The organism is Mucilaginibacter dorajii (assembly GCF_024808255.1).
GTDB lineage: Bacteria > Bacteroidota > Bacteroidia > Sphingobacteriales > Sphingobacteriaceae > Mucilaginibacter > Mucilaginibacter dorajii.
In genome coordinates this window covers 403,699-461,369 of the sequence record NZ_JANTYS010000002.1, presented here as the reverse complement: position 1 = coordinate 461,369, position 57,671 = coordinate 403,699, and the positions used below count along the sequence as shown (strand labels likewise).

Genomic DNA, 57,671 nt, shown 5'->3' with positions numbered 1-57,671 from the left:
GCACGCCCGAGTCTGATGCTATTAGTAAAGACATGAAAAAGCGTGGCTTCAAATTCTTCGGCACCACTATTTGTTACGCCCACATGCAGGCCACGGGTATGGTCAATGATCATATCCCGGAATGTAGTTTTAAGTAACACGAATTTCGCGAATTGAAGCGAATTTCACGAATTTCAAATGCAACGAATTTATTCGGGTTTGTGGTTTCTATCGGTAGTAATTCTGACGGATTTAATTCTATTTTTGCAATTAACGGTAGCAAGGAATTTGTGCAATTCGAATAAATTCGTGCAATTCGTGTGTATCAATTAGTGTGTATAATTATGAAAAAACTATTTCTTTTGGATGGCATGGCCCTTATTTACCGGGCGCATTTTGCTTTGAGTAAAAGTCCGCGGTTTACGTCAGGCGGCATGAATACATCGGCGGTGATGGGTTTTACTAACACCTTGCTGGATGTTTTGAAAAAAGAAAAGCCAACCCACATGGCTGTTGTTTTTGATACAGAAGCACCAACCGAACGCCATACCGATTACGAAGCCTACAAAGCCCACCGTGAAGCCATGCCCGAGGATTTGTCTGCCGCATTGCCTTATGTAGTTAAACTGATATTGGGATTCAATATCCCGGTGATCACCTCAGACGGTTATGAGGCCGATGATATTATAGGCACGCTGGCCAAAAAAGCCGAGCAAAAAGGTTACCAGGTTTACTGTATGACCCCCGATAAGGATTTTGCACAGCTGGTATCCGACAACATTCGTATTTACAAACCTGCACGCATGGGTAATGAGATGGAGATCCTGGGCGTTAAGGAAGTGCTGGAAAAATGGGAGATTGAACGCGTTGAGCAGGTGATAGATATTTTAGGCCTTTGGGGCGATGCTGTTGATAATATCCCCGGTATCCCCGGCATTGGCGAAAAAACGGCCAAATCGCTCATTAAACAATATGGCTCGATGGAAAACATCATCGCCCATAGCCATGAGCTGAAAGGTAAACAGCGCGAAAACGTAGAAAACTTTGCCGAACAGGGTTTACTCTCCAAAAAATTAGCTACTATCTTATTGAACGTTCCGGTCGAGCTGGATGAAGAAGGCCTGGAGGTTTGTGCGCCAAGTAAAGAACTGTTAGAACCGCTCTTTGCCGAACTGGAGTTTCGTACCCTGGGCAGGCGCGTTTTTGGTGACGACTTTACCATTACCGAATTTAAAGCTGCCGGCACCCAAACCGATCTGTTTGGTACGCCTGTTGAGGAGCGCCGCACTACGATGACCGTTGACGTAGAAGATATCCGCGAAGACCTGGTTATCGCCTCTAAAAATATCGATAATGTACCGCACGAATACCATTTAGCCGATACCGTAGAAAAACGTGCAGAGCTAATTGCTATATTACAAAAGCAAGAGTCTTTTTGCTTCGATACCGAAACCACAGGTACTGATGCCAACAATTGCGAATTGGTCGGCTTGTCTTTTTCGATAAAAGCGGGTGAGGCCTGGTACGTTCCTGTTCCGGTTGATCAGGAAGTTGTAAAAAACATTGTGGCCGAATTTAAACCAGTACTGGAAAACGAAAGCATTGGCAAAATAGGGCAAAACATCAAGTTTGATATCCTGGTGCTCAAATGGTACAATGTACAGGTTAAAGGCAGCCTGTTTGATACCATGATGGCCCATTATGTGATTGACCCGGATACCCGCCACGGGATGGATATCCTGTCTGAAAATTATTTAGGTTATAAACCTGTTTCTATCACTTCGCTTATTGGGCCCAAAGGTAAAAACCAGGGCAGTATGCGCGATGTGGAGATAGAAAAGATCAAAGAATATGCCGCCGAAGATGCCGACATCACCCTACAGCTAAAGGCCGTTTTTGAGCCTAAGCTGAAAGAGGTAGAAAGCGAAAAACTCATCAACGAAATTGAGAACCCGCTGATCTATGTACTGGCGGATATGGAGTTTGCAGGCGTAAAAATAGACCACTATACCCTGGGCGAGTTTAGTAAAGAATTGGAAACTGATGTGGCCAAACTTGAAAAAACGGTGTACGAGAAGGCAGGAGTAAAATTCAATATCGCATCGCCAAAACAACTGGGCGAGGTTTTGTTTGAAAAACTGATGCTTGATCCTAAAGCCAAAAAAACCAAAACCGGGCAATACCAAACCGGCGAGGATGTATTGCTTGCCCTTGCATCCAAAAGCGATATCGTACGCGATATTTTGGATTTCAGGCAGATGCAAAAATTAAAGTCGACTTATGTTGATGCTTTGCCAACTATGGTTAACCCCAAAACCGGGCGCATCCATACCTCATACAACCAGGCTGTAGCCGCTACCGGCAGGTTAAGCAGCGTTAACCCTAACCTGCAAAATATTCCCGTCCGTACAGAACGGGGCAGGGAAGTAAGGAAAGCATTTATTCCAAGGGATGCCGGCCATACCATCGTATCGGCCGATTATTCACAGATTGAATTACGCATTATCGCCGAAATCAGCAAAGACCCTAATATGATGCAGGCCTTTGTTGATAACCTGGATATCCATACCGCCACAGCCGCCAATGTTTATGGTATTGCTTTGGATGAAGTAACCGGCGAGCAGCGCCGTAATGCCAAAGCGGTAAACTTTGGTATTATTTATGGCCAGTCGGCATTTGGGTTATCACAAAATCTGGGCATCCCACGTAAAGAGGCTGCCGATATTATAGAACAATACTTTGTCCAGTTCCCGGGCATAAAACAATACATGGGCGATACCATGAACTTTGCCCGCGAAAATGGTTATGTAACCACGCTGATGGGCAGGCGCAGGTATTTGAGGGATATTAACTCGGCCAATGCAACCGTACGCGGTTTTGCTGAGCGAAATGCCATTAATGCCCCAATCCAGGGTTCGGCTGCAGATATGATCAAGATAGCCATGATCAATATTCACCGCGAAATGAAAGCTCAGAAATTAGATTCCCGTATGACCATGCAGGTACATGATGAGTTGGTATTTGATGTACCCCATGATGAGGTAGACATCATTAAACCTATCATTATGCACAACATGAAAAATGCCATCAAAACTACCGTGCCTATTATGGTAGAGATTGGCACCGGCTTGAACTGGCTGGAGGCGCATTAATACTTTGGTGAGTGGTTGACTGGGTTTATTTTCCAGAAATCACCAAAATCCATCGCCATTGTAAAACCCGTTGTTCTTTCAGGGTTAAATGACAGTACGACGAAAGACTTACGAAGTTTTCAAAACTTCGTAAGTCTGGAATCTACAGCCTGTACGTTGCATTACCCATGATATTTTTATATCATAGGTGCTGATATACGTTTTTATACCTCCAAACCCACCTTAGTGTATCCAATACTCAACCTCCCCGCAGCTTATTTCCCGCGTTTTTACTATCATTTTCACAACTATAGCAGCTAAACTTTAATAACATTTTTACAATCTTCATTCTAAATTTAAAAAACTATATTAATTGTTATGGGTTTCTCTTTTGGTAATCTTTCCTTAAATTGAGCCAATAAAACCTGAATGAAAATATTCCATCTGAGTGCCGAATGTTACCCTGTTGCCAAAGTTGGCGGCCTTGCAGATGTTGTTGGTGCACTGCCTAAATATCAAAACCTGGCAGGTTTGCAGGCAGCAGTTGTGATGCCTTATTACGATAGAAAGTTTACCCGCGAAAACGAATTTGAAGTTGTGTTTACTGCGGTTACGTTGTTAAATACCCGTCGCCTTTATTTCGAGATCCTGAAAGAGAAGACTAACAAGCTTGGTTTCGAGTTGTTTTTGGTGCATATACCAGGGCTGCTTGATCGCGAAAATGTGTACAGCTATCCCGATGAACGGGAGCAGTTTATCGCCTTCCAGCTGGCCTTTTTAGATTGGATCAGCTATTCGCAGCAAACGCCGGATATTATCCATTGCCATGACCATCACTCTGGCCTGGTGCCATTCCTGCTTTATCATTCCAAATTGTACAGGCGGCTGGCCAATGTGCCTACTGTGTTTACTATTCATAACGGCCAGTATCATGGCGCTTTTGGCTGGGAGCATTTTCAGTACCTGCCCGAGGTTGACCCTTCTTCAATAGGCTTGCTTGATTGGGCCGGTGGTATAAACCCGCTGGCTGCGGCTGTAAAATGTAGTTGGTTGTATACCACGGTATCGCCTACGTATTTAAACGAGCTTACCATTAATTCAAATGGATTAGAGTACCTGTTTTATATTGAGCGCGCAAAGGGGCATGGTATTATTAACGGGATAGACACCGAGGTTTGGGACCCAAAAAACGACCCCATGGTGCCTAATCACTTTAATGCCAAAACAGTGGTTAAAGGTAAACAGGCAAATAAAGAGGCACTTTGTACCCGCTTTGGCCTCAACCCCGGAAAGCCATTGTTTGTATTTATCGGTCGCCTGGTCATTGAAAAAGGTGCCGACTTGCTGCCAGAGGCTATAGATCGCACCCTTGCCCAATATGGCGACGATGTAAACTTCTTTATCCTCGGTTCGGGGGATAAGGAAATGGAAACCGCTTTGCTCGAACTCAAAGCCAAATACCCCGGGAGGTGCAATGTATTTATCGGGTACGATGAGGTGCTTGCGCACGAAGTTTATGCCGGGGCCGATTTTCTGCTGATGCCTTCGCGCGTTGAACCTTGCGGATTAAATCAACTTTACTCTTTACGTTACGGCACCATGCCAATAGTACGCAGTACCGGGGGGTTGATAGATTCGGTCATCGACTTTGGCGATGAAGGCGGCTATGGTATCCGTTTTAACCAGGTTACTGTTAATGATATTTGCCATTCTATTAATAGGGCAATCGCGCTTTATCAAAACCAGCCACAATTACAAATACTACGCAAGCGCATGATGGCCCTCGATTTCTCGTGGGACAGATCGGCCAAAGAATATATAAACCTTTATGAAAGTTTAAACCCTCAGATATGACATCTAAAGTAATTTCAATTGTGCTTGGCGGTGGCCAGGGCAGTCGTTTATCACCACTTACTGCAACACGTTCAAAACCGGCTGTGCCAATTGCCGGTAAGTACCGTTTGGTTGATATTCCAATATCGAATTGCCTGCACTCGGGTATTACGCGTATCTATGTGTTAACTCAGTTTAACTCGGCCTCGTTAAATAAACACATCAAAAACACCTATCACTTCAGCAGCTTTAGCGATGCTTTTGTTGATATTTTGGCCGCCGAGCAAACGCCGACAAGTGGGTCGTGGTTTCAGGGTACAGCCGATGCGGTAAGGCAAAGCTTACACCACCTGGCAGTACATGAGTTTGAGTATGTGTTGATCCTATCTGGCGACCAGCTGTACCAGATGGATTTTGATGACATGATCACCAAACACATTGAAGCCAATGCCGAGATCTCTATCGCTACCATCCCTGTTGATGCTGCCGATGTACCGGGTTTCGGGATATTAAAAGCCGATGATGATAGCATGGTGACCGCTTTTATCGAAAAGCCTAAATCGAACTTTGAAAGCTGGGCATCTGATGTAAGCGACGAAATGAAGGCCGAGGGCAGGGTTTACCTGGCGTCAATGGGTATTTACATTTTTAACCGCAAACTGTTGTATGAACTGCTGGAAGGTAACGACCGTACCGACTTTGGTAAAGAGATCATCCCGCAATCAATTGTTGACCACAGGGTATTGAGTTACCAATATGAGGGATATTGGACAGATATTGGTACCATTCCATCATTCTTTGATGCCAACCTGGGTTTAACCGACGAGATCCCGAAATTTAACCTGTTTGGCGAAAATCACATCTACACCCGGGCACGCATGCTGCCGCCTTCAAAAGTATCGGGCACAACGCTTAATAAATCTATCATTGCCGATGGTTGTATTATTAGCGCCAAAGAAATTACACGGTCTATCATCGGCATCCGTACCCGTATTGGTGTAGATACCGAAATTGAAAATTGCTATGTAATGGGTAGCGATAATTACCAAACCCTGGAGCAAATTGCCGAACTAAAATTAAGTGATTCGCCTATAATGGGCATTGGCAACAGATGTAAGATCAAAAATGCGATTATCGATAAAAACACTTACATAGGCGATGATGTAAGTATCAATTGCGGGGAGTTGCTTGCCGATGGTGATTACGGCACGCATACCGTACAGGATGGTATAGTGGTGGTTAAAAAGCGCGCTATTATCCCGAATGGTACGGTGATTTGACGAAAAAAGCATTCAAGATTTGATTGTAATGAAACAGCCTCCTGAGTTTTCGGGAGGCTGTTTTTGTTGGATTAAAGCTATGTCATCCTGAACAAATCCGCCATGTCATTGCGAGGCACGAAGCAATCGCACGCTATACAGGGCGGATCTGCATAGTTCGCGATTGCTTCGTTCCTCGCAATGACATAGCTTTATATTGTCATTTCAACAACCTTCAGGGTCCGTTGGTTCTATCGCGCAGAATGACTTTTCGCTTTCTTACAAATCCAACGTTTCACCAATAGCAGGCAACTTCAAATTTAAACCTGCTTTAATGAATTTTTCCCTTACCTGGTCTTTGTCAATTTTAATTACGTCAAAAGAATCATAGTGGATGCCAATGATGTTTTTGCAATTGATGAAAGCGCTGGCTTTAATAGCATCATCAGCACCCATAGTGTAGTTATCGCCGATAGGAAGGTAAGCCCAGTCCAGGTTTTCGTCTTCCAGTAATTTCATATCGTAGGTAAGCGCGGTATCGCCGGCAAAGTATAGCTGTTTGCCTTCAACGTATAGCACAAAACCTGCCGGGTTGCCACCTGGTGCTCCATCGGGCATGGTGCTGGAGTGTATGGCATTCACCATTTTAACCCGGCCAAAATCAAAGTTGAAACCACCACCAATGTTCATGCCGTGTACATTACCCACACCTTTGCCATTAAGCCAGTTGGCAATTTCGGCAATACAGATCACTTTGGCGTCGCTGTTTTTTTGTACTTCAATTAAATCAGCAACATGATCACCGTGACCATGAGATACCAGGATATAATCCGGTTTCAGGCTTTTTACGTCGATATCCTTTGCCAATGGATTGTAGGTTATAAACGGATCAAACAAAAGTCTGGTGCCGTTGCTCAACTCTATCTCAACCGTAGATTGACCGTAATATGTAGTTTTCATTTTTATTAGTTTTGAGTTGTGAGTATTGAGTTAGAATAGGGTCGTTAGCTTTGAGTACCAAGCAAAAAAACTTAAAACTCTAAACTCACGACTCTTAATTACGGGGGGCTTTTATTTACCAAACAAGGCGCCTAAACCACCCATGCCACCAAACATATCTTTGGTCATGGCAGCCATTTCGGCCTGGCTTACATTATCGGCCTGCTCCATGGCTTTGTTTATGGCAACAACCAATAGCTCTTCCAACTCTTCCTTATCAGCATCAGCCAAAAAATCGGGATTGATGTTTATTGACTTGATCACCTTGTTAGCATTGGCGGTCACTGTAATTTTACCACCTTCGGCAGTACCCGATACCGAGATAGCGTCCAGGCGTTTTTTCGATTCGCCAGCCTTTTGCTGGGCTTCCATTATTTTATCAAACATAATATTCTTTAGATGTGCAGATATGCAAATGTGCAGATTACAGATGTGCAAATATGCAGATGGATAATTATTAAAATGTTATTGATACTTAAATTTTACAAATTCAAAACCAAAAGGTTTGATACGAAGTTGCTTTACTCACAACTCACAACTCACAACTCACAACTCACAACTCACAACTCACAACTCACAACTCACAACTCACAACTCACAACTCACAACTCACAACTCACAACTGACTAATCATCACTGGTATCACCATTACCGTTGTACGCGCTTTTACGAACAACCGGCATGCCGGCGGCCTTAAACAGGTCGTCGAGTTTTAGCAGACTTCCGTTGGCCAGGTTTGATAGCAGTACAATGGTGATGTCGTTTTTCATATCGCGCAGGTAAATGTGCCTGAAACCATGCCACCAGCCGGTGTGGTAAATAACCTGTTCACCGGGGGCGGTAAAGGTTCGCCAGCCATAACCGTAGCTAAAGTGACCATGCAGCATTGGGTTGCGTGGTACGTAAGCCGAATCGAGCGTTGCCTGTTTTAACAAGATGCCTGCACGCAAAGCCCTGTCAAATAAAAACAGATCTTTAACGGTGCTGTAAACGCCTTTGTCGCCCACGGGGCCATCTAAAAAGTTTTGCGCTACCGAATATTTCCACTGTCCGCGATCGTGCCCAACAACATGAACCGGTATTTTATCATATACCGCTTTGGAGTATACCGCGGTATGCAGCATGCTTGCAGGTACAAATACATTTTCTTTCATGAATTGGGCGTACGATTGACCGCTTACTTTTTCAATGATAGAACCCAGCACCATAAAATTGGAGTTGTTATATAAAAAACGCTTGTTGGGTACATTAAAAGGGTGCGGCTTGTAGTCGGCAATCATTTTCATGGCCTCCATATTGGTAAGGCCTTTCTTTTGATTTAAATGCTGACTGCGGTATATATCGTCAACAAAATATACATAGTTCATCATGCCCGACCGGTGGGTAAGCAACAGGCGGATGGTAACGCCATCATACGGAAAATCAGGGAAGAATTTTTTTACGTCATCATCTAACTTTAGCTTGCCGCGTTCCATCAGCATTAAAATACCAGTGGAGGTCATGGTTTTGGTAACCGATGCCAGCTCAAACTGCGAACCTATTCTGAGGCTGTCGCGGTGCAGGTAATCGGCCCAGCCAATGGCGTTCTCGTAAATGATCTTTCCTTTTTTGGCAACCAGCACGTTGCCGTTAAAAGCGCGGGTACGGTGCAACTCCTGCATTACCTCATCTATCTTTTTATCAGCGTTTTTGGGATTGTAAGCCAGCAGGGCAACAGTATCCAAAGGTTTACTGGTGGCGGGGGTAGCGCCTTGCGCTTTATCTTTATTTTTTGATGAACATGCCGTAAGGACCAACAGGGAGGCAGTAAACGAAAGGACACTCTTGTACAATAACTTCATAGATCAGATTCTCACACTTAAAACGAATGCGAAAATTAGAAATTATACAGCAAGTTAACATTAAAGTTTTTATTTTTTTTCGTTTACTTCATACTCTTTGTATGTTTAAGTATGAAATTGTTTAAAAACGTCGGCCTCATTATACTTGTTTTATTATTGTCGATAAGGGTTTATGCCCAGGATACCGATGTCCCCGGTTTGATAAAACAAGGGATAGAACTTAATAATAAACAGGATAACGCGGGCGCGATAGAAAAATATAAACAGGCTTTGGCAATTGATGCCGAAAACGCGCAGGCCAATTACCAGATGGGCTTTACGTTAAACGCCTTGCACAAAGGCTTAGAAGGCCTGCCTTACCTGGATAAGGTAACCAAAACAAAAACTAATTTTACGGCGGCGGCCTACGTGTTGATGGGCTTTATTTACGATGATAACCACCAATACCCGCAGGCCATTGATGCTTACAAGCAGGCTATTGCTTTGCAGTCGGCACGCCCGGATGCCTGGTTTAGTTTAGGCCTTGTTTATTTCAGGACGAAACAGTTTGCTGAAGCCGAGCAGGCAGCAATAGAAAGCATCAAGCTCGACCCCAAAAATGCCAATAGCCAGCGCCTGTATGGCCTGGTAACTTTCCATCAAAACAAAAGGGCGGCGGCATTGATGGGTTTATGCAGCTATTTGTTGCTGGAGCCCGAAGGCCCGCGCAGCGATGAAGCTTACACTAATATGCAAAGTATTTTAAAAGGAGGAACACTGAAAACCGAGGATGCCAGGGCAGAGGTATCGACTATAGCCTTAAATAGGAGCCTTAACGCCGCAATTGCCAAAGCCAAACCAGGTTCAACACCGGCCGAAGTATTGCAAAATCAGTTACAGGCCATATTTGAGGCTGTTGGATCTTTAACCGAAAAACAAACGGGAAATGATTTTTTCAGACATTACTATGCTGATTTCTTTTACCGCTTAAGTAAAACTGATAACATGGCTGCTTTTTCGCATTTGATGGGTTTAAGCGCTAATAAAGAAGTGGGTAAGCAATGGTTGCAACAAAATGAGGATAAAAGAAAGGCACTGGATAGCTGGTTGGAAGGAGTTAAAAGAAAGTTTTGAGTATTAGCTAATTGAGTTTGCTTCCTCTATGGAATCATTCATGAGGCTAGCTTCGCTTTCAGAAAAAATGCCCACAAAATCATAGATGCTCGATTTTGAAGATGCTGTTTTTACTTCGTTTTTTTTTAAAATATTTTCTAAAGCGATCAATACCGACTCACTTTTTACTTTAAGCATCGCTTCAATTAAATGTAGTTTTCTCGCTTCTGAATACATGATCTGATAAACTGGTAACACTACAAAATTAACAAAAAAAATACGACAATAGAAAATGTGCTAAATAGATAGCATGAGAGAAAATTTTAATGGAGTTTCTTTTTGTTAAATCATCTACTTAAATTTAAGCATGAAAACCTATCACAAATTCCTGCTGCTTATTTTATTGTCTGTTTTTTCGTCTGTTGCTTTTGCACAGGTTAAGGAGCAAGCCAAAACGCTGGTTACCGAAGGTATTGCCTTACACGATGCTGGCAAGTACGATGAAGCCATCGCCAAGTACAAAGAGGCAATGAAAATTGACCCCGATTACTCAAACGCCTACCACGAAATTAGTTTTACCTTGTTTTCCAGCGGTAAGGGGATGGAGGCTATTCCTTATTTAGAGAAACTGCTGAAGTTAGATCCATCATCGGGCGCTGCTTATGATATGCTCGGTAGTATTTATGATGATAATAAGCAAGTTGATAAAGCCATAGAATACTATAAAAAAGGCCTTACCATAGCGCCAGGTTACCAGCGCCTGCACTACAACCTGGCCATAACTTACCTGCGCGAAAAAAAATACCCCGAGGCGGAAGCTTATGCCATTGAGGCAATCAAACTTGATCCTAAACATGCCAGCAGCCAGCGCACCTACGCTTTGGCTGTACTTGGACAAAATAAAAGGCTTTGTTCTTTAATGGCTTTTTGCAGTTTCCTGTTGCTTGAGCCCCAAACCAAGCGCTCGGCAGAAGCTTACGATTATATTGATAAAATATTTGCAGCAGGTGCCGATCAGAAAGAAATTGTGATAACCACTGATAAAAACACCAAAGATATAACACCAATGTCTTTTGCCGAATCATCAATAGTAATGGCAGCCTCTGCAAGTAAGGCATTGGAAAAAGTTGGGGCAGGCAGTACCCAGGAGCGGCTTACCAACGAATTGAAGATGGTGTTTACTACAACGTCTAAGGAATCGGCCAAAGTTGCTACCAAAGACTTTTTCTGGAAATACTATGCCGACTACTTTGGCAAACTTGCCGAAACCGATAATATGGAAGCTTTTGCCCGACTTATTAGCTTGAGCGCTTATAAAGACGAAAATTTACAATGGTTTAAGGATAATAATGCCAAACTATCTGCACTTGATGCCTGGGCGACGGCCACCAAAAGGGAGTTCTGAGGTATTGGTGTTAAATAGATTTGCCTTTACTATTTGGCGTATTGCAATTCCTTAGTGGTATTCATAACACTGGCGTTACGCAAATGGGCGTTGATGGGCGATATCAGTTTATAGGGGCGGTTAAATGCTTCCTGGCGTACTTTAAAATGATCGGCCAGCTTTCTGATCACATCTTTTGATAGTCCTTTTTTATAATTTTAAATATCAGATACGTAACCCTTGCCAATTCCCAGTATCACGGTCATATCCTGCGGCTTTAAATGATGATCGTGCATGAAAGATCGTAATAAAGTTATCGGATCGGTTTCTTTAAAAGTATTATGCTCTTCGTCGTATTTTTCTATGAGTAGCGTTAACAAGTCTATTTCGTCCTGCAATGCATCGGTATTTTCTACAGTCAATAGCGTTCCCAATTGATCACAATATTGATCGTATTGAAGTTTGGTTTTGATGATGGTATATTTCATTACGGCTGTTTCCATGTTATGTGTTTCAATCCGATCATCGCTAAATGCGGTTACCACTATTTAAATCGGATCAGTATATAGTACTAATGCGGAACCAAATTCTATGGCATCGTAGTAATATTCCTTATTACTTCCAACTGAGGCCTTTTCATGGCTTATCTTGCCAATCTTTGAAAATTCTACATTGACAAACCCAAGATTGATGATCATATCTTCAGCTTTAATTTCGTCGTAGGATGAACCTTCGTCTGCTTTTAGATAAAATAAGATTGCGCGCTTTTCACCAACAGTATATTTATCGCTCAAATCATTGCCAATACAAACTGTTCCTAAATATGCATGTACTTCATATTCCATTTTCAAATATAAATAATGTATTCAAGGTTACGGTGTTGTTTGAAAACTCAAATAGATGTTAGGTATAAGCAAACCCTTCCATCACAAAAAGATTACCATTTGCCTTTCCCCCGCATCAGATAAAAGCATAACTTTGCCCTGCAAAATTTTAATACAAGCATGAGTTTCAGAACCGAACACGATACCATGGGCGAGGTACAGGTACCTGCCGATAAATACTGGGGAGCACAAACAGAACGTTCACGCAACAACTTTAAAATTGGTCCCGAGGCATCAATGCCCAAAGAGATCATCGACGCGTTTGCATATCTAAAAAAAGCTGCCGCTTATACCAATACCGACTTAGGTGTACTATCTGCCGAAAAACGCGACCTGATAGCACAGGTTTGTGATGAGATCTTAACAGGTGCGCTGGCATCAGAATTTCCTCTGGTGATCTGGCAAACAGGCTCGGGCACGCAATCAAACATGAACGTGAACGAGGTTGTTGCCAACCGCGCGCACGTATTACAGGGCAACAAATTGGGCGAAGGCAAAACCTTCATCCACCCCAATGATGATGTCAACAAATCACAATCATCAAACGATACCTATCCAACGGCTATGCACATCGCGGCTTACAAGGTCCTGATTGATGTAACCATCCCGGGGATTGAAAAGCTGCGCGATACTTTGCAGGCTAAAGTTGAGGCCTTTAAAAATGTGGTAAAGATCGGTCGTACCCATTTGATGGATGCTACGCCGCTTACCCTGGGCCAGGAGTTTTCTGGTTATGTATCACAATTAAACCATGGCTTAAAAGCGCTACGTAATACATTAGATCACCTTTCCGAGCTTGCCCTTGGTGGTACAGCAGTAGGTACCGGTATTAACACGCCACAAGGTTATGACATTAAAGTTGCCGAATACATTGCTGAATTTACCGGTCTGCCATTCATCACTGCCGAAAATAAATTCGAGGCATTAGCCGCTCATGATGCTATTGTGGAAAGCCATGGTGCTTTAAAACAAATAGCGGTGTCGTTAATGAAAATTGCTAACGATATCAGGATGCTGGCTTCTGGTCCGCGTTCTGGCATTGGCGAAATCCATATCCCCGATAACGAACCAGGTTCATCTATTATGCCGGGCAAGGTTAATCCAACCCAAAATGAGGCTGTTACCATGGTAGCTGCACAGGTAATGGGTAACGATGTAACCATTTCTATCGGTGGCTCAAACGGTCATTACGAGTTGAACGTATTTAAACCGGTTATGGCGGCCAACTTTCTGCAATCGGCCCGTTTAATTGGTGATGCATGTGTTTCATTCAATGATCATTGCGCGGTTGGTATCGAACCAAACTACGCTGGTATTAAAAAACACCTCGAAAACTCACTGATGCTGGTTACAGCACTTAACCCGCACATTGGTTATGAAAATGCCGCCAAAATTGCCAAAACCGCGTTAAAAGAAAACTTATCGTTACGCGAAGCCGCAATCGGACTTGGTTTACTAACCAACGAACAGTTTGACGAGTGGGTACGCCCCGAAAATATGATAGGAAGCTTAAAATAAGAAGCCTCACCCTGCCCTCTCCAAAGGAGAGGGTTCTTGATTATCTGCTTTGAATAGCATTCAACATATGCAAAAGACCTTTCGCCTTTGGCCTTTCAGCTTTCACCTTTCTGCTTTTAGCTTTCAGCCTTCGGCCTTCAGCTTAAAAGCCTTTTACCTTTTTGCTTTCTGCTTTCTGCTTTTGGCCTTCGGCTCCTGTACTATGAATCCCGATTATCAAAAACCGGGCATCAAATATTTACAGGGCGAGTGGAAGCAGGACTCGGTGCCGGCGCAAAAGCGTTTGGTTACCTATTCGTTATATGATCTGAAATTTAGCTGCGATTCATTTTTTATGAAGGTGAGCACAGTAAGCAAAGTGAATTACGGTGCCGATACCTGCATGGGCAGCGGCCACTGGGCCGAGTACATTAAAGGTACCTACACCCAAAAGCAGGACACCCTGCATCTTAAAGGCGAATTTTGTACGGCCAACGGTGGCTATAAAGACGAGAAAACCTGTTTCCGTTATGGCGACTATGAAGAGTTTTTTAAAGTAAAGCAGATCAAAGATTCGCTTATTCAGTTCACCAGTACATCAAACGTAATACCTATAAACGCGCGTTTAGTTAAAAGAACCAATTGCATCCCAAAACCATTGTAAAAACATGAAACTTTCCATTTTAAAAAAAATCACCCTGTTTGTAGCAGTATGCTACCTGCCAATGCAAAGTATGGCTTGGGGAACCAACGGTCACCGCATATGCGGCCAGATAGCAGATAGCTATTTAACCCCCAAAGCCCGCAAAGCCATACAGGCCATATTGGGCAACGAGTCCATCGCCATTACCAGCAACTGGGCCGATTTTATAAAATCAGATCCGGCCTACAGCTACCTGTACAACTGGCATTTTATCGACCTGGATAAAGTTTATACTTACCCCGAGCTGCAAACCTATTTAAAGGCCGATACCGCTACCGATGCCTATACCAAAATGAACTTTTTGATAGCCGAGCTTAAAAAGCCGGGTACCACTAAAACTAATAAATTGCTTTACCTGCGTATGCTGATCCACATTGTAGAGGATGTACACCAGCCCCTGCACACCGGCCACACCAGCGATAAAGGCGGTAACGATGTTAAAGTACAATGGTTTGGCAAGGATAGTAACCTGCACTCGGTTTGGGATAGCCAGCTGATAGATAACCAGCAACTAAGCTATACCGAATACGCCACTATGGTTAACCACACTACAGCAGCCCAACGCGCAGCTTTACAAAAAGACCCGATCAGTAAATGGTTACTTGAAAGCAACCAGATTGCCGACAAACTATACACCGACGTAAAACCAGGTGAAAACCTGACCTACAAATACAACTTTAAATACATCGGCATCCTTAACGAGCAATTGCTAAAAGCCGGCGTACGTTTAGCCGGGGTATTGAATCAGATATTTGGTTGATTTTAGTTTAAAGGTTGGAAAGTTGCAATGTTGAAAGGTTATTATCGATTTCAATAGTTGCTGCTTTTCAACCTTGCTGCAACGTAATGCCCTATGTATAAAATTCATAAACATTAAAAGCATTCCAACTTTTCAACCTTTCAACAATAATGAAAATCCTAATGGTATGCCTGGGCAATATCTGCCGGTCGCCGCTGGCGGAGGGTATTATGCAGCACCTGAGCGATGAGCAGGGACTTGGTTGGGAGGTCGATTCGGCAGGTACGGGCAACTGGCATGTTGGCGAAGCTCCAGACCGGCGTTCCATCCGCGCCGCGCGTAACCATGGTGTTGACATCAGCAGGCAGGTTTGCAGGTTGTTCAGAAAGAGTGATTTCGACGAGTTCGATCACATTTTTGTGATGGACAAAAGCAACCTGAGCAACGTACTCAATATGGCCCGCAATAATGAGGACGCCAAAAAAGTAAGCATGCTCCTCGGCGATAAAATAGTACCCGATCCCTATTATGATGACGCCCAGTTTGAACCGGTTTTTATGTTGATAGAGAACGGTTGTAAGGAGATTATTAAGAAGTTGGTTGATTAAGTTAGAATGGGTTGATTAGGTTAGATTGAGTTTAGGGGAGAACGACAAAATAAAGTTTTATAATGGCGATGCCTTTGGCCCAGGCTCTATGCTCATACGCCTGCAGGCATTACGCTCATTGGCCGGTATCCGCGCCGATCCCTATCGCTTTGGTCTGAACCGGGATTTTTAGGATTAAGGGATTACAGGATTTTAGCAGCGATCATTTAAATACCTATAGATGATGTTTTCGTCTTCCCAAATGTGTCAGCAGAGCGGCTTCGGGCGAAAACGGGCAAAACAATGCGGGGCTGTGCGGTGGCAGAGCATAGGAAGTTTTTTGCGGCAGGGGTAATGAGTGTGAGGGCAAAATAATTCCAGCCCAGGTTTTGCCCGTTTTGCAGGGCAGAGGCCTTGAGCGCAAAGAAGCATTTCTGCTGACTTGATTTATTCACCAGTAAATTGTTTTTATTGGCGTTCATTATCTCGCTTTGCTCGGTCTTGGTTACTTTTTATCAAGAAAAAGTAACAGCCCCCCGCGGCGATTGAGCGGGCCAATGTTTGTGGGTTATAATTAAATATTGTTGTATTTTCCGGCCTTTGCGAAGGCGCTGGTATGATTGTCACAATGGCAATCAGAATTAAGCAAGAGGCTAATTAAACTGCTTTCCTTACCTTAAATAAAGGTAAATCCTCTCCATACCAAAAAGCCTCACCACAACGCTTAAATCCGGCTTTTAATAATACCTTTTGCGATGCCGCATTTTGCGGATGTGTAACCGCGCAAATTTCAATTAACCCTAATTTGTTAAAACCGTAGTTAATGAGCGCGTTGGATAGTTCAGTAGCGATGCCCTGGCCCCAGTATTTGAGGTGCAGGCGGTAACCCAGTTCTATGCTGTTCGGGTCAGATTCGCTTGGTTTTAGCATGCATACACCTATGAAATCATTATCAGCCTTGTTAAAAATTCCCCAGCGACCAAGTCCTGTTTTGTTTTTATAATCCTTTAGGGTATCCTTAAAAACCTGTTTAGCCTCGGCCGGGGTACGTTTCTTTACATACTGTGTAAGGCGCTCATCCTCATCCATAAGCAGGGAAAGCGCTTCGTCATTGGCAGTAAATTCACGGATCAGCAGGCGGGGCGTTTGGGCGATAATGTTCATGGTTTTCAAAAATATATGAATAAGCGAAATGTATAGTAAAAACTGTGTCATTTATAGCATCCTCTAAATCTCCCCCAGTAGGGGAGACCTTTAAAACCCTCCGTTGTGGGGAGGGTTGGGAGGGCTTAAGCTTTTTTGTACATTTGCCGCATGGCATCCATCAAACCATCCGTACCTAAAGGAACCCGCGATTTTTCACCTGTTGAAATGGTGAAACGTAATTATATTTTTGATACCATTAAAAGCGTTTTTCGCAAATACGGCTATCAGCAGATAGAAACCCCAACCATGGAAAAGCTGGAAACCTTAACCGGTAAATATGGAGAGGAAGGCGATAAGCTGATATTTAAGATATTAAATACAGGTGATTTTGTTACAGACGGCAAAATTGATTCATCAAATTTCAACCCTGATTATAAAAAGCTGACACCCTTAATATCCGGTAAAGCTCTCCGATACGATCTAACCGTTCCATTCGCCCGTTACGTTGTACAACACCAAAACGAAATTACTTTTCCATTCAAGCGTTTCCAGGTGCAGCCGGTTTGGCGTGCCGATAGGCCGCAACGCGGCAGATACCGCGAGTTTTACCAGTGTGACGCCGATGTAGTTGGTTCCGATTCATTATTGAACGAGGCCGAGTTTGTGCTCATCTATGATGAAGCTTTAAGCAAATTAGGACTGAAGGATTTTACCATCAAGATCAATAACCGCAAGATCCTTTCGGGCATTGCCGAACTGATCAATAGAGGAGATAACATCATTGATTTGACTGTGGCTATCGACAAACTGGATAAAATAGGTTTGGATGGCGTAACTAAAGAGTTATTGGAACGTGGCTTCACCGAAGCCGATATTGAAAAGATAAAACCGGTGATCCTGTTACAAGGCACCAATGCCGAAAAACTGCAAAGTCTGCGCGAAGCATTGGCCGAATCGGCAGCCGGCTTAAAAGGCTGCGACGAAATAGAAACTGTTTTTACATACTTGCAAAGCTGCCCGCTGCAAACCGCAACGCTGGAGCTTGATATCACCCTGGCCCGCGGCTTAAACTATTACACCGGCGCCATATTTGAAGTAAAAACCAACGAAGCAGCTATGGGCAGCATCGGCGGCGGCGGCAGATATGACGACCTTACCGGCATGTTTGGTTTAAAAGGCCTGACAGGGGTAGGCATTTCCTTTGGTGCCGATAGAATTTATGACGTGTTGGAAGAATTAAACCTTTTCCCAACTACCGCAAACCAAACTACCAAAGTGCTCATCTGTAATTTTGATAAAGAAGGGGAAACCTATGGACTGCCCTTGTTGCAACAGCTTCGCAGGCAGAACGTAAATGCCGAGCTTTATCCCGCAGGTGCCAAAATCAAAAAACAATTAGATTACGCCAACAATAAAAACATTCCCTACACCGTAGTGATCGGCGGCGATGAAATTGCAAGCGGCCTGCTCACTTTTAAAGATATGAGCAGCGGCGTACAAGAAAAGCTTACCGTTGATGAGATTGTGGAGAGGATGGTGAGGTAAAAGCCCAATCAATATACTTATATGTCATTGCGAGGTACGAAGCAATCGCGAACTATACAGGGCGACCCTGAACGCGTGCGATTGCTTCGTGCCTCGCAATGACATGGTTGTTTGATTCTTTCTGTTATTTTACTTTTAAGAAAATGAAACTTATCATAAAGAAATATGTTGTAAATAATAAAACAACATATCACTACTATGAAAAAGTTAAGTTTAATAGCGATGATGGCCATAGCTGCCTTATCGTTTCAATCGTGCGGCGGTTCAAAAGACAGTAAAGAAGTTGCCGATAGCGTAAATGCCGTTAAGGATACATCTACCATGGCTGCTAAAGATACTGCCGGTGTTACCGGTGCAAAAGGTATCGCGGTTGATGAAGGCGATGCCAAATTTGCTACAGGAGCTGCAAATGCAGGTTTAGCCGAAGTTGCAGCCGGTACTTTAGCCAGCGAAAAAGCAACCAATCCTAAAGTAAAAGCTTTTGGGGCGATGATGGTTACTGATCATACCAAAGCCAATGAGGAGTTAATGGCCATTGCCAAAACTAAAAATATCACCTTACCAAACGAGCCAGATGCCGATCATCAGAAAATGAAAGCCGACCTGGCTGCAAAATCAGGTGCCGATTTTGATAAAGCTTATGTTGATGCTATGGTTAGCGGTCACAAAAAAGTAGAATCGCTTTTTGAAGATGCATCTAAAAATTGTAAAGATGCCGATTTGAAAGCTTTTGCTGCCAAAACATTGCCTACCATAAAAAGCCACCTGGCCGAAATTGAGGCTATCCAAAAAGGCATGAAATAATTAATGCTGATCTTATAAATAACAGTAAAGGAGGTAATTGTACCTCCTTTCTGTTTTTATGCTTATTTTAGGGCTTAGCTAATGACTGGCCCCTATGAAAAAACTTCTCCTCCTATTATTTTTCGCTACGGCATCTTCTTTGAATGTTAAAGCTCAAAAGGCCGACGACTTTGATACCAAAATAAAAGACCTCACCAAATTCACCGGCTACTTCAATTTTTATTGGGATGAAAAATCGGGCAAGATCTTGCTGGAGATCGATAAGTTCGACCAGGAATTTCTATACGTAAACTCCCTGCCGGCAGGTGTTGGCTCCAACGACTTGGGGCTTGATCGTGGGCAGATCGGCAACAGCCGCATCGTTAAATTCATCAAAAGCGGACCTAAAGTACTATTGGTGCAACCCAACTATAGCTACCGCGCCATTAGCGATAATGCAGATGAACGTAAATCTGTGGAGGAGGCTTTTGCACAATCGGCCATTTGGGGTACTACGGTTTTGGCCCAGGACGGTGACAAAGTATTGGTAGATTTTACGCCTTTTTTGCTGCGCGACAGCCATAAAATAGCCGACAGGCTAAATGATAACAACCAGGGCAGTTTTGGCTTTGATGAAAGCCGCTCGGCGGTTTATTTGCGAAATACTAAGGATTTCCCGGATAATTCGGAGTTTGAAGCTACCATTACTTTGGCCGGTAAAGGCAAGGGATATGAGATCAGTTCGGTAACGCCGGATGCTAACGCGGTTACTGTGCGGATGCACCAATCGTTTATTAAACTGCCCGACGGTAATTACAAGCAGCGCAAATTTGACCCCAGATCCGGGTATTATGATGTGGACTATATGGACTATGCCACACCGATAGACCAACCGATCATGAAGCGGATGCTTACCCGGCATCGCCTGCAAAAGAAAGACCCAACTGCAGCCATGAGCGAGCCTGTAAATCCAATTGTTTATTATGTTGACCGTGGTGCGCCCGAACCGGTGCGCAGTGCTTTAATTGAAGGTGCCAGCTGGTGGAACCAGGCTTTTGAGGCGGCAGGTTATAAAAACGCGTTCCAGGTAAAATTACTGCCTGCGGATGTAGATCCGATGGATATCAGGTACAATATCATCCAATGGGTACACCGCTCAACACGGGGCTGGAGTTATGGCGAATCGATTACCGACCCACGCACAGGCGAGATCATTAAAGGACAGGTTTCATTAGGTTCGCTGCGCGACAGGCAGGACTTCTTAATTGCCGAAGGCCTGGTGCAACCTTATGAAGACGGCAAACCCACCAGCGATAAAATGCTGAAACTGGCCCTTGCCCGCTTGCGCCAATTGGCTGCCCATGAGGTTGGCCATACTTTAGGGTTGCAGCACAACTTCACGGCCAGTGTAAACGGAAGGGCTTCTGTCATGGACTACCCGCCACCGGTGATCAGCTTAAATACCGATGGAACTATCGACCTGAGTAAAGCTTACCGCACCGAAATTGGCGAATATGATAAACGGGCTATTCTTTACGGCTACCAGGATTTTGTGAATGGTACTAATGAGGACGACGCTTTAAAAGGTATCATCACCGAAACAATAAAACAGGGCTTTTTATTTATATCTGACGATGATGCGCGCCCGGCAGGCAGCGCCCATCCGCAGGCCCACCTTTGGGATAGCGGTGCCAACGCGGCCGATGAACTGAACAGGCTGATGGTGTTGCGTAAACATGTACTGGATAATTTTTCTGAAAAAGCCATCCGCCAGGATGCGCCAATGGCAACTTTAGAAGAAGTATTGGTGCCGATGTACCTCATCCATCGCTTTCAGGCCGAAGCCACCTCCAAAATGTTAGGCGGGCTATATTATACTTTCGCTTTAAAAAACGACGGACAAACCATTACCCGTTTTGTGCCGCCAGCCGAACAGTGGAAAGCGTTCAACGCATTGATGGGTACCATAACGCCCGATGCGCTTGCCCTGCCCGAAAAGCTGATAGCAATGATCCCGCCAAGGCCGATAGGATATCCGCGTACCCGTGAAACATTTAAATCACACACCGGCCTGACTTTTGACCCTATGGCAGCTGCTGAATCTGCCGCTGGTGCGACACTTTCATTTATGCTGCAACCGGAACGTGCCGCACGCTTAGTAGAATACCAATCACGGGATAATACACAACCCGGTTTGCTGCCTGTATTGAACAAGCTGGTAGCCCAAACCTGGAAAGTCCCGCAGCCAACAGGCTATAAAGGCGAATTACAGCGATTAGTAAATAACCTAACGCTAAAACAGATCCTTACCCTTGCTGCAACAACCAATGCCCCGGCCAGTGTGCGTGGTATTGCCCTGTTACAAATAGATGATCTTAAAAAATGGATGCAAACAGCGGTTGTTACAGCCACGGATAGCCGCAAAGCCAATTTGCTTTTCGGCTTAGCCGAGATCAAACAATTTGAGTACAATCCTGATAAGTTTGAACCGGCACATACTTTGAATATGCCCGATGGTTCGCCGATTGGGATGGAGTAATTCTTGTTTATTTAGATTTACGAAGTTTTTAAAACTTCGTAAATCTGGGTAGATCGTTTAATCGATTGATAATCAAGTTTATTATGTCATTGTGAGTATCCATCAGGGGTAACCTGAAAAAAATAGTGATAACATCGTTAACGCGCTTGTGTAGAGACGCAACATTTTGCGTCTCCCGCATGCAAATGCACCACGCAAATTTAAAATCTCACAAATCCGCTCTGTATAGCGGGAGACGCAAAATGTTGCGTCTCTACAAAAAATATATTTGATAATCAATAACTTACATGGACGTCATTATAAGTTATAAAATATTTCTAACTGTTCGTTTTCAAGCTCAATCAGTTTTTTCGTGATTTTCATCTCCTCAAACCCATGCCATACCATTTTCAACTTACTAAACCTTGATGCAAAATTTCCCACCACTGCCGATAGCGTCACTTTTTTTGCTTTAGGGTCAAAACGGATCGTCCTTCTATAATAAAAGCCATTCTCGTAATCATAGCTGTTACCATCATCCTCATAATACACAAACTCATTAGCCGCTTTCCCGTTCCAGACGTGCAACTGCAAAATGCCATCGCCTTTTTCAGTGGTGTTTTGTAAAACGCTCTGCATCGGGATTATAGCACCTGCCTTTACAAATACGGGCAAGTCTGTTAATGGCGATGGCGCATTCACAATTTTGCCGCCTTTTAATTTTTCATCGGTACTCAGGCGGTACCAATCACCTTTGTGTAAATAAACATCAGTGGTCAATTTATCGCTTTCAACGGGAGCAACCAGTAAGGCATCGCCAAACATAAACTGGTTTTGAAAACGCTCGTAATAAACCTTTTCATCAAAAGGGAATTCAATGGCCAGGGTGCGGCTGATGGGTAAGCCGGTTAAGGCGGATTGATAAAAGCCTGAATAGATATAAGGCAATAAGCGATAGCGCTGCTCAATATCTTTTTTGATGATCCGCTCATTGGCTTTGCCCCATTCCCAGGGCTCGCGCATTTTACTGCCTTTGATGGCGTGGTTGCGGAACATGGGGGTATAAACGCCCAGGGAGTTCCAACGTACCATCAACCCGGGTGTTGGGTTGCCGCTAAAACCGCCGATATCGACCCCGGTAAAGGAGATGCCGGTAATGCCCAAACTGTTTACCAGGCGTTGCCCTAATAACATATGTTCATCGGTGCCGGTATTGTCACCCGTCCACACGGCCGAATAGCGCTGCGTGCCGGCATATGCGGCGCGGGTTAGTACAAATGGTCGTTTGTTATTGAGGATTGTTCTGGTGCCATTATAAGTGGCCCGTGCCATTTGCATGCCGTAGGCGTTACGTACTTCGGGCATATATTTATCACCAAACTTTACCAGCCAGGGCATGTTTTGACCCCAGGCGGCGGGTTCGTTCATATCGTTCCAAAAACCATCAACCCCAACATCTGTTAGTGCCGTAAAAGCCGCTCCCCACCATTCGCGCACATCATCCCTGAAAAAGTCGGGAAAATGGCAACGGCCCGGCCAAACGTAGCCGGTATAGTTTTCACCATCGGGGTATTTGGCAAAGTAATCATTGGCTATGCCTTCATCATATTGCCGGTATCCTTCCTCTATCTTAATACCGGGATCAACAATAGTAACCAGATGAAAGTTCATTGCTTTGAGTTCGTCCATCATTCCCTTCGGATCGGCAAATGTTTTTTTGTTCCAGGTAAAGATCTTGAAGCCTTCCATATAGTCTATATCGCAATAAACCACATCGGCGGGGATCTTCTTTTTGCGGAAGGTTTTGGCAATTTTTAAAACCTCTTTGGCACTCATATAACTCCAGCGGCATTGCTGGTAACCCAGGCTCCATAAAGGGGGCATTTCCATGCGACCGGTAAGCCAGGTGTAATCTTCAATAATTTTGGCTACGCCCTGCGCGCCAAAAAAGTAATAATTCATATCACCGCCATCGGCACCAAACCAGCTCATTTCATCGTCAGTAGTGGCACCAAAATCGAAATAGCTTTTGTGGATATTATCTAAAAACAAGCCATAGGTAAGCCCGCTGTGCAAGCCAACAAAAAAAGGAAAGGTTTTATAAAGTGGATCTGATTTTAGGCCATAATCAACCGCGTCGGTATTCCAGTTGGTGTATGATGTTCCGCGGCGGTTCAGGTCGCCGGTTTTTTCACCCAGGCCAATAAACTTTTCATCAGGATACAGCTTGCGGTAGGTAATCACCCTGTCGCCCTGCCAGTTGGTTCCAAAACGGTTATCGTCCTGGCTTAGCGGCTTATCATCGGCAGTAAAAAAATTGAACCTTAAAGGCGATTTGTTGATGACGAGTTTTAATGCTGATGTGTTTACCTTGATAAATTCAGCAGACTCATCTATGTCAAAATCTGCCAATGGTTCCCTGATCACTGCGTAGGAGGGATCCTCGTCTTCCTGTTTCTTGCTGATGGTTACCCTGATGATGCTTGGACTATATACGTATATCCTTGCTTGTGCTTCGGCTGTACTGATAATCAATACAGCATCCTGCTGTTTAAAGCCCTGAATGTTACCTGCTATTACTGTTTCCATAGTAAAAAGTGCCCTATTAATTACCAGGGCACAAAAAAGGAACGCATGTAGGTTTCATTGGTTTTTTTTAATGTGAAACAGGTGAAGTGCCAATTATAACCGATGAGCAAAACAAAACTATCGACGAAGCGCATGATTTAAGCCATTAAACTGTAATTGGTTGATTATTAGTGTTGATGTGAGGCTTTGCCGGTTGCAATTTGCCGTTCGTCTATATTTATAAAGGGGCGGTCTATTGCGTTTTTTTGATAGGGAAAGATGTTGTTGTTTTGGATATTGAAATTAACAAACACATTTAAAAACAGCATTTTAAAATAAAAAAGATCATGAAAAATTCAATCAAATTATCAGCATTATTATTATTATTATTAAGCGCAGGCATTTTTACAACAACTGCTGCAAGCGCCAAACCACATACCGGCGATACTAAAGACGTGATCACCGTATCCTCATTAAAACATGAGCGTGGTGTTGCGGTAATTATTTCAAAAGCCGAAGCAAGCAAATCATACGTAACCATTTTTGACCAGGCAAACAATATTTTAATGGAAGACTTTTTGCCAAGCAAAGCCGAAGTTGCAAAAGGATACGTGTTAACCAGCCTTGATAACGGCGACTACAAATTCGAGATCAGATCAAACGATGAAGTGGTTACCAAAACTGTTCACGTTTACGATGAATACAACAAAAAGAAATTCTTCTTTGTTGACTAATCCGGATGCCATATACGAAACAAAAAATCCCGCTGTAAGGCGGGATTTTTTGTTTTATGAACTATGTCATTGCGAGCACAGCGTGGCAATCGCATACTATACAGGGCGGATTTGCAGAGTTCGCGATTACTTCATGCCTACCCATGACGTGTTTTAAAACGACTGTCATCCTGAGGAACGAAGGATCTATTCTACACCATGCTCGTTCGCTCTGTATGTTCACGAATAGATTCTTCGTTCCTCAGAATGACAGGGCGGAGAGGACAGTTTTTACGTCATTTTCCCCTTCAAAGTCCGCGGATTTTACAACTCGCAATGGCCTGTTTTGTGATTGGCCCTAATCCCAAAGATTAGACGGATAAGTTCCGTTTTCAACCAATGCCGAAATACTTTTTTGTACAATAGGCTTATCTTCTTTATAAGTTACGCCAAACCATTTTGAGCCGGTTGGGATAACCTTGAATGAAGCAACGCCCGTTTTGATCAACCCATCGGCAACCAAAGGAATAAAAAATTCCGATTTAGGGTTGTTTTCATTAGCGTCAACAAATTTCCTGAACATGTCTTCGCTTTGTTTGAAAACAGCGGGAGTAAACCCCCAGAAGTTCATTGATACACGGGTGTCGCTTGGCAATGGATGTTCGCCTGTTGCATCCTTATAGGCTACGCTGCCGTCTTCTTTAAAATAAACTTCGGTCCGCTCGTTGATCTCTACCATGTTACCTTCGTCGTTCACTTTACAAACACCGCGCGATACCGAGCCGTAATCAGACAACGTACGGTCAATCTGGTAGCCTACCAATGAATAAGTATCATCTGTAATTTCGCTGGTTAAAAATCTGGCCATTTTTTCAAATGAATCATAACCATAAAAATCATCGGCATTGATCACGCAAAATGGTTCATTGATTTGGTTACGGGCTGCAAGTACCGCGTGGGCAGTACCCCATGGTTTAGCGCGTTCAATGGTTTTATCAATACCGAAGGGTTTAAGATCAAAGCTCTGAAAAACGTAGTCGGTTTCAATACGTCCCTTTAGTTTTGGTTCAAATATGGCTTTAAAGTTATCAGCAAATTCTTCGCGGATAATGAAGCTTACTTTACCAAAACCTGCTTTTATAGCATCGTATATAGAGTAATCAATAATAGTTTCGCCATTGGGGCCAAAGCCGTCAACTTGTTTCATGCTGCCATAACGACTGGCCATACCGGCGGCCAAAATTAAAAGTGTTGGTTTCATAAGTATGTGTGGGGTATTTATCTAATATTGTTTTTGATAATGGTGAATAAGTGTTTAGGGGGAAAATTGTTTTAATATTTTTATTTGATATATCTGAAATCCTGACCTGCTTTAATGTTTAGCAAGGTTTCATAAATTAAACGGATCACGTTATCAACATCGTTTTTGTGGATCATTTCGACAGTAGTATGCATATAACGCAACGGCAATGAGATCAATGCCGATGGTACACCATCATTTGAATATGCAAAGGCGTCGGTATCGGTACCTGTTGAACGTGACGAAGCCTGGCGTTGGAAAGGAATTTCGGCTTTCTGGGCAGTCTCTATCAATAGTTTGTTCAGGTTGTTTTGCACCGCAGGCGCGTATGATACAACAGGACCGCGACCACAAGCCAAATCGCCCTGGACGATTTTATTGATCATTGGCGTTTGGGTATCATGGGTAACATCGGTAACAATGGCCACGTTTGGTTTTATTTTGTGGGCTATCATTTCGGCACCACGTAAGCCAATCTCTTCCTGCACGGCGTTTACAATGTATAAGCCAAAGGGTAGTTTAATGTTGTTTTCTTTTAATAAACGGGCAACTTCGGCAATCATGAAACCACCTGCACGGTTATCCAGCGCACGACCAACATAATAACGGTCGTTAAGGATCATGAATTCATCTTCATAGGTAATAACACAACCTACATGGATGCCTAATTTTTCTACTTCTTCTTTTGAAGTACAGCCGCAATCTAAAAAGATGTTTTTAAGGGTTGGGGCTTCTTCCTTTTCGCCGCCTAAACGGGTGTGGATTGCAGGCCAGCCAAAAACTGCTTTTACAATGCCATTATCGGTATGGATGTTTACTCTTTTTGAAGGCGCTATCTGGTGATCAGAACCACCATTGCGGATCACATATATCAAACCATCGCTGGTAATGTAATTTACAAACCACGAAATTTCATCGGCATGAGCCTCAATAACTACCTTATAATCGGCCTTTGGGTTGATGATGCCTACAGCAGTGCCATAGTTATCTACATAATGGGTATCAATGTAAGGCTTTAAATAATCTAACCATAGTTCCTGGCCTTTCCATTCAAAACCGGTAGGCGAAGCGTTATTGATATATTTTTCTAAAAAAGATAGCGAGGTTTCGTTTACAATTGAAATATGCGGTGAGGCATCAGATTTTTTTTTAGCCATGTTATTTTTAGTAACCTATGAGTATGTAATAAAGCAAATATAGTAAACCCGTGGAAATGACATTGAAATAACTTGCCATATTTGAAACAAATGTGTGTTTTTATTATTAATTTAATATTCAAGTAAGGTAATTTGATGTTTTTTTTAATTATGCAAGCAATTAAACCTTTTCATTAATTTTTTGTCATTAAATGTATGTTTTACAGTAATCTGTAAATGTGGGTTATTTACTATAATTTTGGTTTTGTTATTTAATTCTTATCAAATCGTGAAGCGGTTCTTTCTTTTTTTTATCCCTGTAATTGCCTGCTTAACATCATGCGATGTTGTACAATACGTAACTGTACCGGTTAACTACGGCCCTAAAACGGGTTTTAGTTTGGATACTTCAACCATTGTAGTGGTTAACAAGTTTAACGCCGACACCTTATCCAAGGTTAAAGATCCAAGACGGGTAAATGTTTTGAAAAAGATGGGTGTTACCGCTTTGACCACGGCGGCTAATCAGTTAAAATTTTTGCCAAGGGTGGGTATCATTAACCTGGTCGACTCGGTAACTTATCTGCCAAATGACGATTCTGTTAAGTTTTTAGCAAAAAAGTATAAGGCAAATTATGTATTGGTGTTAAATGATGTAAGCGCTGGTGTTTACACCGAAACCAGTTATAACCAGGGCATGGCCTATACATACTATGCCACCAAGGTTAAAACCCGTTTTGCCTTGTATGAAAGCAATGGTATTTATTCGAAAAAACTAAATGGTATGGCCGAGGTGCCGCAGGATGAGGCGTATAACGGCGGTTTTTCTTCCCTGTTTTACCGGCCTACGTACCGCAGCAGCATACCCGCGTTAAGCAGGGCCACAGCAGATGCTACCCTGGATGCTTTTAAAGATTATTTGCCTTACTCGATAACCAATGACCGCCCGCTTTATGGAGGGGGTGATATGTTAGAATCAAGCGTGGCCCACATAAAGGCAGGTAAATTTGATTTGGCCTTCAATATCCTGAACCCATTAATTGATGGACCTGATAAAAAATTAGCCAGTAAAGCTGCCTATAACCTGGCTGTAGTGTATGAGGCCCAGGGCGATATTGAAGAAGCCCTTAAAACCGCCAAGATATCAAACGATAAAAACCGCAACGATTTTGCCAACGCGCTGATTGTTGATTTGATGAAAGAATAAGGGTAGATGTGCAGATGCGCGGATTTTAGATGTGCAGATGAAAGAATTATTTGAGGATTTGGAAATTTGAAGATTTGAAAATGATTTTTTCTGAACCACGATTCGTTGGATTAAAGGATTGCCAGGATTTGAAAAAAGGGACAAATACGATAATTTAGATTGCAATTAAGCAGATCGTTTTTTAATTCTGTTAATTTATCAATTCTGAAAATTCTGATTCAGACAATAAAAATCCTGTAAATCTCTTAATCCCATAAATCGTGGTTCAGACAAAAAATCTGCACATTTAAAGCCTTTTCTCCAATATTTCGTAATCAAAACCTCCCCTTGAAAATGCCTGTCCTGTATTGGTAAAGCCCGATTTTTGGTAAAAACCAAGTGCTGATACCCGGGCATTGCACCAGATGCGTTTGCCTCCGTTTATAACGGTAAACCGGGTAATATAATCAAGTAATTGCCGGCCAATTCCCAAGCCTTGTACCGATTCATCTATCGCGAATTTGCGAAACTGAAAATCATCACCACGTTGAAAAAGGGAAACCACACCCACAATATAATTGTCTTTGAAGGCGGCAAAATGGAGACCGTCATAATCTTCATCCATTCCCATTTCACGCACCGTTTGTGCCGGGTAAAGCACCTGTTGCCGCAGCTTCCAGGTAAGTTCGGGACGGATTTGTTCGATACTAATCATAGGTTAAAAACTGAAGGGCCAAAGGTAAAAGGTTTTTTGAGGGCCGAAAAGTTTTTATCGTGATGTAGCTACTTTACAAACTCGCCCCAATTTACCACCGACCATCCTAAACTCTCTATAGGGTCTACCATCGGCAATAAAACAGGGGTAATAGGCTTCACAACCGGCATAAATACAGGTGTAATCCTTTCTAAAGGAATAGGGGTTATTGGTCCGCCGGTGGCGCCTTTTATCCATGCAACGGCATTACCAACTTTATCGCGAAAAAAGCCGTTGTGAAATCTTCCTAAGTATTTACCATCGTTGCTAAAGGAGATAACTTTTTGATTGTCAATAAAGGCTATCGCATCTCTGCCGGTGCTATCATAAATAATATCCCCGTTTATCCATGCTACTAAAACCCCGGCGTTATTGTAAATCGCATTTACATTGTCATCATTTATAGCCAGCGGTACGTTTACCTCGTTAAAAACAGGGGAATGATGTATTGGCTTAGCATTACCTATACCATAGGTGGCTGTTAAAACAAAAATCAGGAAAAGTTTGCGCATTGTTTTAGGTTTTATTGGTTAGACGTCTGTTTTTAAAATGGTTTAATGCGCAATTGCTAAAATATTGGTATTAACTACAATGGAATATTTCCGTGCTTTTTCCTTGGGTTATTCACTACTTTATTTTCCAGCATTTCAAAGGCATGAATAAGTTTGATGCGGGTTTCGGCGGGTTCAATCACCTCGTCAATAAAGCCTCGTTCCGCGGCCCGGTAAGGGTTGGCAAAGGTATCTGAGTATAATTGCTCTTTTTCTTTCCACTTGGCTTCCTTGTCTTCGGCCGTGCTGATCTCGCGTTTAAAAATGATCTCGGCTGCTCCTTTGGCACCCATCACCGCAATTTCTGCCGATGGCCATGCATAATTCATATCGGCACCAATGTGTTTGGAGTTCATTACATCATAGGCGCCACCATAGGCTTTACGGGTAATTACGGTAACGCGTGGTACGGTAGCCTCACAAAACGCATAGAGTAGTTTTGCACCGTTAGTGATAATGGCATTCCATTCCTGATCCGTGCCAGGCAAAAAACCAGGGACATCTTCAAAAACCAGCAGTGGGATATTAAAGCTATCGCAAAAGCGGACGAACCTTGCTGCTTTGGTAGAACTGTTGATATCCAACACGCCGGCAAGGAACGCGGGCTGGTTAGCCACTATCCCAATGCTGCGACCGGCAAGCCTGGCAAAGCCCACAACAATGTTTTCGGCGAAATCTTTATGTACTTCCAGGAAGGAACCCACATCAATTACATGATCAATAACCTCGCGGATATCGTAAGGTGTTGAAGAGATCTCCGGAAGTATGGTATTGAGTTCGGAACGGAGTTCGTTCTGTACATCATAAGGTAGTGCCGGTGCCCTGTCTTCGCAATTTTGCGGCATGTAGCTTAACAGGGCTTTGATGTTTTGTATCGCGGCTATTTCATTGGCGCAGGCAAAATGCGTAACGCCCGATTTGGTGGCATGGGTGTTTGCCCCGCCCAGTTCTTCGGATGTTACCACTTCATGTGTAACCGTTTTTACCACGTTTGGCCCGGTTACAAACATGTAGGAGGTATGCTCAACCATTAAAATAAAATCGGTAATGGCAGGCGAATACACAGCGCCACCCGCGCAGGGGCCCATAATGGCCGAAATTTGTGGCACTACACCGGATGCCATCGTATTGCGGTAAAAAATATCGGCATAACCGCCCAAGGAAACCACCCCTTCCTGGATGCGTGCACCACCAGAATCATTTAAACCCACCACCGGAGCGCCATTTTTGATGGCCAAATCCATGATCTTGCAGATCTTTTCGGCATGGGTTTCAGACAATGATCCACCGAATACGGTAAAATCCTGCGAAAAGACATACACTAACCTACCATTTATTGTTCCATAACCGGTTACAACACCATCGCCGGGATATTTTTCTTTCTCCATACCAAAATCGGTTGACCGGTGGGCTACCAGCATTCCAATTTCCTGGAACGAGCCATCATCCAATAAAAAATGGAGCCTTTCCCGTGCTGTTAATTTGCCTTTTTTATGCTGACTTTCAATACGTACCGTGCCGCCGCCTTCAAATGCCTTTTGGCGTTTTTGCCTTAATACTCCAAGCTTTTTATCCACAATTCAGGTTGTTTGTAACTTGTTAAAAATAGTAATTAAATTGTAAGATAGCTGCAAAACTGCTGGCGACCGCTTTAAAAGACGGTTTTTTGATTATATTTGTATCAATGAAGTCGAGGAATTTTAAAACGCTGATAGTAGCAATGTTTATGGGGGTCTTTATGATAAAGATGGCCATATCACTTGCGCCCGCGTTTTTAGTGCTCGATAGCAAGGCCGTAAGGGCAGTTATTCTGCAATTGGAGCAGGAAACAAAATCTGAAAAAGATATGCCTGATAAGGATACTTTTAAGGAAAAAAAGGTTTTTGACGAGTATTATTTTCACAGCATAGAGTTTATAACTTTCATTACCGAAAGTAAAGTACTCCATAACCAGGAACATAGCTTACTCATACAGCTTTACCACCCGGTAGTCCCTACACCGCCGCCCAACGTTTAAATGATTAACCGGATATCTCCTTATCCGGGCTGTAACGCTTTACAATTCATTTAAATTTTCATTCAAATACATTTCTTATGTCAATTAAGCAAGGTGGATTTGCCGTGGGCGATCTTAACCTAAAAAAATATTTTTTACCCAAAAACTTAAAAAGAGACCTTCCAGCCAGCCTTGTGGTATTCCTTGTGGCATTGCCTTTATGTCTTGGTATAGCCCTGGCATCCGGCGCGCCCCTTTTTGCAGGTGTGCTAACAGGTATTATTGGCGGCATAGTGGTAGGCTCATTAAGTGGATCGCAGCTGAGTGTGGCTGGTCCCGCGGCTGGTTTAACCGTTATCGTATTAAATGCAATAACCACCCTCGGCACGTACGAAACATTTCTGATGGCGCTGGTATTGGCCGGCGTTTTCCAGGTATTGCTGGGGATCTTAAAGGCGGGCACTATAGCCAATTATTTTCCGTCATCTGTTATTGAAGGGATGCTTGCGGCTATAGGTATCATTTTGATCATGAAACAATTTCCGCATGCTGTTGGCTACGATGCCGATTTTGAGGGAGATGAAGGCTTTAGCCAGGCAGATGATCATAACAGCTTCTCGGGTATTTTGGGTGCTTTAAATAAGATAAACTACGGGGCAATCATCATTAGCGGGGTTTCGTTATTGCTGATGATCTACTGGCCAAAATTTAAAAAAATGGCTATGGTGCCTGCCCCTTTACTGGTAGTGATTGCCGGTGTGGTTTTAAGTACTGTATTTAAAGGGACTGGCTTAGCTTTGCTTGATAAGCAGTTTGTGCATATCCCAATTGTAAATAGCAGCAGCGAATTTTTTGGCCTGTTTAAATCGGCCAATTTTAGTACCATAGGCAATAAACAAGTTTGGATCACTGCCTTTACCATTGCGATTGTAGCCAGTTTGGAAACCTTGCTAAGTTTGGAAGCAGTTGATAAGATAGACCCTATCAAACGCGTATCGCCCACAAACCGCGAACTGGTAGCCCAGGGAATTGGTAACATTACCAGCGGATTTTTAGGCGGTTTACCCATGACGGCTGTTATTGTTCGCTCATCGGCAAACGTAAATGCAGGCGCCCGTACCAAATCGAGCGCGGTGATTCACGGGTTGCTTTTGCTGATATCGTTGTTATTTATACCGGTGTTGATCAATCTTATCCCACTATCGTGTTTGGCGGCCATCCTGCTCATGACCGGTTATAAGCTGGCCCGTATAGGTCTGTTTAAACATATGTGGCACCAGGGCTTAAGCCAGTTTATCCCCTTTGTGGTAACCATAGTTGCAGTTGTACTAACCGACCTCTTGATTGGAGTAGGCATTGGCATGCTGGTGGGTATCTTCTATATCTTACGCACCAATTTACGCAACCCATACTTTTACCAAATAGTGAAAAATGGCGATAAAAAAGTGATCAACATTAAGCTGGCCGAAGAGGTTTCCTTTTTAAATAAGGCTGCTATACAGGTTACATTAACCAGTTTGCCAAGCGGTACTGATGTGGTGATAGATGGCTCAAACTCGCGTTACATTGATCCGGATGTGTTGGAGATCATCCACAATTACAAGCATAATGCCTATACCAAAGGCATCATTGTGCAATTATTAAACATAAAGGATAAGTACGATGTACCCCCTTTAAAAGAATTAATTTATAATCCTAACTAAGAAAAAAATCATGGCACTAATAGAAAATAAAAAAAGCGAAAAACCGGTAATTGATACCACTAACATAAAATTGGTTCAAAACGATAGCTACAAAGCGTTGATTAAAGGTAATGCAGAATGGGTTGAAAAAAAGCTAAGTGAAGACAGCGACTTTTTCAAAAACCTGGCTAAAGGTCAGCAGCCACAGGTATTGTGGATAGGTTGCTCAGACAGCCGTGTACCCGCAAATGAGGTTACCGGCACCAAAGCAGGCGAGGTGTTTGTACACCGTAACATTGCCAATGTGTGTGTGCACTCGGATATGAATATGCTGAGCGTGCTTGACTATGCGGTGAATGTGCTCAAAGTAAAACACGTGATAGTTGCCGGTCACTATGGTTGTGGCGGTGTAGCTGCGGCTATGAGCAATAAACAGTTCGGGCTGATTGATAACTGGCTGCGCCATATTAAAGACGTATATCGCCTGCACAGTCATGAGCTTGATCGTATTACAGACGAAACCCAAAAAATAAACCGTCTTGTTGAATTGAACGTGAGTGAGCAGGTTTATAATCTGTGCAAAACATCCATCATCCAAAATGCCTGGATGGAACGTCACGATCTGGAAGTACATGGCTGGGTGATTGATTTAGGTACTGGCCTGGTGAAGGATATCAAAGTAAGCAGCAGCAGCCCGCATAATTTGGGCTATGTATATGAACTTAATAGTGTTGAGGCCGTGGCTTCGCACTAAAAATCTTGTTTGTTTAATCTGGTTCGATCCCGGTTCATGAAAGTGGCCGGGATTTTTTTGCCACAGCCTCACCCAACCCTCTCCAAAGGAGAGGGCTTTAAAAATCATGATTGAAAATGATTTTTAAACATGCAAATCAAAAGTCCTCTCCTTTGGAGAGGATTTAGGTGAGGCTGTTTTATTAGGCAGGCTATTTCACAACACCATAAATTTATTCTATTTTTAAGCGTTGTTTATCAGCAACTTTTACCATGCTAAGGCAATCAAAAGAGGATCGCACACTTCAACAGAATTTATTGCTGGCGTCATCAACAGCTTTTGTATCTGGCGTAACCAATGTTGCCGGGATGGTTGCCTTTTTAGCTTTTACCTCCAATATCACGGGGCATGTGGCCAATCTGGCCAAACATATTGTGGAACAAAATTTTAGGGAGATCATTGTATTTGTGATTTGGCTGCTACTATTTTTTGTTGGAGCATTCATTTCAAACTTTATTGTACGCTCGTTTGAGCATAAAAGCCGTTATCGCGCACATTCTATCCCCATTATCATCGAGATCATATTACTATTATTCGTAGCCATATACGGGCATAATTTTTACCGGGAAACAGATCTTGAACGGGAAGTAGTGATTGGGGTGATCATATTTTCGATGGGTTTGCAAAATAGCCTGGTATCAACCATATCGGGAGGTTTGATCAAATCTACACATTTAACCGGCCTGTTTACCGATTTAGGCGGCGATGTATCTGAGTGGCTGCATCCCAATGTTGAGCGCACAATAACTATCCGCAATAAGATATTTGTTCGGCTTACCGTACTATCGTTCTATTTTATAGGGGCAATAGCCGGCGGGTTTTTATTTAACCTGTATGATTTTGCAATTTTCTATTTCATTCCACTAATTTTGCTTACGATATTGTACTATGATCTGTCGCCCGTGGCCCTGTATAAAATATCGCGTTTATTTAGGACTGATAAAAGCAGATCGACATAAAAACATCTTTCTAACAGATAAAACATAAAAAACTATGTGCGCAAAAAAGTTATTACACGATACCAGTCACATTACTTACGAAAGCCTTTTAGAAGGCAATGAACAGTTTATTGCCGATGCATTAGCAGAAGACCCGAAATATTTTGAAAAACTGGCCAACGGCCAAACCCCGCCGGTGCTTTGGATAGGCTGCGCCGATAGTCGCGTACCTGCAAACCAGATTACCAACACTGCCCCGGGCGAAATATTTGTACACCGTAACATTGCCAACATGGTTGTGCACTCGGATATGAACATGCTATCGGTACTGGATTATGCTGTAAACGTATTGAAAGTAAAGCACGTAATAGTAACCGGTCATTACGGTTGCGGTGGCGTAATTGCTGCTATGAGTAACCGCGAATTTGGCTTAATTGATAACTGGCTGCGCCACATTAAAGACGTTTACCGTTTACACTCGGCCGAACTGGAAGCCATTGAAGACCACGACGCACGCGCGAGCCGTCTTGTTGAATTAAACGTGGTAGAAAATGTTTATAACCTATGCAAAACCACTATAGTACAAAGCGCCTGGAAACATGGCCAGGAACTATCTGTACACGGCTGGGTATACAGCTTAGCCACCGGCAAAATAAACGACATGAAAGTTAGCACCAGCAACAACACCAAGCTGGGCGACGTGTTTAAATTTGAGTAGTCTATAGAGTCAAGAATCAAGAGTCAAGAATCAAGACGGGAAAAAAGTTAGAGTCAAGAACCAAGAGAACCGCAATAAAAAGGGCCGGAAATTTGAATTTCCGGCCCTTTGCGTATCAAGGAGGACAAAAGTCTTAACTCTTGATTCTTGACTCTTGATTCTTTTTTAAATCTCTTTAGCCAAAAACGGGTACCTGTAATCCTTTGGCGGATCAAAAGTTTCCTTGATGGTGCGGGGTGATACCCAGCGTAACAGGTTTATCATCGAGCCGGCTTTATCATTTGTGCCTGAGCCTCTTGCACCGCCAAATGGCTGCTGACCCACTACAGCCCCTGTCGGCTTATCGTTGATATAGAAGTTACCTGCCGCATTGCGTAAACGCTCGGTAGCTTTGGCAATGGAGTAACGGTCTTGTGATATGATAGAGCCTGTTAGCGCGTAGATAGATGTTTTATCTACAATGTTAAGCACTTCATCAAATTGATCGTCCTCGTACACGTAAATGGTCAATACGGGGCCAAAAAGCTCCTCGCACATGGTTACGTAATAAGGGTCATCTACCTTAAGCACAGTTGGCTCTACAAACCAGCCTTTACTTTTGTCATAGCTGCCACCGGCAACAATCTCAACACCTTCGTCGGTCTTGGCTGCGTCGATGTATTTAGCCAGTTTATCAAAAGATACTTCGGTGATTACGGCGTTCACAAAGTTTTCAAAATCCTCAACCGGACCTATTTTGAACGAGGTGATATCGCGTTGCATATTGGCTTTTACAGCCGGCCATAACGACGCCGGGATGTAGGCCCTTGAAGCTGCAGAACATTTTTGCCCCTGGTATTCGAAAGCGCCGCGTACAAGTGCTGTGCTAACTACGTCAGCATCAGCGCTTGGATGGGCAAGTACAAAGTCTTTACCACCGGTTTCGCCTACAATGCGTGGGTAGGTTTTGTACTTATGTATGTTAGTACCAATGGTTTGCCAAATATTCTGGAAAACTTTGGTTGATCCTGTAAAGTGGATACCCGCGAAATCGGGGTGGTTGAAAATTACCTCGCCAGCCACAGGGCCATCAACATAAATAAGGTTGATAACACCATTTGGTACACCGGCTTCCTTGAAAATTTTCATAATCACGTTAGCGGCATATATCTGAGGATAAGCAGGTTTCCAAACCACAACGTTGCCCATCATAGCTGCAGATGCAGGTAGGTTACCGGCAATAGCGGTAAAGTTGAAAGGCGTTAAAGCAAACACGAAGCCTTCCAAGGGGCGCTGCTCCAGGCGGTTCCAAACACCTTTGCCAGATACGGGTGGCTGCTGCTTGTAAATTTCGGTCATGTATTCTACGTTAAAGCGTAGAAAGTCAATTAGTTCACAGGCGGAATCAATCTCGGCCTGGTAAGCGTTTTTGGATTGGCCAAGCATGGTGGCGGCGTTGATAACGGCGCGGTACGGACCTGCAATCAGTTCGGCGGCTTTCAAGAAAATGGCTGCACGTTGCTCCCAGGGCAGGTTTTCCCAGTCGGCTTTGGCGGCAAGGGCTGCGTTGATGGCGGCGGTAACATGGCTGGCATCACCTTCGCTGAAGGTGGCCAACAGGTGTTGATGATCATGTGGCGGGCGGATTTCCAGCTTGGTGCCGGTTCTAACTTCCTGGCCACCAATGTACATGGGGATGTCTAACTGTTGTGCGCGGGCCTCGTCTAAAGCGGCTTTAAGCGCGGCTCGTTCCACACTCCGGGGTCCATAGTTTAAAACCGGCTCGTTTACGGGAGCCGGGACATTAAAAAATCCTTTAAGCATAATGGGTCGTCAATTAAATTGGCGCAAAGATACGGATTTTGGATAGGATGGGCGATGGATGGATTGTCAAATTGTTGATGAAAAATCGCCCTTAAATGCCGTCCCTTTTGAACACCTTCCCAACAACCAAACTCATCCTTACGGATCCCTTTCAACTACTTATAATACACCATCGCATCACCAAATTCACACCAGGCTCAACCGCACTAAAATATTTAATAAAACAAGCCAATGAAAAATTCTTCAGTGGTGTAATTCTCTAAACTTACATTATTTATTGAAAATTCAGTATGTTTGGAATTATTAAAAATATAATTAAATTAGCGACATAATTGTAAATTCAAAAAATCACAAAAAATACACCTTATCATGAACAAACCAGAACTTGCAAAATTTAAAGGTTACGTTGCCGCCAACCTGGTAGCGTTCGCGCTCATTGGGCTAAGTAAACTCATCATGGCGGACCCCAACGTATTTATATACGCCGAGTTTGTGATCATACCCATGCTGATGGGCGTTGTATATACCTGGTTTATGCGCAAGTACGTTATCAGCACCCGCGCGCTGGCCTGGGCATCATGCGTTAACTGCTTTATTGCCATTGTACTTAGCGCGGCTTTTTTGCGCGAGGGTATTATTTGTTTGTTCATCGTATCGCCGCTCTTGCTGTGCTTTGTTCTACTGGGTGGTTTACTGGGTAGGTATATCTTCAGGCGCAACAATAATACACTTAACGTAAGCCTGGTATCGCTGATGCTGCTGGCCTTCGTGGCCGATTCCCTATCCGGCCACCACTATGAAAACGAGGTAACCGACACCATTACCATCAACGCGCCGCCGGCCGAGGTGTGGAAACACGTGGTGGCCTATAGACGTAATACCTCGCCAAGCAAATACTGGCTGTTTAAAGCCGGCATGCCCAGCCCGGTGGAGTCGACCGCCGAGGGGTATTACCTCGGGGCTAAGCGCAAATGTATTTTCAGCAATGGCTACGTCTTCGACGAAAAGATAGTGACCTACGATGAGAACAAGAACCTCACTTTCGATATCACCCACCAGCCGCTCGATCCGGAAATTATGGGCCATATCGATATTCTGCGCGGGCAGTTTTTATTAAAGGATAACGGCAATAATACCACCACCCTTATTGGCAACAGCTGGTACCGCCTGTACGTGTTCCCGGTTTGGTATTATGACATATGGGCACAAAGCATTACCCGCAACGTACACCTTCGGGTAATGGAGCACATCAAACAGCTCAGCGAAACCAAATAACATGTTTTCATTCACCGTCAAATACTTTGGCTTTTTAAAGTTTGTGCCCGGGCTGGCCATCGTATTTGATGCCTGGTTAAAGATCCATACCCTTATTACCAAACCCATACTGCTCGACTGGATTGACCTCATTGAAACCCGCATGCTCAGCCTGCCCAATACCACCACCCACAACCACAAATACGGCGGTCTGCAGTTCGACCGGTACCAAACCGAGATCGGGCACATCCACAGCAACGGCCTGCTGGATATGCTGCTCACCCGCAAAATAAAAGCTAATCTGATGCAGCAAGGCCGCATCCTTGATCATCACTCCTTCAAAAATACCGGCTGGATCAGTTTTTACATCCGTACCGAAGGTGATGTACAATATGCGCTGGAGTTGTTGCAATTGGGGTATGAGAGGATAGGGGAGCGGGAATAATATCACATGATGAATAAAATGTATTTTATCGCCGGGCTAACCAAAAACAAAACAATAATGAAACGACTGGTATATATCATCTTCAATGTCATCTGTCAGTTTATCATCTGTTGGTTATTAGTTTTGTTAAACGCCTACTATAACGATCTCGTCATTCCCCAAAGGTTGGCACGATCAGCTGAAGGGTCCGGAATAAAAATGCTTATCGCGGTGATTGAAGGTGTATCGCTTGTGTTAGCTGTTTACCTGAATAACCGGATGACGTTGAGTGATGACGGAGATAAAAAGAGCCGGGTAAGTATGGCAAACAAAACCTGTAAGGTGCAATTGATCATTACCGTGTGTTTTATAGTAGCGGTAATTTTAAATTGATGGATCAAATAAAATAACCCAGCGTCCGAATGTCTCCTACTTCGGGCAACTATGGTTTTTGCTCATTGCTAAACCTTTGCTAAAAATTATAGGTTGGTATAAAACCGATTTAGCAAATAAAAGTCATCATGGTAATGCCTGCGGCCCCGAATCGGACGACAATGCTTTTAGGTACGATAACCCTTGCATTTTTTAACCCACATCAATGCTTATTCATTTTCTGTTTTTCAATTTTGTAGCATGAAAACAGAAACATTAGCGAGTTTACGCAGAACGGATGTCGCGGAAAACTCTACCAACAATGTCTACAAACTGAAAATTGCTATTGCTGGTATTTCTATAAGCTTGTTTATGATGAACCTCGACACAAGTATTGTGAGCGTAGGATTACCAACAATGATTAAAAGCTTTAAAACAACTTTTGCCTCGGCACAGTGGTTTGTGCTGTCTTACTTGCTTGTGCTTACCGCCTTAATTACGATTGCCGGGCGGCTTGGCGACATTGTTGGTAAAAAGAAATTATACCTCACCGGTATTGCAATATTTACAACGGCATCCTTGCTTTGCGGTGTATCCAATAGTGCAGCCTTATTTATCTTATTTCGTGGGTTACAAGGTTTGGGGGCAGCCTTAATATTGGCCCTAAGTATGGCCATTGCAACCGAGCTCACACCTAAAAAACAGCTGGGCAAAATAATGGGTGTTTTATCAACAATAACAGCGCTGGGTATTGCAAGCGGGCCAACCGTTGGTGGCATATTGCTTTCAACTTTTGGGTGGCAATCTATGTTTTTGGTAAACATCCCTTTTGGAATAATGGCGTACGGCTTGGGCTACAAATATATAACGAACTCCACTATTAAGAAAAGTATACCCGTTGATTGGGTTGGGATAATTTTATTAGCGGTAACCTTATCGGCTTACTGCTTTGGTATGACGATGATTGAAAAAAGCGGCTTTGGCAATCCCATTGTTTTAATGTTATTAGCAGTTACTGTTATTGGCTTATTTGCGTTTGTTCAGTTAGAGAAAAGAATAGCGCATCCATTAATAAATGTTGCTATTTTTAAAAACAGGCTTATCAGCAAAAACCTGGTTACTACGGTGCTTGTATATACTGTAATTATTACAACCGTAATATTACCGCCGTTTTATCTTTCAAAGGCGGCTCATTATAGCCTTGTACAAGTTGGGCTAATTATGTCCTTCGGTCCTTTATTAACTGTTGCACTTAGTATTTATGCCGGCAAAATTGCAGATAGGTACGGTGCAAAAAATGTGATGTTTTACGCAGTACTTACCATAGCAATTGGGTGCTTTTGCATGAGTACAATTACCCCGGCCGAAAATATTGGGGGTTATCTTTGGCGGATTGGAATTATTGCGCTGGGGCTGAATTTTTTTAAAACCCCTAACAACACCCTTGTAATGGAAGTAGCGCAAGCAGACCAACGCGGGCTATTAAGCGGCGTTTTGTCGCTGTCGCGGATCTTAGGGCAAATAACCGGAACAACAGTTATGGGCGTTATCTTCGCTGTTTTGTCGGGAGTGTCGGGTATTTCAAAAATCAGCGGTTCGCCGCGGGCAATAACCTATGGCTTTGATAAGGTATTTTTGATAGATACATTTATAGCAGCGTTTGCAGCATTGTTAATCTACCCTAAGTTTATTAAGCCAAATGCATAATTTTAATAAGTAATAAATTCGATAGAATATTTATGAAAGAAACATTAGCTAAATACATCCAAAGAAAAGTTAAAATGAGCGATGAAGATTTGCAGTTAATTCTTTCGTATTTTAAACCCCGTACCGTTAAAAAGAAAGAAATTTTATTGCATGAAGGCGGTTTGTCAAATAGGATGTATTTTGTTGTTAAAGGTTGCCTGCGCATCTATTTTATAAAGGACGTTGGCACAGAAGTTACCCGAAGGATCATATTTGAAAATGATTCATCATCATCGATGGTGTCTTTTATTACCGAAAATGGTTCAAAGGAATATATTGAAGCCGTAATGGACTCTGAATTGTTATATATGGATAGAAAGGATTTTTACCACCTGGTAGAAACCTTGCCTGTATGGGAGAAATTTTATCGCCATCAGCTGGAATACGCCTACGTAATAAACACCAATAGGTTAATGAGTTTTATCACCAACGATGCCACAGAACGCTATTTGTTATTGCTTAAAGAGAATCCCGAAATAATAAAACGTTTACCCAACAGGTTGGTAGCTAATTATTTGAATATTACACAAGAAGGATTAAGCAGGTTGAAATCAAAACTATAGAATGCTCTGCCAAGAATGAAAAGTAAAGCAATTGACCAGAGGGTGAACTAAAAAGGCAAACAAATGATGGGGCGATGGCTAACCCAGGCTTTACCTCATACTTGTCACAAAATGATAAGTGGGCCGGCGCTAAGGCTGCCGCACTTGCACCAAAAGGGGACTTGCCAGACGGGCCGATCACTCTGAGCCTGTCGAAGCGCACGCGTGGAGGCCCCCCTTGCCCGCGTGCTTCGACAGGCTCAGCATGATCCTCCTTTTATTTTATCTATATGATTTCCTCTCTCATCCTCAGCAAATTTTACTACCCGTCATAACACCCTTTTACGGCCTCCCGGCATCCAAATCACTGATCTTGCCATCCCTGATCTCAAAACGCATCAATACCCCAATCTTACCGGCCTCATCAGATTCAAGGGTGGCATAAATGCTTTTTCCTTCATTTTCAATCTTGTGAATTTCGGTAAAAACAGACTTAGCCGTTCCAAAGAAAAAATGATCCGAAAAGTTCATGATGTCACCCTTTTCGCCGTTATGGCTAAAAGTGGTTTCTGCCGATACCAGGTTAATAAATCCTTTTCTGTCGCGGCTGTTCCAGGCGGTAAACGCGGCCCGTACTACTTCATTTTCTATCGCTGTAATTTCCATCGTTTACCACACTTTATAAACCTGCCCTGTTTGTCCGCCAAGCACACTTTTGATATAGGCCTGGGTAACGCTGGTCATGGTAACCGGCGTATGCCCCGGGAAAAACGGAAAATAAGCGGGCGATTCTTCCACTACGCCGGGTGCCACCGCGTTGATGCGCGCGCCGTTATCTAATTCTAAAGCCGCGCCGCGCACAAAACCATTTATCGCGCCGTTCATGGAGCTTAGGTTGGCCCCCAAAACAATAGGGTCTTCGGCTAAGGAGCCAGACGTTAAGGTAAACGAACCTTTAGGGTTAATATAATGCTGACCAATGAGCACCAGGTTAACCTGCCCCATCAGTTTGCTGTTTACCCCAATCCTGAATTGCTCGTCTTTCATAGTGGCTAAGGGGCCAAAATGGCCATCGCCGCTTACACAAACCAGGGCATCAAATTTGCCGGCCTGGGCGTAGCAGTTTTCAATAGATACTGCCGAGGCAATGTTTACCTGCAGGTCGCCGCTTTTTGAGCCGGCTGTTATCACCTCATGGTCTTGTTTTAAGGCCCTGGTTACGTGTTTTCCAATGGTGCCTGTGGCACCGATAATGATTATTTTCATCGCTTTTTTTTGACAATGTTAAGCCATTACTTTACTTTTGTCAAGTAATGGCACAAATGTCAAGTAATGACAGATTTGTCACTAATGCTGAACGTCAATATGTTGGAAGAGAAAATAATTGAAAAAAATATCGCGGTTATTTGCGATTGCCCCATCACGGCCGCTATTGGCATTGTTGGCGGTAAATGGAAACCCGTTATCATCTGGATATTGATAGATGGCTCCAGGCGCTTTGGCGAATTGCATAAAACCATACCCGGTATCGCCCTCAAAGTATTATCCAGGCATTTAAAAGAATTGGAGGCCGACGGTATTATCACCCGAAAAGTTTACGCTGAAGTACCACCAAGGGTAGAATATGCCCTAACCGAAAAAGGCCGCTCGCTTAACGACGTAATGCAGCTATTTGCCGACTGGGGCCGGAAGAACATCATCAACGCGTAGCGGGGGATTTGCGCATTGCAGGGTGTTGGCATTATGGATGTTTAGAGGTTTTTTAATTCCACCGCTGTGCGAAGTCTCCGACTTCGCAATATTATGCTTATAGTCTCTGACTATAGGATCGCTGTTAAATTTGTATCGTTTTAATTGAAAATAGGAACAGGGTAGTCAGAGACTACTTGCATACATAAATCGAAGTCTCCGACTTCGATCAGCGAGGGGATTTTAAAAAAGATGAGGGATGTTCGATTCCTTCTTTTGCCGCATAGCGGCTACCCATTTGTAGAAAAAAACAAACCCAGCACCTTTTGCGCCGTAGGTGCTACCCACAATTTGCAAATCTGTAAAAGCGAAGAGAGGTAGCCGCTATGCGGCAAAAGAAAGTTGGCGGGATCGTTAGGCTACAAATAGGTAGCCGCTATGCGGCAAGGATTTTGCTAAACCGGTTTTAAGATCATCGCATTTCCTTATAGATTGACAGAAGTTATTACCCGCTGCCCGAATGCCTCCGAACCGAGCGACCATTTTTTTAGTTTGCAACCAATGTGCATAGTAAGTTTTGAATTTTGAATTTTTCACGGAGTGTTTGATTTTTTATGGCGTTCAAGATAGCTACGCTGTTTTTCACAATTGATTAATTCTTTATGGTGTTCAAGATAGCTATGCGGTTTTTCCTTTTGAATTAAAAAGGGCAATGCCTGCGGCCCGTGCTATTCGCTACTACACAGGCCTTAAGCGCAGGCCGATATCCGCTGCTATCACTATTGCGGGGGATTGGGGTAACAAAAACATCTTTAGCGCAGGTCTTGTATTTGGGGAGGCGAGCGATGACTGACCTGTGCTTTAACCTCATACCTGTCAAAAAATCACAAGTGAGCCACCGCTAAGGCAGCCGCACAACGCTTGCGCTAAAAGGGGGTAAGAATATGGCCAATTTATGATCAGCGGCAATAAGGAAAACTGATATGTTAAGTATTCGAGGAGGTTGTTGGTGACAACACCAACAACGGGCTAAAATTGAGAGCCAATCGGCACTAATAAATAATTTACCAAAACATTCCGGGACCGTCCCAACCTTGTCTAATTAATTGATCATAAGTCCTTATTTGGTAGTTGTTTGATTTCGCTTTGCTATTATAATACAATAGTCTTTTCCTTTCTTTTTCAGAAAGATTAGCCCACCTACCAATTATAATTAGGTTGGAGATGTAGCAGTTTTCAAATCCTCCAAAAGCATTCCAACCCTTATCGATTTTAGAGTTTGAATCCATTTTAAAGCTACCGCTTTCATCAATCTCTGGGTGTTTTTTTGCGCGTCTCACCAATTCAAGGCTTGTGTTAATAAACGTTTTTTGATTATGTTGTAACCACTCATTCCAATCATCTATTTGTCCAATTGCACCTTGAAGTTTTTTTGCCGGAGTTAATTTTGAAGTAAAAAGTTTATCAGAAGGTCTTTCTAATTCGATTAAGGTGATTCCACACCCACCTTGACCTATTGTTAATATCGCATAATCTGCAGTAAAAAATGTACAAATGGGGGGCTTGACTAAATAGCCTATATTTCTACCTCCGGATGAGGGAATTGCTCTAAATAAGAAATTAGGATGTTTGTTAAAAAATTTTTGAAAATCCTCCTCCAAGCCATCGTTTGCTATCAAGCCTGCAACTTCTTGAAGTTCTTGCAGATTCGGGCTAACATAATCGAATTGCTTAGAATAAGCAGTATCAAGTATCTCAGGATTAAAAATTTCATCTAATATCTGTTCAATTTCGTTCGAAATCATAATTGAGTTTTTAAAAACTAATTCTTTGTATACGACAGTTCCAAAAAATTTCGATTTTTAAATAAATTTAAAGTGCAATTCTCAATTTAGTTTTTGTTTTGTTACCTTGAAAAAAGAAATTGTAATCGTTTATTGACATTCCCAACATCTCGGAAATTGACTCCATAGTATAGTCTAACTGTTCTGTCAATGCTTTTAATATCAATTTCAAAATTCGTGGATCATCAAGTTCTACATCATTGCTTTCTATACGCCTTTCACCTGCACGACTAATTTCGATCATAAATGTCGTATATCTGGATTGGTTGATCAATCCGAGCGTATGAGCCCTTTTTATCAAAGCCACTTTAGAAACACGCCAATAATTTTTTAAATCAGCTAAATCCCTGAATTTAAGTGCAACTAAATCTCGTTTAATTTCCAAGGCAGGCATTAAGAATTCCGCAGCGAATAAATTAGCCTCCTTTTCTATGTCAGAATATGGGTCAAGATCTGAAGAAAATGGAATATGCATAATGCAATGCCCCAATTCGTGTGCAATGGTGAATCGTTTCCTATCGTTCGGAATATCTGAATTGACAACTATTATCTTTTGGCCTGATTTACAAATTAACGTTGTGCCGTCAAATTTTTCCGGGGCATTTTGTAGAAAATGAATAATAATCCCATTCTTCTCCATTGTTCCGACCATATTGATAATTGGTCCTGGTGGAATATCAGCAACAGCTTTGGATTTTCTTGCAATTAATTCGGCGGTATTCATCCCTTCAACTTTCAACTCCGGAAATTTAAACTCACCAATTTCAACTTCGTTTAACAAATCTTCAAACCATAACCGAATTAAGTCAAAATTTGCTTCTAACTTGGTCAATTCTTTTTTAGGCGTAGAAACACGCTTTCTATAAAAGTACTCAACATTATTTGCTGAGGTTCCCGATTTGTAAAAGAAAGATTCCGGAAAATCTAAAACTGCCGCTAAGTTTCTGATAGTCTCATCTGTAGGCTGCATCATTCCCTTTTCCATTCTTGAATAATTGCCTTGGGATAAATTAGGTATTTTGTCAACTAATTCTCCTTGGGTATATCCTCGTGATTCCCTGGCGATTATTAGCATTTTAAAATTAAGTTCTCTTGGCATTCAAAATTTAATAATTAATTTGTTAGCTGCTAGTTTTGGGATTTTTGATCTTTACTACTAAGTCTGAATCAGATATAACAGGGTCTGGAGTAAATAAGTTTACAATTTTGGTTTTTCCACCCTCGTAATTTTCGCGCAAATCTATCTTCCAATCGATGGCAAAATCTTTAATCGTTACAGCATAAATATCAGAAACATCCTCCCAATTATTCTCCACCACGTATCCAACGTAAATTTTTCTTTTTACGTTATAGTTTGGAAAATCAAATACACCCTGGGCCAATTGTTTTCGTAAAGTTTTAGTGAGTATACCTGATGGTTTACCTTTTTTTGTAAGTTTTTTGAAAACAAATGCGTATCCTTCATTAATGTAAGCAAAGGTATTAATGTTAACTACATGCATTTTATCCGGATATGATTGAAATAATGCGCCTCTAATATTTTCGTTGACCCTAATAGGCTTTGATAAATGTGTAATTTGGTTAGGATGCCTACCGTTTAAGTCCGATAGCATTATCTCCTTACTGTTGTCGATGATAGATACAAAATCGTTTAAAAGCGGTCTGAATTCTTTTTCAAATTCAGCTTCTTCAATTGCGCGTAAATTAACGCGACTTTCGTTGGAAAACTCTTGGTCTCTAAGTACGTTCTCGGCCATAATCTTAATAAAATATAATTTTAAATTGAACTTAGGCCGGGCTCTACTAAAAGCTTGGCTTTAATAATTCAAAACTAATAAATAATTTTTATATATTTATTGTAAATAAAAAATAACATAAAATTGTATTTCAATATGATTATTTTGCCAGAGGGGCGCTTAATTACAATTTTCAATTTGTTTTTATTTTATACAGCATGATAATTTCTTTATGTCCAAATGTAATTTTATATAGCAAGGGTATATTTGGAAGGCGGGATGTAATACTTTTGTAGTTTCCGTGTAAGGGCAGCGAATACCAGCCCGCGCCTAATGCCCCGTGTAGTATAAGCGAATAGCCCAACCCCGATTCTATCAACGGGTTATACCATTTAACCTGTGGTCGGTGTATCACTGCATCACTTCCAGTTGGCCTTACGGAAACCATCGCTGGCGCACGCCTGCGGCGTGTGCCCCACATACAAAGTATACGGTATCCCATATTATTAAATTTACCACCCACCCGCAATAGGGATAGCAGCGGATACCGGCCTCGCGCTTAATGCCTGTAGCCGTATAAGCGGATAGCCCGGGCCGCAGGTATTGCCCTTATTTAAATTCAAAATTCAAAAGTTAAAATTCAAAAAGGTTGGTTGGTACTTAAAGGCGGCTTGTTGGTAGGCAGCGTCAATAATGGCGCAACTAAACTATAATTATTACCAAATACTCCTGCCCCGTCCTTCCCCTAAAAAATAAATTTTGAAAATTATAAACTTGTTGTATGTTTGTACTATATGTATAGTACAATAGTATTTTAGCATGATTAAATTTCGGTTAGATCCTAAAACGGGCACGCCCTTTTACCGGCAGATTATAGACCAGATCACCTTCGGCATTGCCGCCGGGAATTTGAAAACGGGCGAACAGTTACCTACTGTGCGCTCTTTGGCGGTGGATTTAAAGGTAAACCTGAACACTGTTGCCAAGGCCTATAAAGAATTGGAGATTTTGCGGGTTTTAGAAACGCAGCAGGGGACGGGAACTTTTATAAGCGAAATAAAAATTCAAATATCTGAGCACGAAAGAAGCGCCAAATTAAAAGACATCTGTAACGAATTTTCTTCCATCGCCTTTAGCTATGGTTTTTCAACAGACGATATAATTAATCAACTTAAAAAACAATGATATGATAAGTACTAAAAAAATTACCAAGCTGGGCGTTAATCCCATTTCGGGCCTCATTTCTGTTTTGTTAATAGGCGGCTCCGTCGCGCTTTATTATACGGAATGTATTAATGCTTTTGTGCTGGTGGTATTGTTGATTGTTTCTTTGCTGCTGGCCAACGCCATCCATATTGCCGATCAGTGGGAAAGGGCTATTGTTTTACGCATGGGCAAGTATACGGGCCTGCGCGGTCCTGGTATTTTTTTCACCATTCCTATAATTGATAAGGTGGACAATTATATTGATCAGCGGGTTAGGGTTACCGAATTTAAGGCCGAGCAAACGCTCACCAAAGATACCGTGCCCGTAAATGTTGATGCCGTAGTATATTGGACCGTATGGGACGTTGAAAAAGCGGCCCTTGAGGTACAGGATTATGAGGTAGCCATTGCCTATATTTCGCAAACGGGATTAAGGGATGTAATTGGTAAACATGAGCTGGCCGAGTTACTACAGGAACGGGATAAAGTGACCGATTTACTGCAAAGAATGCTGGACGAGCATACCAACCCATGGGGAATAACCTGCCAGAATGTAGGGATTAAAGACATTGTTATTCCGCAATTACTGGCCGACGCCATGAGCAAGGAGGCCCAGGCCGAAAGAGAACGCAGAGCAAGGGTGATCCTGGGGACAGCCGAAACAGAAATTGCCGAAAAATTTGCCAAAGCAAGCGAACAATATGTTAACAACCCCGTAGCCCTGCACCTTAGGGGGATGAATATGTTGTTTGAAGGACTGAAAGAAAAAGGATCGATGGTTATTGTGCCAAGCTCGGCACTGGATTCTATGAACCTGGGCGCTATGGGGGGCTTAATTTCGCTGGCAAAATCAAATGAACAACAGAACGCACAGAAAACTGAAGGCGGAAAGGAAAATTAGATCCCTGGTTTGCGTAGGTTGCAAACCGCGGTATGTGAGTTTGATTTGCAAACCTTGGGACAAAGATTGGAATATTCACAAAGTGTGAAATATTCCTTCCCTTGCCACATAGCGGCTACCCATTTGTAGAAAAAATAAACCCACCATTTTTTGCGCCGTAGGTGCTACCCACAATTTGCAACGTTGTAAAAGCGAAGAGGGGTAGCCGCTATGCGGCAAAATAAATATTGGTGTATCGTTGGGCTACAAATAGGTAGCCGCTATGCGGCAAGGATTTGGATAAAACCGATTTTAAGATCATCACATTAACTTTATGGATTGACAGAAATTATTACCCGCCCCCAGAATGCCTCCGAATCGGACGGCTATTTTTTGATTTTACAACCAACCAGCATCGCAAGTTTTTTGAATTTTGAATTTTTCCTTTTGAATTAAAAGGGTTATGCCTGCGGTCCTGGCTAATTTAAACATTTGCTATGCACCCGTAATTACTATAAATTTATCGAAAGTAAACGGCTATATACTCAACCCTAAATATCCACCAATTAGCAAGCTACTTACAGGCTTATCTTGCATGCAATGAAAAAAAGCACAATAATCACCGCCATCATCATTGTGGTTTCCCTTTTATATCTTGCCTGGGTTTTTTATGTTGATAGTACGCTTAAAATACAATCTGTTTATTGGTTAAGGGGCAAACTGGCCGGTATGGCAATTATGTACGTAGTATTAATTATTAACCTTTATTATGATAACGACAGAACTAAACTATCCAAAACTGCAAGTGCATGCATTTTGCTTTTTTGGCCGATAGTCTACGGGTATCGTGAAATAAGCAAATACAACAGGTACGTTTGCCAGGATCAATTTGGCCTGATATACAACAAGGTAAGGCAAAAACTGGGTACACCACAAATTCCCGCAAATTGGGAGATTGAATACAGAACAGATTATTCAGTTACCTGGCGTGCTAAGGATACCACCATTGGGCATCAAATTAAACGTATCTCTATAGATTCGGCCTGCAGGGTATTATACGAGGATGATGATTACAAGCTTGGGTATAATAATAGTGATAAAAGTAGTATGCTCATCAGTACCCGGTACACTCATGGAAAAGGGGGCGATTCCATTTTTTATTACTACAACCCTGGCGATAGCAGCCGGTTAATTTCAAAACAAAAGGCTGATAGTATTTTTGCCGCAAAAAAAATTAACAGGGATTATTAGTGGTAAAAGGGAAAGGCTTGATGGCGAGGCAAATGGCTGATTTGCGTTAACAAACTTTGGCTTGTAAAGGACTTTAGTATCCTCGTATAGCATCCTTATTTGTAAAACCTTTGGTTTGCTGGTAAACAACACTAACAAGGTGTCAACCACATTCATTATAGCGCTCTTTTTAGCCCGATTTGTGTTTGGGCAAATAATATGCGTATTAATTTGCTTCTCCAACGCAGGTGCCAGCGGGGTACTTGCGGATGTTCCAGGTGTTCGCTGAGCATGATAAAAGTTACTATAATCATTGCAAGATCATGACCTTTGGGTAACAGCATGGGCAACAACATTAATGCCCAGCCCGAGCCAATGCACCAAAGGCCGTGATTGATGCCGAATAGTAAGGCGTCGCGGCTGGCCGGCCAGCCGAATGCCGCGAGTGCGGGGTGTTTATGCCCCCGGTTAAGGCACCGCTGCTTTACCGGTGAAAATTCCCATAGTAGAGCAACGATGCCTGCGATTAGGGCTGGAAGATAGGATTGGGCGATGAGCAGGTTGACGGCGAGGGTGGCGGATAGCAAAAAAAGGCCTGCCACCATCCAAACCGCTATATAGCCGGTAACAAAAAGCAATGCGGACGGGAAACGATGATGTTTCAAGCTGCATCCGTAAATGTACCAGACCGGCAGGATCAGCTTTGGCAGCATCATGGCTATCACCATGAGGGCCCAGCCGGTCAGGAGCAAAGAAATGGGGGTAATTATCAGCAGCATTTGCAACGATGGTGGTGAAGTCCCCATATCTGAACAGTGCGCCATGGTTAAAATATGCCCGGGGTTTGTTAAAAGCAACACCCAGGCAGCAATGTTAATGCTGATGATGACAAGACTTATGGCCGACCGTTTATCGCTTGACAGTTTCATCAATTTTTAATTATTGGCTTACACGATAAACCCCTATGCGCCCTATTGTAATTCCGCCGCCATCCGGTAATTCACTTTTGGTTTTTATCTGAATATTTAGTGAATCAACATCAATATTACCGTTAAGATGCAAATTGTCAATAATGTTTGTGATATTGAATTTGAAGGTAAGCCCCGCATCGCCATGAGCCCCGCCTTTCAATGATGCGCTAAGAAGCCCAAAGAGTGAAACCGACTTTACAAACTCCTGGTTTACATAAACAGAAAGGAAATTTGTATCGCCGCCCCCTTTTACTCCTTCTAACTGAAGAAAAACTTCGTCAGGTATGCTTGAAAAGGAGGCTTCTACAAGGCCCTTCGAAACTGATTTCCACGCAGTTGCATTCAATTGAAGGCTGGTTTCTGTTTCGCGGCTTTTTAAAGTAATGGAGCCTGTGCTTGCTCCAACTAATTCCTGTTTTTTTTTCTTGGTCATTTGTATGTCCTTTCCCTCGCCTGTTATGTTTAATTTAGCAAACCTTTCCAACAAATTTGTACGAAATTGGGTTGGCGGTGTTGTATCATAGGAAGTTAATGAAAGATCGTCATAGGTATAAGAATATGCTGTCTTATTATACTTCAAATTAGTTGTGGTCAAAACATCTCCTGGTGTATAATACCAGGGCGTTCCCTTTGAATCCAGGGGCATAACAAACCGTGGGTTGCCATGTGCAGAAGGGCCGGCCAGCCAACTGGCATCAGCAGGATTCTTGTTCTTTCCGGTTTCATTCCATGCTGCCCACATGCGATCAATATTAGCATGGTGCAAATAAAAAACAGGATCGAGAGCCGCGGTATTTGGCACGCCCATTATTCCGCTTTGGTTATTGGCGTTTTCACCTCCTACCATCCCATGAACAGCATTGTGAGGGTTATCTTCAAGGTCGCCTGTTTCCGAACCACCTGAATGAACGAACCCCGTTTTTCCTCCGCCATAAAAGTAGCCGGTTAAATCGCCGGCACCTACAGAACCTTGAGTTGAACCTTCATTGTAAATCGTATCCCATTGACATAGGTCATGTACTGAATATTCTCCATTACCTACGTCTATTTTAAGTCCGTACCGTTCTGATACAAATAACGGATTTGCCGAGCCATCAGGCAAATGCTGTAATGTGAATGCAGGCGGAATATTAGCCTGAGCAGATGAAGTTGATTGGTTTAAGTAATTCCAGTAAGGCAAAGCCCAGTCCGCAGGTCCTCCCAATTTTAAAATTATAGCACGAAGAATGTTTTCAATGGCTACCAGATAGCCCCTGTGCCAGGGCGTAAAATACCAGGTTGCGTGCTGACACTGATCCCAAAAAAGATTGGTCACTTTTTTTAGTGGAGTTTTGCTTAGTTGAGCAGCTGGGAATATATATTTTATGTTTACCCAGTTCAGATAGCAATAATCCGGCTGATGCGGCTGCGGGGGAGGAATTACTGATTTAGGTAAAAGATATTCGCCGTGTATTGCAGCGTAGAACCACCAGCTGGAAGGATCACTTATCGGGCGCGACTGCATAACCTGCAATGCTTTTGCATACCATAAAAGGTCTGGGTTGTCAAATGTGCCGTTTTGGTTCCAGGCATTTTTTCTCGTGAATGTTGACATCGTTATTGTGTGTTTAGGTTTAAAATTAATTTATTGTTGTACAGCATAAAATGAGGCGACGACGCCCGCGGGGCTTGTACCGCCCTGGCCGTCAGGATGTGGGATTGCCCGGGTAACGCTGCCAACGATGGCTGCCACCTGGCCGATGCCATTGGGGATTTGGGGAACGAGGTAACCAAGGTAATCATATACCCAGGGCGATCCGCCGACCTGACCGCTTCCTTGAAACCATAGTGTTGCCGGGCTGCCAAATTGCACGGCACCGTGTAGTTTAAGTTCCCAGCCGGTTCCGCCGATGGTGCCGGCAATAGTGCCGCCGGATATCTGGAGAACAAGGTTGGCCCGGCCAAATTCAAGGGTATCAAAGTCGGCAGAAAGGTTGGGATTGTTTACCAGGCTTCTGTATGTCCATTTGCCCGATAGTGCATTTGTGAATGTATCCATGAGTGAAAGATTTAGTTATTGTAAGGTGGCAATAGCGTATATGGCGGCAGGGGCGCTTCACGGTTGTAAACCATGATATCGGCCACGTGCTGGGCGATGTCGGGGCCGTCAAGTTTTTTGATCAGGTGCAGGGCACCATCAATGCCGGAAGTGATGCCGCCAGTGGTCACCAGGTTGCCGTCCTGAACATAGCGTACGTTTTTTACAAAATGGATGTCCTGATATTGGGTTTGGATCTCTGCAATGGCAGCATAATGGGTAGTTGCTTTTTTACCGGCCAGAAGGCCTGTCCGGGCAAGGATATACGCGCCGATGCAGACGGACATGATGGTAAGTCCTGGTTTATGGCTCATACCTTTCAGCCAGTTGATCAATTCATCGGAGCCGCTTCCGAATTGGTTGGGGTTTTCGGAAAGGATCTGGCCGGGAATAATGATTATATCCGGTTGGGGACAATTTTCAAATGTGTAGGCCGGGGTAATAGTGACCAGTGAGGCTTCGCTGCCAAGCGGTTCCGGGCTTTCTGCCACAGTATAGATATGGTATTTGCCGGCAGTAAGGTTGTTGGCTTTCAGGAATACATCGGCGGGACCGTTCATGTCGATCATTTCCACTCCGGGGTAAACTAATATGGCGATGTTTAGTTTTGCGTTCATGATAAGATTATAGGTTATAACACTCTGGGGCAGAATGTAATATATTAAAGGTATTTTTAATATATGAGAAATGCAATAGGTGAAAACACCTGATTTGCAATTTTTTATAAATTCGTCTTTTAGATCTACTGTGTGTACACATTTTTCTTGTTATAAAGATGTGTACACACTATAGCCTGCTTATGGGGGATTGCTTTGTGCCTCGCGATGACGAATCAACTTCACAATAAACTATCAGATATTAAACATTATTTTAATCATTATAATCCTTCCAGGCAAGGCATATGAACTTGCCGTGAGCGTATTTGCCGATAGGTAAAGCGCGTTGTACTTTTTTACGTTGAGGAAATTAACGGCGCTGAGTTCGAAGTCGGTTTTCCATGGAGTTACCCTGAATTTTGCAGAAGCATCTGCAAAAAAATACTTCAGATCGGGGTTGCCCTGCTGGCGGGTGAAATAATGCTCGCCTGATAATTTGAATTGCATATTATCCACGGGATCGTAGTTAACCGACGCCTGCTGCAGCAATTGCTTAATTTGATAAGCGGCGGCCACCGCCGGCGAATGGCTGGCTGTTTGCGTGAATGCGGCCTTGTAGCTGAAATTTATATCATCGCTCACCTTGGTATCGGCACTTACATTAATAGCTGCGGATATGGTGTTGAACGGTAACAGCGCGTTGTTTTGTAGCTGTACCGAGCGGTTGCTTTGCCACTGTACTGCCCCGCTAAAGGTGGTACGTAGTGCAAAGGAATATTTACTGATAGAGCCCTTAAGTATCCACGCGTCGGTGCTGTTGGGGTAGGGCAGCACAATACCTTTTTGTATATTATTGGCAATTACGCTGGATGTGATATTATTGGCCCCGGTATGGCTATAAAGAGCGTTGATGCTCCAAAAAAATAGCGTAAGCGCCTTACGGTAGCTAAAACCGCCGCCTGCCTGCTGAATCTGTTGTTCTGTAAGGCCGGCATTATTGGCATAAAGCGTGCGGTAATCGGTAAGGATATATCCGGGGTAAACATTTTGGATAGTACCAATTTGATTGCGGAAGCTGTAAATAAAGTTCAGGTAATTCTCGGCACTCACCTGGTATTTTACACTCAATTGCGGATTAAAATACAACCGCCCCAGGCTTTTATTCAGCGCGTATAAATTATCGGAATAGTTGATTTGCTGAAGTGTAAGGGGTAGGGTAAGGTTTGCTTTCAGGAGGGTGCCCGGCAGGTCGTACGCCGCTTCAGCGTATAGCTTTTTCTTTGTCCAGTTTACATGGTTCAACGCGCTATCCGACTGCAGGCCGACGCTGTTATTATTTTGCACAACGTTCAGATCGGACGTAAGCGTTTGCGATTGAACGCTGAAGCCCGTTCTGTAGCTCTGCGTTATCAGGTTTGATGGTATTTTGAACGAAAAATAATTGTTGGCGTACCAACTGGGAATATTCACGTTTTGAACCAGCTGCGCGTAAGACACATGGTTATTGAATATTGCCGCGTTATACCCCGGCCCAATTACCCGGTTCTCGGGCCCGGCGAAGTGGCTGATGTAGGAATACACCTGGATAATATTATTCGACTTTAACGACCTGATTAAATTAAATTCGTTTGAGAAGTTGAGTGTATTATCCTTAAATACCTGGTTAACCGCGGCGCTGTCGGTTTTCAATGCCGAATAATTGGCCGTATTTTTTTGATCCATCAGCAGGGCATCGTTCAGGTAATATTTAGCCCGGTTAATGTTGAGCGTAAACTGGGTATGAAAAATATCGGGAACCGAACGGTTATGCTGCATCTCGTTGTATTGCACCGTGTCGCCGGGCAAAAATACGGTGGTTTTCTGGCTGTAATCCTGTTTTTGCGTGTCGTGCACGTAGTAAGCGTTAAGCCTAAGCTGCACATTATTTTTCAGGTTGATGAGGTTGTTTACACTGAGAACACCCGCCTTATCGAACAAATACCTATTTTCTGCCAGCTGCGGGGTGTTCACTGCGCCCAGTGAAAGCACTGTGGCGGGCAAAGAATTGTCTATAAGTTGGTTGTAGTCGGCTAAGTTATGTGATACCAGGTCCTGCTGCACATCGTAGCCGGTATTGTTGCCTGCCAGGTAATTAATAGCCTTATAGCTATCCTTAAACATCATGGCATTTAAATCTACGTCGTAATTACCCGGCAACCCTGCACCAATACTTTCCTGCCCCATCAGGTGCAGCTTTGCACCTTTTTTGATCTCCAGGTTCAACGCTACATTCTCGCTCATTACCTTGTTTTGTAGTACTTTTATGGGCTGGTCATTTTGAATTACCTGCACCTGGTTAACTGCCACCTGGGGGATGCTGTTGGTTGCAATGCTGTATTTATCGTCGAGCAGGTTATCGCCACCGATATACACAGCCGATATCGGCTTATTGTTATAGCTGATAGTCCCGTTGGCGGCGACGGATATGCCCGGCAACTTTTTGATCACCTCGCCGATGGTCCTATCCTGCGGATTGGCAAATTCGGACACTTTGTAACTCAGCGTATCGCCGTGAGTGCGTAATACCGGACGGCTGCTTTTAATTACCACTTCCTGCAATTGGTTAGGTACCTGCGCCAGGGTAAAATCAACAGTGGCATCAAAGCTTGCAATGCTTTTCACCGCGGTTTTGTAACCGAGCGCATGCACCTCTACCGTTATACTGTTTGCAGCAGTATTCGCCGGAATCTGCACTGCGAAGCTGCCCTTACTATCGCTAAGGGTATAGGCCACAATGGTACCGGCGGCGCTGTTTTTGAGGCTAATGGTGGCATACGGCACCACTTTCCCGCTGCTATCTTTTACCGTTCCCTTTATTGTTTGGGCATAGCCCCAGGCCGCAGATAAAACGCATAAAAGCGTCAATCCTACAGACCTCATTAGCTGCATCATTTTTTTGCCGGTAACTCTATCGGGTTATTGATCACAGGACCACGGGGAGCAGGCCCCTTTGCAACCCTGATGTTATCCATTTTAACGCCATCGGCACGATTGCCCGCCACAATGG

The 57,671-nt window shown here is 43.1% G+C and carries 57 protein-coding genes (2 of these 57 only partly in view); 30 read left to right on the top strand and 27 right to left on the bottom strand.

Going from position 1 to position 57,671, the window contains the following annotated elements:
• From FHS10_RS03975 to FHS10_RS03960, 4 genes are all read left to right on the top strand, one after another.
• Nucleotides 1-137, top strand: the 3' end of a protein-coding gene (locus FHS10_RS03975; RefSeq protein WP_259087814.1) for a DNA-3-methyladenine glycosylase I. It extends 418 nt beyond the left edge of the window; only the last 137 of its 555 coding nucleotides appear in the window; its start codon lies beyond the left edge, outside the window; its stop codon occupies nucleotides 135-137.
• Between the two features lie 186 nt (nucleotides 138-323).
• Nucleotides 324-3,131, top strand: a complete 2,808-nt coding sequence (polA, locus tag FHS10_RS03970; RefSeq protein ID WP_259087813.1) for a DNA polymerase I — start codon at nucleotides 324-326, stop codon at nucleotides 3,129-3,131.
• Between the two features lie 408 nt (nucleotides 3,132-3,539).
• Nucleotides 3,540-4,964 carry a glycogen synthase gene (locus FHS10_RS03965; RefSeq protein ID WP_259087812.1) on the top strand — a complete coding sequence of 475 codons (1,425 nt, stop codon included), beginning with the start codon at nucleotides 3,540-3,542 and terminating at the stop codon, nucleotides 4,962-4,964.
• Nucleotides 4,961-6,223 carry a glucose-1-phosphate adenylyltransferase gene (locus FHS10_RS03960; RefSeq protein ID WP_259087811.1) on the top strand — a complete coding sequence of 421 codons (1,263 nt, stop codon included), beginning with the start codon at nucleotides 4,961-4,963 and terminating at the stop codon, nucleotides 6,221-6,223. Before FHS10_RS03965 ends, FHS10_RS03960 begins: the two co-directional genes overlap by 4 nt.
• A gap of 258 nt (nucleotides 6,224-6,481) precedes the next feature.
• On the opposite strand, the gene FHS10_RS03955 is transcribed toward FHS10_RS03960, so the two are convergent.
• The 3 genes from FHS10_RS03955 to FHS10_RS03945 all read right to left on the bottom strand — a co-directional run bounded on the left by FHS10_RS03955 (nucleotide 6,482) and on the right by FHS10_RS03945 (nucleotide 9,042).
• On the bottom strand, nucleotides 6,482-7,162 hold the full coding sequence (locus FHS10_RS03955) for a metal-dependent hydrolase (protein WP_259087810.1): 681 nt from the start codon (nucleotides 7,160-7,162) through the stop codon (nucleotides 6,482-6,484).
• 111 nt (nucleotides 7,163-7,273) lie between these two features.
• Nucleotides 7,274-7,588 (bottom strand): YbaB/EbfC family nucleoid-associated protein, encoded by a 315-nt coding sequence (locus tag FHS10_RS03950; protein ID WP_259087808.1) that lies wholly within the window; start codon nucleotides 7,586-7,588, stop codon nucleotides 7,274-7,276.
• 239 nt (nucleotides 7,589-7,827) lie between these two features.
• Entirely contained in the window at nucleotides 7,828-9,042 is a 1,215-nt protein-coding gene (locus FHS10_RS03945) for a serine hydrolase domain-containing protein (RefSeq protein ID WP_259087807.1), read from the bottom strand.
• 111 nt (nucleotides 9,043-9,153) lie between these two features.
• Here FHS10_RS03945 and FHS10_RS03940 point away from each other — a divergent pair, with 111 nt between their 5' ends.
• Complete coding sequence (locus tag FHS10_RS03940; RefSeq protein ID WP_259087806.1) at nucleotides 9,154-10,155, top strand: tetratricopeptide repeat protein; 1,002 nt, start codon at nucleotides 9,154-9,156, stop codon at nucleotides 10,153-10,155.
• Between the two features lie 3 nt (nucleotides 10,156-10,158).
• Here the strand turns inward: FHS10_RS03940 and FHS10_RS03935 are convergent, their stop codons facing one another.
• A complete protein-coding gene (locus tag FHS10_RS03935) occupies nucleotides 10,159-10,371 on the bottom strand; it encodes a hypothetical protein (protein WP_259087804.1) in 213 nt (70 codons plus the stop codon).
• 130 nt (nucleotides 10,372-10,501) lie between these two features.
• Here FHS10_RS03935 and FHS10_RS03930 point away from each other — a divergent pair, with 130 nt between their 5' ends.
• Nucleotides 10,502-11,539 (top strand): tetratricopeptide repeat protein, encoded by a 1,038-nt coding sequence (locus tag FHS10_RS03930; protein WP_259087803.1) that lies wholly within the window; start codon nucleotides 10,502-10,504, stop codon nucleotides 11,537-11,539.
• 29 nt (nucleotides 11,540-11,568) lie between these two features.
• Here the strand turns inward: FHS10_RS03930 and FHS10_RS03925 are convergent, their stop codons facing one another.
• Genes FHS10_RS03925 through FHS10_RS03915 form a run of 3 tightly spaced genes read right to left on the bottom strand, consistent with a single transcriptional unit; the run spans nucleotide 11,569 to nucleotide 12,363 of the window.
• Nucleotides 11,569-11,709, bottom strand: a complete 141-nt coding sequence (locus FHS10_RS03925; RefSeq protein WP_259087799.1) for a hypothetical protein — start codon at nucleotides 11,707-11,709, stop codon at nucleotides 11,569-11,571.
• A gap of 27 nt (nucleotides 11,710-11,736) precedes the next feature.
• Entirely contained in the window at nucleotides 11,737-12,021 is a 285-nt protein-coding gene (locus FHS10_RS03920) for a helix-turn-helix domain-containing protein (protein WP_259087797.1), read from the bottom strand.
• 45 nt (nucleotides 12,022-12,066) lie between these two features.
• Entirely contained in the window at nucleotides 12,067-12,363 is a 297-nt protein-coding gene (locus FHS10_RS03915; RefSeq protein ID WP_259087796.1) for a hypothetical protein, read from the bottom strand.
• 159 nt (nucleotides 12,364-12,522) lie between these two features.
• Between FHS10_RS03915 and fumC the strand changes: the two genes are divergently transcribed.
• The 5 genes from fumC (at nucleotide 12,523) to FHS10_RS03890 (ending at nucleotide 16,121) form a co-directional block, all read left to right on the top strand.
• Nucleotides 12,523-13,920, top strand: a complete 1,398-nt coding sequence (gene fumC, locus FHS10_RS03910; RefSeq protein ID WP_259087794.1) for a class II fumarate hydratase — start codon at nucleotides 12,523-12,525, stop codon at nucleotides 13,918-13,920.
• Between the two features lie 67 nt (nucleotides 13,921-13,987).
• Nucleotides 13,988-14,563, top strand: coding sequence for a fumarate hydratase (locus FHS10_RS03905; protein ID WP_259087792.1), 576 nt, complete (start codon nucleotides 13,988-13,990; stop codon nucleotides 14,561-14,563).
• Between the two features lie 4 nt (nucleotides 14,564-14,567).
• Nucleotides 14,568-15,362 carry a S1/P1 nuclease gene (locus FHS10_RS03900; RefSeq protein WP_259087791.1) on the top strand — a complete coding sequence of 265 codons (795 nt, stop codon included), beginning with the start codon at nucleotides 14,568-14,570 and terminating at the stop codon, nucleotides 15,360-15,362.
• A gap of 149 nt (nucleotides 15,363-15,511) precedes the next feature.
• Nucleotides 15,512-15,949, top strand: coding sequence for a low molecular weight protein-tyrosine-phosphatase (locus FHS10_RS03895; RefSeq protein WP_259087790.1), 438 nt, complete (start codon nucleotides 15,512-15,514; stop codon nucleotides 15,947-15,949).
• Between the two features lie 25 nt (nucleotides 15,950-15,974).
• Nucleotides 15,975-16,121 carry a hypothetical protein gene (locus FHS10_RS03890; RefSeq protein ID WP_259087788.1) on the top strand — a complete coding sequence of 49 codons (147 nt, stop codon included), beginning with the start codon at nucleotides 15,975-15,977 and terminating at the stop codon, nucleotides 16,119-16,121.
• A gap of 34 nt (nucleotides 16,122-16,155) precedes the next feature.
• On the opposite strand, the gene FHS10_RS03885 is transcribed toward FHS10_RS03890, so the two are convergent.
• Both FHS10_RS03885 and FHS10_RS03880 read right to left on the bottom strand, forming a co-directional pair.
• Entirely contained in the window at nucleotides 16,156-16,410 is a 255-nt protein-coding gene (locus FHS10_RS03885; RefSeq protein WP_259087786.1) for a hypothetical protein, read from the bottom strand.
• 175 nt (nucleotides 16,411-16,585) lie between these two features.
• Nucleotides 16,586-17,143 carry a GNAT family N-acetyltransferase gene (locus tag FHS10_RS03880; protein ID WP_259087784.1) on the bottom strand — a complete coding sequence of 186 codons (558 nt, stop codon included), beginning with the start codon at nucleotides 17,141-17,143 and terminating at the stop codon, nucleotides 16,586-16,588.
• A gap of 99 nt (nucleotides 17,144-17,242) precedes the next feature.
• On the opposite strand from FHS10_RS03880, the gene hisS reads away from it, so the two are divergent.
• The 3 genes from hisS (at nucleotide 17,243) to FHS10_RS03865 (ending at nucleotide 21,941) form a co-directional block, all read left to right on the top strand.
• Entirely contained in the window at nucleotides 17,243-18,619 is a 1,377-nt protein-coding gene (gene hisS / locus FHS10_RS03875; RefSeq protein ID WP_259087782.1) for a histidine--tRNA ligase, read from the top strand.
• A 198-nt stretch (nucleotides 18,620-18,817) separates the two neighbouring features.
• Entirely contained in the window at nucleotides 18,818-19,423 is a 606-nt protein-coding gene (locus tag FHS10_RS03870) for a DUF4142 domain-containing protein (RefSeq protein WP_259087781.1), read from the top strand.
• A gap of 94 nt (nucleotides 19,424-19,517) precedes the next feature.
• Nucleotides 19,518-21,941 carry a zinc-dependent metalloprotease gene (locus tag FHS10_RS03865; protein WP_259087779.1) on the top strand — a complete coding sequence of 808 codons (2,424 nt, stop codon included), beginning with the start codon at nucleotides 19,518-19,520 and terminating at the stop codon, nucleotides 21,939-21,941.
• A 297-nt stretch (nucleotides 21,942-22,238) separates the two neighbouring features.
• Here FHS10_RS03865 and FHS10_RS03860 read toward each other — a convergent pair whose 3' ends face one another.
• The gene (locus FHS10_RS03860; protein WP_259087778.1) at nucleotides 22,239-24,509 is read right to left on the bottom strand and encodes a glycoside hydrolase family 31 protein; all 2,271 of its coding nucleotides are present in this window, start codon (nucleotides 24,507-24,509) and stop codon (nucleotides 22,239-22,241) included.
• Between the two features lie 326 nt (nucleotides 24,510-24,835).
• Between FHS10_RS03860 and FHS10_RS03855 the strand changes: the two genes are divergently transcribed.
• Nucleotides 24,836-25,222: a hypothetical protein gene (locus FHS10_RS03855; protein WP_259087777.1), complete on the top strand. Its 387-nt coding sequence runs from the start codon at nucleotides 24,836-24,838 to the stop codon at nucleotides 25,220-25,222.
• A gap of 337 nt (nucleotides 25,223-25,559) precedes the next feature.
• On the opposite strand, the gene FHS10_RS03850 is transcribed toward FHS10_RS03855, so the two are convergent.
• Together FHS10_RS03850 and FHS10_RS03845 are read right to left on the bottom strand one after the other, a co-directional pair.
• Nucleotides 25,560-26,462: a nucleotidyltransferase family protein gene (locus FHS10_RS03850; RefSeq protein ID WP_259087776.1), complete on the bottom strand. Its 903-nt coding sequence runs from the start codon at nucleotides 26,460-26,462 to the stop codon at nucleotides 25,560-25,562.
• A gap of 80 nt (nucleotides 26,463-26,542) precedes the next feature.
• Nucleotides 26,543-27,658, bottom strand: a complete 1,116-nt coding sequence (locus FHS10_RS03845; protein ID WP_259087775.1) for a M42 family metallopeptidase — start codon at nucleotides 27,656-27,658, stop codon at nucleotides 26,543-26,545.
• 268 nt (nucleotides 27,659-27,926) lie between these two features.
• Between FHS10_RS03845 and FHS10_RS03840 the strand changes: the two genes are divergently transcribed.
• On the top strand, nucleotides 27,927-28,844 hold the full coding sequence (locus FHS10_RS03840; protein WP_259087774.1) for a DUF6340 family protein: 918 nt from the start codon (nucleotides 27,927-27,929) through the stop codon (nucleotides 28,842-28,844).
• A 286-nt stretch (nucleotides 28,845-29,130) separates the two neighbouring features.
• Here FHS10_RS03840 and FHS10_RS03835 read toward each other — a convergent pair whose 3' ends face one another.
• The 3 genes from FHS10_RS03835 to FHS10_RS03825 form a co-directional block, all read right to left on the bottom strand.
• The gene (locus FHS10_RS03835) at nucleotides 29,131-29,538 is read right to left on the bottom strand and encodes a GNAT family N-acetyltransferase (protein WP_259087773.1); all 408 of its coding nucleotides are present in this window, start codon (nucleotides 29,536-29,538) and stop codon (nucleotides 29,131-29,133) included.
• 68 nt (nucleotides 29,539-29,606) lie between these two features.
• The gene (locus FHS10_RS03830; RefSeq protein ID WP_259087772.1) at nucleotides 29,607-30,089 is read right to left on the bottom strand and encodes a 4-fold beta flower protein; all 483 of its coding nucleotides are present in this window, start codon (nucleotides 30,087-30,089) and stop codon (nucleotides 29,607-29,609) included.
• Nucleotides 30,090-30,163: 74 nt separating this feature from the next.
• Nucleotides 30,164-31,705: an acyl-CoA carboxylase subunit beta gene (locus tag FHS10_RS03825; RefSeq protein WP_259087771.1), complete on the bottom strand. Its 1,542-nt coding sequence runs from the start codon at nucleotides 31,703-31,705 to the stop codon at nucleotides 30,164-30,166.
• Nucleotides 31,706-31,875: 170 nt separating this feature from the next.
• Between FHS10_RS03825 and FHS10_RS03820 the strand changes: the two genes are divergently transcribed.
• The 5 genes from FHS10_RS03820 (at nucleotide 31,876) to can (ending at nucleotide 36,255) form a co-directional block, all read left to right on the top strand.
• Nucleotides 31,876-32,145: a hypothetical protein gene (locus FHS10_RS03820; RefSeq protein WP_259087770.1), complete on the top strand. Its 270-nt coding sequence runs from the start codon at nucleotides 31,876-31,878 to the stop codon at nucleotides 32,143-32,145.
• 77 nt (nucleotides 32,146-32,222) lie between these two features.
• Nucleotides 32,223-33,827: a SulP family inorganic anion transporter gene (locus tag FHS10_RS03815; protein WP_259087769.1), complete on the top strand. Its 1,605-nt coding sequence runs from the start codon at nucleotides 32,223-32,225 to the stop codon at nucleotides 33,825-33,827.
• A gap of 10 nt (nucleotides 33,828-33,837) precedes the next feature.
• Nucleotides 33,838-34,560: a carbonic anhydrase gene (locus tag FHS10_RS03810; protein ID WP_259087767.1), complete on the top strand. Its 723-nt coding sequence runs from the start codon at nucleotides 33,838-33,840 to the stop codon at nucleotides 34,558-34,560.
• 251 nt (nucleotides 34,561-34,811) lie between these two features.
• Complete coding sequence (locus FHS10_RS03805; RefSeq protein WP_259087765.1) at nucleotides 34,812-35,558, top strand: YoaK family protein; 747 nt, start codon at nucleotides 34,812-34,814, stop codon at nucleotides 35,556-35,558.
• Nucleotides 35,559-35,592: 34 nt separating this feature from the next.
• A complete protein-coding gene (can, locus tag FHS10_RS03800) occupies nucleotides 35,593-36,255 on the top strand; it encodes a carbonate dehydratase (RefSeq protein ID WP_259087764.1) in 663 nt (220 codons plus the stop codon).
• Nucleotides 36,256-36,420: 165 nt separating this feature from the next.
• On the opposite strand, the gene pruA is transcribed toward can, so the two are convergent.
• Entirely contained in the window at nucleotides 36,421-38,058 is a 1,638-nt protein-coding gene (gene pruA, locus FHS10_RS03795; protein WP_259087759.1) for an L-glutamate gamma-semialdehyde dehydrogenase, read from the bottom strand.
• A 369-nt stretch (nucleotides 38,059-38,427) separates the two neighbouring features.
• On the opposite strand from pruA, the gene FHS10_RS03790 reads away from it, so the two are divergent.
• The 5 genes from FHS10_RS03790 (at nucleotide 38,428) to FHS10_RS03770 (ending at nucleotide 42,417) form a co-directional block, all read left to right on the top strand.
• A complete protein-coding gene (locus FHS10_RS03790; RefSeq protein WP_259087758.1) occupies nucleotides 38,428-39,333 on the top strand; it encodes an SRPBCC family protein in 906 nt (301 codons plus the stop codon).
• A gap of 1 nt (nucleotide 39,334) precedes the next feature.
• Complete coding sequence (locus FHS10_RS03785; protein ID WP_259087756.1) at nucleotides 39,335-39,757, top strand: luciferase domain-containing protein; 423 nt, start codon at nucleotides 39,335-39,337, stop codon at nucleotides 39,755-39,757.
• 57 nt (nucleotides 39,758-39,814) lie between these two features.
• Nucleotides 39,815-40,129: a hypothetical protein gene (locus FHS10_RS03780; protein ID WP_259087754.1), complete on the top strand. Its 315-nt coding sequence runs from the start codon at nucleotides 39,815-39,817 to the stop codon at nucleotides 40,127-40,129.
• Between the two features lie 240 nt (nucleotides 40,130-40,369).
• Nucleotides 40,370-41,815, top strand: coding sequence for an MFS transporter (locus FHS10_RS03775; protein WP_259087752.1), 1,446 nt, complete (start codon nucleotides 40,370-40,372; stop codon nucleotides 41,813-41,815).
• 32 nt (nucleotides 41,816-41,847) lie between these two features.
• On the top strand, nucleotides 41,848-42,417 hold the full coding sequence (locus FHS10_RS03770) for a Crp/Fnr family transcriptional regulator (RefSeq protein WP_259087750.1): 570 nt from the start codon (nucleotides 41,848-41,850) through the stop codon (nucleotides 42,415-42,417).
• Nucleotides 42,418-42,738: 321 nt separating this feature from the next.
• Here FHS10_RS03770 and FHS10_RS03765 read toward each other — a convergent pair whose 3' ends face one another.
• Complete coding sequence (locus tag FHS10_RS03765; RefSeq protein ID WP_259087749.1) at nucleotides 42,739-43,062, bottom strand: nuclear transport factor 2-like protein; 324 nt, start codon at nucleotides 43,060-43,062, stop codon at nucleotides 42,739-42,741.
• A 3-nt stretch (nucleotides 43,063-43,065) separates the two neighbouring features.
• Nucleotides 43,066-43,662, bottom strand: coding sequence for a short chain dehydrogenase (locus FHS10_RS03760; RefSeq protein ID WP_259087747.1), 597 nt, complete (start codon nucleotides 43,660-43,662; stop codon nucleotides 43,066-43,068).
• Between the two features lie 66 nt (nucleotides 43,663-43,728).
• Here FHS10_RS03760 and FHS10_RS03755 point away from each other — a divergent pair, with 66 nt between their 5' ends.
• The gene (locus FHS10_RS03755; protein WP_259087745.1) at nucleotides 43,729-44,106 is read left to right on the top strand and encodes a winged helix-turn-helix transcriptional regulator; all 378 of its coding nucleotides are present in this window, start codon (nucleotides 43,729-43,731) and stop codon (nucleotides 44,104-44,106) included.
• Nucleotides 44,107-45,149: 1,043 nt separating this feature from the next.
• Here the strand turns inward: FHS10_RS03755 and FHS10_RS03750 are convergent.
• The 3 genes from FHS10_RS03750 to FHS10_RS03740 all read right to left on the bottom strand — a co-directional run bounded on the left by FHS10_RS03750 (nucleotide 45,150) and on the right by FHS10_RS03740 (nucleotide 47,686).
• Nucleotides 45,150-45,890 carry a Shedu anti-phage system protein SduA domain-containing protein gene (locus FHS10_RS03750; RefSeq protein WP_259087743.1) on the bottom strand — a complete coding sequence of 247 codons (741 nt, stop codon included), beginning with the start codon at nucleotides 45,888-45,890 and terminating at the stop codon, nucleotides 45,150-45,152.
• Between the two features lie 67 nt (nucleotides 45,891-45,957).
• Nucleotides 45,958-47,028 carry an XRE family transcriptional regulator gene (locus FHS10_RS03745; RefSeq protein ID WP_259087741.1) on the bottom strand — a complete coding sequence of 357 codons (1,071 nt, stop codon included), beginning with the start codon at nucleotides 47,026-47,028 and terminating at the stop codon, nucleotides 45,958-45,960.
• Nucleotides 47,029-47,050: 22 nt separating this feature from the next.
• On the bottom strand, nucleotides 47,051-47,686 hold the full coding sequence (locus FHS10_RS03740) for a hypothetical protein (protein ID WP_259087739.1): 636 nt from the start codon (nucleotides 47,684-47,686) through the stop codon (nucleotides 47,051-47,053).
• 798 nt (nucleotides 47,687-48,484) lie between these two features.
• On the opposite strand from FHS10_RS03740, the gene FHS10_RS03735 reads away from it, so the two are divergent.
• The 3 genes from FHS10_RS03735 (at nucleotide 48,485) to FHS10_RS03725 (ending at nucleotide 51,002) form a co-directional block, all read left to right on the top strand.
• Nucleotides 48,485-48,850 carry a GntR family transcriptional regulator gene (locus FHS10_RS03735; RefSeq protein ID WP_259087737.1) on the top strand — a complete coding sequence of 122 codons (366 nt, stop codon included), beginning with the start codon at nucleotides 48,485-48,487 and terminating at the stop codon, nucleotides 48,848-48,850.
• A gap of 1 nt (nucleotide 48,851) precedes the next feature.
• Nucleotides 48,852-49,772, top strand: coding sequence for a slipin family protein (locus FHS10_RS03730; RefSeq protein WP_259087729.1), 921 nt, complete (start codon nucleotides 48,852-48,854; stop codon nucleotides 49,770-49,772).
• A 579-nt stretch (nucleotides 49,773-50,351) separates the two neighbouring features.
• On the top strand, nucleotides 50,352-51,002 hold the full coding sequence (locus FHS10_RS03725; RefSeq protein ID WP_259087727.1) for a hypothetical protein: 651 nt from the start codon (nucleotides 50,352-50,354) through the stop codon (nucleotides 51,000-51,002).
• A gap of 155 nt (nucleotides 51,003-51,157) precedes the next feature.
• On the opposite strand, the gene FHS10_RS03720 is transcribed toward FHS10_RS03725, so the two are convergent.
• The 6 genes from FHS10_RS03720 to FHS10_RS03695 all read right to left on the bottom strand — a co-directional run.
• On the bottom strand, nucleotides 51,158-51,910 hold the full coding sequence (locus FHS10_RS03720; RefSeq protein ID WP_259087725.1) for a copper chaperone: 753 nt from the start codon (nucleotides 51,908-51,910) through the stop codon (nucleotides 51,158-51,160).
• 10 nt (nucleotides 51,911-51,920) lie between these two features.
• Nucleotides 51,921-53,456 (bottom strand): tyrosinase family protein, encoded by a 1,536-nt coding sequence (locus FHS10_RS03715; protein ID WP_259087724.1) that lies wholly within the window; start codon nucleotides 53,454-53,456, stop codon nucleotides 51,921-51,923.
• 120 nt (nucleotides 53,457-53,576) lie between these two features.
• Entirely contained in the window at nucleotides 53,577-53,990 is a 414-nt protein-coding gene (locus tag FHS10_RS03710; RefSeq protein WP_259087722.1) for a hypothetical protein, read from the bottom strand.
• Between the two features lie 11 nt (nucleotides 53,991-54,001).
• On the bottom strand, nucleotides 54,002-54,646 hold the full coding sequence (locus FHS10_RS03705; RefSeq protein WP_259087720.1) for a DJ-1/PfpI family protein: 645 nt from the start codon (nucleotides 54,644-54,646) through the stop codon (nucleotides 54,002-54,004).
• A gap of 234 nt (nucleotides 54,647-54,880) precedes the next feature.
• On the bottom strand, nucleotides 54,881-57,556 hold the full coding sequence (locus FHS10_RS03700; protein ID WP_259087719.1) for a TonB-dependent receptor: 2,676 nt from the start codon (nucleotides 57,554-57,556) through the stop codon (nucleotides 54,881-54,883).
• Nucleotides 57,553-57,671 carry the end of a GLPGLI family protein gene (locus FHS10_RS03695; protein WP_259087717.1) on the bottom strand. It continues 784 nt past the right edge of the window, so the window shows 119 of its 903 coding nt (coding positions 785-903); its start codon lies beyond the right edge, outside the window; its stop codon occupies nucleotides 57,553-57,555. The genes FHS10_RS03700 and FHS10_RS03695 overlap by 4 nt, the downstream gene beginning before the upstream one ends.

Coding starts and splice junctions, on each gene's coding strand:
- polA (WP_259087813.1), top strand. CDS start 324: ATGAAAAAACTATTTCTTTTGGATGGCATGGCCCTTATTTACCGGGCG.
- FHS10_RS03965 (WP_259087812.1), top strand. CDS start 3,540: ATGAAAATATTCCATCTGAGTGCCGAATGTTACCCTGTTGCCAAAGTT.
- FHS10_RS03960 (WP_259087811.1), top strand. CDS start 4,961: ATGACATCTAAAGTAATTTCAATTGTGCTTGGCGGTGGCCAGGGCAGT.
- FHS10_RS03955 (WP_259087810.1), bottom strand. CDS start 7,162: ATGAAAACTACATATTACGGTCAATCTACGGTTGAGATAGAGTTGAGC.
- FHS10_RS03950 (WP_259087808.1), bottom strand. CDS start 7,588: ATGTTTGATAAAATAATGGAAGCCCAGCAAAAGGCTGGCGAATCGAAA.
- FHS10_RS03945 (WP_259087807.1), bottom strand. CDS start 9,042: ATGAAGTTATTGTACAAGAGTGTCCTTTCGTTTACTGCCTCCCTGTTG.
- FHS10_RS03940 (WP_259087806.1), top strand. CDS start 9,154: ATGAAATTGTTTAAAAACGTCGGCCTCATTATACTTGTTTTATTATTG.
- FHS10_RS03935 (WP_259087804.1), bottom strand. CDS start 10,371: ATGTATTCAGAAGCGAGAAAACTACATTTAATTGAAGCGATGCTTAAA.
- FHS10_RS03930 (WP_259087803.1), top strand. CDS start 10,502: ATGAAAACCTATCACAAATTCCTGCTGCTTATTTTATTGTCTGTTTTT.
- FHS10_RS03920 (WP_259087797.1), bottom strand. CDS start 12,021: ATGGAAACAGCCGTAATGAAATATACCATCATCAAAACCAAACTTCAA.
- FHS10_RS03915 (WP_259087796.1), bottom strand. CDS start 12,363: ATGGAATATGAAGTACATGCATATTTAGGAACAGTTTGTATTGGCAAT.
- fumC (WP_259087794.1), top strand. CDS start 12,523: ATGAGTTTCAGAACCGAACACGATACCATGGGCGAGGTACAGGTACCT.
- FHS10_RS03905 (WP_259087792.1), top strand. CDS start 13,988: ATGCAAAAGACCTTTCGCCTTTGGCCTTTCAGCTTTCACCTTTCTGCT.
- FHS10_RS03900 (WP_259087791.1), top strand. CDS start 14,568: ATGAAACTTTCCATTTTAAAAAAAATCACCCTGTTTGTAGCAGTATGC.
- FHS10_RS03895 (WP_259087790.1), top strand. CDS start 15,512: ATGAAAATCCTAATGGTATGCCTGGGCAATATCTGCCGGTCGCCGCTG.
- FHS10_RS03885 (WP_259087786.1), bottom strand. CDS start 16,410: ATGAACGCCAATAAAAACAATTTACTGGTGAATAAATCAAGTCAGCAG.
- FHS10_RS03880 (WP_259087784.1), bottom strand. CDS start 17,143: ATGACACAGTTTTTACTATACATTTCGCTTATTCATATATTTTTGAAA.
- hisS (WP_259087782.1), top strand. CDS start 17,243: ATGGCATCCATCAAACCATCCGTACCTAAAGGAACCCGCGATTTTTCA.
- FHS10_RS03870 (WP_259087781.1), top strand. CDS start 18,818: ATGAAAAAGTTAAGTTTAATAGCGATGATGGCCATAGCTGCCTTATCG.
- FHS10_RS03865 (WP_259087779.1), top strand. CDS start 19,518: ATGAAAAAACTTCTCCTCCTATTATTTTTCGCTACGGCATCTTCTTTG.
- FHS10_RS03860 (WP_259087778.1), bottom strand. CDS start 24,509: ATGGAAACAGTAATAGCAGGTAACATTCAGGGCTTTAAACAGCAGGAT.
- FHS10_RS03855 (WP_259087777.1), top strand. CDS start 24,836: ATGAAAAATTCAATCAAATTATCAGCATTATTATTATTATTATTAAGC.
- FHS10_RS03850 (WP_259087776.1), bottom strand. CDS start 26,462: ATGAAACCAACACTTTTAATTTTGGCCGCCGGTATGGCCAGTCGTTAT.
- FHS10_RS03845 (WP_259087775.1), bottom strand. CDS start 27,658: ATGGCTAAAAAAAAATCTGATGCCTCACCGCATATTTCAATTGTAAAC.
- FHS10_RS03835 (WP_259087773.1), bottom strand. CDS start 29,538: ATGATTAGTATCGAACAAATCCGTCCCGAACTTACCTGGAAGCTGCGG.
- FHS10_RS03830 (WP_259087772.1), bottom strand. CDS start 30,089: ATGCGCAAACTTTTCCTGATTTTTGTTTTAACAGCCACCTATGGTATA.
- FHS10_RS03820 (WP_259087770.1), top strand. CDS start 31,876: ATGGCCATATCACTTGCGCCCGCGTTTTTAGTGCTCGATAGCAAGGCC.
- FHS10_RS03815 (WP_259087769.1), top strand. CDS start 32,223: ATGTCAATTAAGCAAGGTGGATTTGCCGTGGGCGATCTTAACCTAAAA.
- FHS10_RS03810 (WP_259087767.1), top strand. CDS start 33,838: ATGGCACTAATAGAAAATAAAAAAAGCGAAAAACCGGTAATTGATACC.
- FHS10_RS03805 (WP_259087765.1), top strand. CDS start 34,812: ATGCTAAGGCAATCAAAAGAGGATCGCACACTTCAACAGAATTTATTG.
- can (WP_259087764.1), top strand. CDS start 35,593: ATGTGCGCAAAAAAGTTATTACACGATACCAGTCACATTACTTACGAA.
- pruA (WP_259087759.1), bottom strand. CDS start 38,058: ATGCTTAAAGGATTTTTTAATGTCCCGGCTCCCGTAAACGAGCCGGTT.
- FHS10_RS03790 (WP_259087758.1), top strand. CDS start 38,428: ATGAACAAACCAGAACTTGCAAAATTTAAAGGTTACGTTGCCGCCAAC.
- FHS10_RS03785 (WP_259087756.1), top strand. CDS start 39,335: ATGTTTTCATTCACCGTCAAATACTTTGGCTTTTTAAAGTTTGTGCCC.
- FHS10_RS03780 (WP_259087754.1), top strand. CDS start 39,815: ATGAAACGACTGGTATATATCATCTTCAATGTCATCTGTCAGTTTATC.
- FHS10_RS03775 (WP_259087752.1), top strand. CDS start 40,370: ATGAAAACAGAAACATTAGCGAGTTTACGCAGAACGGATGTCGCGGAA.
- FHS10_RS03770 (WP_259087750.1), top strand. CDS start 41,848: ATGAAAGAAACATTAGCTAAATACATCCAAAGAAAAGTTAAAATGAGC.
- FHS10_RS03765 (WP_259087749.1), bottom strand. CDS start 43,062: ATGGAAATTACAGCGATAGAAAATGAAGTAGTACGGGCCGCGTTTACC.
- FHS10_RS03760 (WP_259087747.1), bottom strand. CDS start 43,662: ATGAAAATAATCATTATCGGTGCCACAGGCACCATTGGAAAACACGTA.
- FHS10_RS03755 (WP_259087745.1), top strand. CDS start 43,729: ATGACAGATTTGTCACTAATGCTGAACGTCAATATGTTGGAAGAGAAA.
- FHS10_RS03750 (WP_259087743.1), bottom strand. CDS start 45,890: ATGATTTCGAACGAAATTGAACAGATATTAGATGAAATTTTTAATCCT.
- FHS10_RS03745 (WP_259087741.1), bottom strand. CDS start 47,028: ATGCCAAGAGAACTTAATTTTAAAATGCTAATAATCGCCAGGGAATCA.
- FHS10_RS03740 (WP_259087739.1), bottom strand. CDS start 47,686: ATGGCCGAGAACGTACTTAGAGACCAAGAGTTTTCCAACGAAAGTCGC.
- FHS10_RS03735 (WP_259087737.1), top strand. CDS start 48,485: ATGATTAAATTTCGGTTAGATCCTAAAACGGGCACGCCCTTTTACCGG.
- FHS10_RS03730 (WP_259087729.1), top strand. CDS start 48,852: ATGATAAGTACTAAAAAAATTACCAAGCTGGGCGTTAATCCCATTTCG.
- FHS10_RS03725 (WP_259087727.1), top strand. CDS start 50,352: ATGAAAAAAAGCACAATAATCACCGCCATCATCATTGTGGTTTCCCTT.
- FHS10_RS03720 (WP_259087725.1), bottom strand. CDS start 51,910: ATGAAACTGTCAAGCGATAAACGGTCGGCCATAAGTCTTGTCATCATC.
- FHS10_RS03715 (WP_259087724.1), bottom strand. CDS start 53,456: ATGCAGTCGCGCCCGATAAGTGATCCTTCCAGCTGGTGGTTCTACGCT.
- FHS10_RS03710 (WP_259087722.1), bottom strand. CDS start 53,990: ATGGATACATTCACAAATGCACTATCGGGCAAATGGACATACAGAAGC.
- FHS10_RS03705 (WP_259087720.1), bottom strand. CDS start 54,646: ATGAACGCAAAACTAAACATCGCCATATTAGTTTACCCCGGAGTGGAA.
- FHS10_RS03700 (WP_259087719.1), bottom strand. CDS start 57,556: ATGATGCAGCTAATGAGGTCTGTAGGATTGACGCTTTTATGCGTTTTA.